General features: G+C 75.2%; 58 protein-coding genes (2 of these 58 running past the window's edge). 21 read left to right on the top strand and 37 right to left on the bottom strand.

Annotated elements, in window-relative coordinates; genetic code table 11:
* Window positions 1-299, top strand: the end of a protein-coding gene (gene murJ / locus ND486_RS11470) for a murein biosynthesis integral membrane protein MurJ (protein ID WP_251784337.1). 1,534 nt of this gene lie to the left of the window's left edge; the window shows 299 of its 1,833 coding nt (coding positions 1,535-1,833); its start codon lies off the left edge, out of view; it ends in the stop codon at window positions 297-299.
* Window positions 300-302: 3 nt separating this feature from the next.
* Here the strand turns inward: murJ and ND486_RS11465 are convergent, their stop codons facing one another.
* Together ND486_RS11465 and ND486_RS11460 are read right to left on the bottom strand one after the other, a co-directional pair.
* A complete protein-coding gene (locus tag ND486_RS11465) occupies window positions 303-866 on the bottom strand; it encodes a hypothetical protein (protein ID WP_251784336.1) in 564 nt (187 codons plus the stop codon).
* A 161-nt stretch (window positions 867-1,027) separates the two neighbouring features.
* Window positions 1,028-2,353 carry a PA containing protein gene (locus ND486_RS11460; RefSeq protein ID WP_251784335.1) on the bottom strand — a complete coding sequence of 442 codons (1,326 nt, stop codon included), beginning with the start codon at window positions 2,351-2,353 and terminating at the stop codon, window positions 1,028-1,030.
* Window positions 2,354-2,537: 184 nt separating this feature from the next.
* Between ND486_RS11460 and ND486_RS11455 the strand changes: the two genes are divergently transcribed.
* Window positions 2,538-3,638: an adenosine deaminase gene (locus ND486_RS11455; protein WP_251784334.1), complete on the top strand. Its 1,101-nt coding sequence runs from the start codon at window positions 2,538-2,540 to the stop codon at window positions 3,636-3,638.
* Here the strand turns inward: ND486_RS11455 and ND486_RS11450 are convergent.
* Both ND486_RS11450 and ND486_RS11445 read right to left on the bottom strand, forming a co-directional pair.
* A complete protein-coding gene (locus tag ND486_RS11450; RefSeq protein WP_062397654.1) occupies window positions 3,635-4,897 on the bottom strand; it encodes a hypothetical protein in 1,263 nt (420 codons plus the stop codon). The two genes, ND486_RS11455 and ND486_RS11450, sit on opposite strands and share 4 nt — an antisense overlap.
* Window positions 4,898-4,982: 85 nt before the next feature.
* On the bottom strand, window positions 4,983-5,219 hold the full coding sequence (locus ND486_RS11445; RefSeq protein WP_010230125.1) for a hypothetical protein: 237 nt from the start codon (window positions 5,217-5,219) through the stop codon (window positions 4,983-4,985).
* A gap of 524 nt (window positions 5,220-5,743) precedes the next feature.
* Here ND486_RS11445 and upp point away from each other — a divergent pair.
* Both upp and ND486_RS11435 read left to right on the top strand, forming a co-directional pair.
* Window positions 5,744-6,367 (top strand): uracil phosphoribosyltransferase, encoded by a 624-nt coding sequence (gene upp / locus ND486_RS11440; protein ID WP_062397653.1) that lies wholly within the window; start codon window positions 5,744-5,746, stop codon window positions 6,365-6,367.
* 7 nt (window positions 6,368-6,374) lie between these two features.
* Window positions 6,375-7,124, top strand: coding sequence for a GDSL-type esterase/lipase family protein (locus tag ND486_RS11435; protein WP_251784333.1), 750 nt, complete (start codon window positions 6,375-6,377; stop codon window positions 7,122-7,124).
* Between the two features lies 1 nt (window position 7,125).
* Here the strand turns inward: ND486_RS11435 and ND486_RS11430 are convergent, their stop codons facing one another.
* Genes ND486_RS11430 through ND486_RS11415 form a run of 4 tightly spaced genes read right to left on the bottom strand, consistent with a single transcriptional unit; the run spans window position 7,126 to window position 11,732 of the window.
* Entirely contained in the window at window positions 7,126-7,587 is a 462-nt protein-coding gene (locus ND486_RS11430; protein ID WP_208826259.1) for a flavodoxin family protein, read from the bottom strand.
* Complete coding sequence (locus tag ND486_RS11425; RefSeq protein ID WP_251784332.1) at window positions 7,584-9,203, bottom strand: phospho-sugar mutase; 1,620 nt, start codon at window positions 9,201-9,203, stop codon at window positions 7,584-7,586. Before ND486_RS11425 ends, ND486_RS11430 begins: the two co-directional genes overlap by 4 nt.
* Window positions 9,203-10,006: a purine-nucleoside phosphorylase gene (locus tag ND486_RS11420; RefSeq protein WP_208826263.1), complete on the bottom strand. Its 804-nt coding sequence runs from the start codon at window positions 10,004-10,006 to the stop codon at window positions 9,203-9,205. The genes ND486_RS11425 and ND486_RS11420 overlap by 1 nt, the downstream gene beginning before the upstream one ends.
* Window positions 10,007-10,043: 37 nt before the next feature.
* Window positions 10,044-11,732, bottom strand: coding sequence for a serine/threonine-protein kinase (locus ND486_RS11415; RefSeq protein ID WP_251784331.1), 1,689 nt, complete (start codon window positions 11,730-11,732; stop codon window positions 10,044-10,046).
* A gap of 440 nt (window positions 11,733-12,172) precedes the next feature.
* On the opposite strand from ND486_RS11415, the gene ND486_RS11410 reads away from it, so the two are divergent.
* A complete protein-coding gene (locus ND486_RS11410) occupies window positions 12,173-13,462 on the top strand; it encodes an amidohydrolase (RefSeq protein ID WP_251784442.1) in 1,290 nt (429 codons plus the stop codon).
* 80 nt (window positions 13,463-13,542) lie between these two features.
* Here the strand turns inward: ND486_RS11410 and ND486_RS11405 are convergent, their stop codons facing one another.
* Window positions 13,543-14,007: a gamma-glutamylcyclotransferase gene (locus ND486_RS11405; RefSeq protein WP_062397641.1), complete on the bottom strand. Its 465-nt coding sequence runs from the start codon at window positions 14,005-14,007 to the stop codon at window positions 13,543-13,545.
* A gap of 143 nt (window positions 14,008-14,150) precedes the next feature.
* On the opposite strand from ND486_RS11405, the gene ND486_RS11400 reads away from it, so the two are divergent.
* Window positions 14,151-15,554, top strand: a complete 1,404-nt coding sequence (locus ND486_RS11400; RefSeq protein WP_208826268.1) for an NAD(P)H-quinone dehydrogenase — start codon at window positions 14,151-14,153, stop codon at window positions 15,552-15,554.
* On the opposite strand, the gene ND486_RS11395 is transcribed toward ND486_RS11400, so the two are convergent.
* The 13 genes from ND486_RS11395 to ND486_RS11335 all read right to left on the bottom strand — a co-directional run bounded on the left by ND486_RS11395 (window position 15,529) and on the right by ND486_RS11335 (window position 28,246).
* Window positions 15,529-16,308 (bottom strand): ESX secretion-associated protein EspG, encoded by a 780-nt coding sequence (locus ND486_RS11395; RefSeq protein ID WP_251784330.1) that lies wholly within the window; start codon window positions 16,306-16,308, stop codon window positions 15,529-15,531. The two genes, ND486_RS11400 and ND486_RS11395, sit on opposite strands and share 26 nt — an antisense overlap.
* The gene (locus ND486_RS11390; RefSeq protein WP_251784329.1) at window positions 16,301-18,094 is read right to left on the bottom strand and encodes a hypothetical protein; all 1,794 of its coding nucleotides are present in this window, start codon (window positions 18,092-18,094) and stop codon (window positions 16,301-16,303) included. Before ND486_RS11390 ends, ND486_RS11395 begins: the two co-directional genes overlap by 8 nt.
* The gene (locus tag ND486_RS11385; RefSeq protein ID WP_251784328.1) at window positions 18,091-18,456 is read right to left on the bottom strand and encodes a hypothetical protein; all 366 of its coding nucleotides are present in this window, start codon (window positions 18,454-18,456) and stop codon (window positions 18,091-18,093) included. The genes ND486_RS11390 and ND486_RS11385 overlap by 4 nt, the downstream gene beginning before the upstream one ends.
* Before the next feature lie 138 nt (window positions 18,457-18,594).
* Window positions 18,595-19,101, bottom strand: coding sequence for a hypothetical protein (locus ND486_RS11380; protein WP_251784327.1), 507 nt, complete (start codon window positions 19,099-19,101; stop codon window positions 18,595-18,597).
* A 301-nt stretch (window positions 19,102-19,402) separates the two neighbouring features.
* The gene (locus ND486_RS11375) at window positions 19,403-19,987 is read right to left on the bottom strand and encodes a GNAT family protein (protein WP_308215836.1); all 585 of its coding nucleotides are present in this window, start codon (window positions 19,985-19,987) and stop codon (window positions 19,403-19,405) included.
* A 14-nt stretch (window positions 19,988-20,001) separates the two neighbouring features.
* A complete protein-coding gene (locus ND486_RS11370) occupies window positions 20,002-21,780 on the bottom strand; it encodes an acetyl/propionyl/methylcrotonyl-CoA carboxylase subunit alpha (RefSeq protein ID WP_251784326.1) in 1,779 nt (592 codons plus the stop codon).
* Window positions 21,781-21,894: 114 nt separating this feature from the next.
* The gene (locus ND486_RS11365; protein WP_251784325.1) at window positions 21,895-22,329 is read right to left on the bottom strand and encodes a hypothetical protein; all 435 of its coding nucleotides are present in this window, start codon (window positions 22,327-22,329) and stop codon (window positions 21,895-21,897) included.
* On the bottom strand, window positions 22,326-23,219 hold the full coding sequence (locus ND486_RS11360) for a DUF692 family multinuclear iron-containing protein (RefSeq protein ID WP_251784324.1): 894 nt from the start codon (window positions 23,217-23,219) through the stop codon (window positions 22,326-22,328). Before ND486_RS11360 ends, ND486_RS11365 begins: the two co-directional genes overlap by 4 nt.
* 92 nt (window positions 23,220-23,311) lie before the next feature.
* Entirely contained in the window at window positions 23,312-24,259 is a 948-nt protein-coding gene (locus tag ND486_RS11355) for a TIGR04222 domain-containing membrane protein (RefSeq protein WP_251784323.1), read from the bottom strand.
* A 166-nt stretch (window positions 24,260-24,425) separates the two neighbouring features.
* On the bottom strand, window positions 24,426-24,878 hold the full coding sequence (locus tag ND486_RS11350; protein ID WP_208821761.1) for a SufE family protein: 453 nt from the start codon (window positions 24,876-24,878) through the stop codon (window positions 24,426-24,428).
* The gene (locus ND486_RS11345; protein ID WP_062397623.1) at window positions 24,875-25,765 is read right to left on the bottom strand and encodes a sulfurtransferase; all 891 of its coding nucleotides are present in this window, start codon (window positions 25,763-25,765) and stop codon (window positions 24,875-24,877) included. The genes ND486_RS11350 and ND486_RS11345 overlap by 4 nt, the downstream gene beginning before the upstream one ends.
* 40 nt (window positions 25,766-25,805) lie before the next feature.
* Complete coding sequence (locus tag ND486_RS11340; protein WP_251784322.1) at window positions 25,806-26,423, bottom strand: Maf family protein; 618 nt, start codon at window positions 26,421-26,423, stop codon at window positions 25,806-25,808.
* An 11-nt stretch (window positions 26,424-26,434) separates the two neighbouring features.
* Window positions 26,435-28,246 carry a helix-turn-helix domain-containing protein gene (locus ND486_RS11335; protein ID WP_251784321.1) on the bottom strand — a complete coding sequence of 604 codons (1,812 nt, stop codon included), beginning with the start codon at window positions 28,244-28,246 and terminating at the stop codon, window positions 26,435-26,437.
* A 137-nt stretch (window positions 28,247-28,383) separates the two neighbouring features.
* On the opposite strand from ND486_RS11335, the gene ND486_RS11330 reads away from it, so the two are divergent.
* Genes ND486_RS11330 through ND486_RS11320 form a run of 3 tightly spaced genes read left to right on the top strand, consistent with a single transcriptional unit; the run spans window position 28,384 to window position 31,024 of the window.
* On the top strand, window positions 28,384-29,196 hold the full coding sequence (locus tag ND486_RS11330) for an N-acyl homoserine lactonase family protein (protein ID WP_073576374.1): 813 nt from the start codon (window positions 28,384-28,386) through the stop codon (window positions 29,194-29,196).
* Window positions 29,196-30,491 (top strand): hydroxyacid-oxoacid transhydrogenase, encoded by a 1,296-nt coding sequence (locus ND486_RS11325; RefSeq protein WP_062397613.1) that lies wholly within the window; start codon window positions 29,196-29,198, stop codon window positions 30,489-30,491. The genes ND486_RS11330 and ND486_RS11325 overlap by 1 nt, the downstream gene beginning before the upstream one ends.
* A 56-nt stretch (window positions 30,492-30,547) precedes the next feature.
* Window positions 30,548-31,024 carry a zinc ribbon domain-containing protein gene (locus ND486_RS11320; protein WP_251784320.1) on the top strand — a complete coding sequence of 159 codons (477 nt, stop codon included), beginning with the start codon at window positions 30,548-30,550 and terminating at the stop codon, window positions 31,022-31,024.
* 125 nt (window positions 31,025-31,149) lie between these two features.
* Here the strand turns inward: ND486_RS11320 and ND486_RS11315 are convergent, their stop codons facing one another.
* The 5 genes from ND486_RS11315 to ND486_RS11295 all read right to left on the bottom strand — a co-directional run bounded on the left by ND486_RS11315 (window position 31,150) and on the right by ND486_RS11295 (window position 35,578).
* Window positions 31,150-31,800, bottom strand: a complete 651-nt coding sequence (locus tag ND486_RS11315; RefSeq protein ID WP_251784319.1) for a response regulator transcription factor — start codon at window positions 31,798-31,800, stop codon at window positions 31,150-31,152.
* Window positions 31,797-32,978, bottom strand: a complete 1,182-nt coding sequence (locus ND486_RS29695; protein WP_251784318.1) for a histidine kinase — start codon at window positions 32,976-32,978, stop codon at window positions 31,797-31,799. Before ND486_RS29695 ends, ND486_RS11315 begins: the two co-directional genes overlap by 4 nt.
* Window positions 32,979-33,017: 39 nt before the next feature.
* Entirely contained in the window at window positions 33,018-33,515 is a 498-nt protein-coding gene (locus tag ND486_RS11305; protein ID WP_251784317.1) for a hypothetical protein, read from the bottom strand.
* Between the two features lie 177 nt (window positions 33,516-33,692).
* Window positions 33,693-33,938: an acyl-CoA carboxylase epsilon subunit gene (locus ND486_RS11300; RefSeq protein ID WP_208821741.1), complete on the bottom strand. Its 246-nt coding sequence runs from the start codon at window positions 33,936-33,938 to the stop codon at window positions 33,693-33,695.
* On the bottom strand, window positions 33,938-35,578 hold the full coding sequence (locus ND486_RS11295) for an acyl-CoA carboxylase subunit beta (protein WP_073576369.1): 1,641 nt from the start codon (window positions 35,576-35,578) through the stop codon (window positions 33,938-33,940). Before ND486_RS11295 ends, ND486_RS11300 begins: the two co-directional genes overlap by 1 nt.
* A gap of 146 nt (window positions 35,579-35,724) precedes the next feature.
* On the opposite strand from ND486_RS11295, the gene ND486_RS11290 reads away from it, so the two are divergent.
* From ND486_RS11290 to ND486_RS11280, 3 genes are all read left to right on the top strand, one after another.
* Entirely contained in the window at window positions 35,725-36,573 is an 849-nt protein-coding gene (locus tag ND486_RS11290; protein WP_251784316.1) for a biotin--[acetyl-CoA-carboxylase] ligase, read from the top strand.
* An 80-nt stretch (window positions 36,574-36,653) separates the two neighbouring features.
* Window positions 36,654-37,277 (top strand): PH domain-containing protein, encoded by a 624-nt coding sequence (locus ND486_RS11285; protein WP_251784315.1) that lies wholly within the window; start codon window positions 36,654-36,656, stop codon window positions 37,275-37,277.
* Window positions 37,274-38,206, top strand: coding sequence for a hydroxymethylglutaryl-CoA lyase (locus ND486_RS11280; protein ID WP_251784314.1), 933 nt, complete (start codon window positions 37,274-37,276; stop codon window positions 38,204-38,206). The genes ND486_RS11285 and ND486_RS11280 overlap by 4 nt, the downstream gene beginning before the upstream one ends.
* Here ND486_RS11280 and ND486_RS11275 read toward each other — a convergent pair.
* Window positions 38,187-38,642: a MaoC/PaaZ C-terminal domain-containing protein gene (locus tag ND486_RS11275; RefSeq protein WP_251784313.1), complete on the bottom strand. Its 456-nt coding sequence runs from the start codon at window positions 38,640-38,642 to the stop codon at window positions 38,187-38,189. The genes ND486_RS11280 and ND486_RS11275 overlap by 20 nt on opposite strands.
* On the bottom strand, window positions 38,635-39,453 hold the full coding sequence (locus ND486_RS11270; protein ID WP_051050249.1) for an inositol monophosphatase family protein: 819 nt from the start codon (window positions 39,451-39,453) through the stop codon (window positions 38,635-38,637). The genes ND486_RS11275 and ND486_RS11270 overlap by 8 nt, the downstream gene beginning before the upstream one ends.
* A gap of 65 nt (window positions 39,454-39,518) precedes the next feature.
* Here ND486_RS11270 and ND486_RS11265 point away from each other — a divergent pair, with 65 nt between their 5' ends.
* Together ND486_RS11265 and ND486_RS11260 are read left to right on the top strand one after the other, a co-directional pair.
* Window positions 39,519-40,175, top strand: coding sequence for a response regulator transcription factor (locus ND486_RS11265; RefSeq protein WP_062397592.1), 657 nt, complete (start codon window positions 39,519-39,521; stop codon window positions 40,173-40,175).
* Between the two features lie 7 nt (window positions 40,176-40,182).
* Entirely contained in the window at window positions 40,183-41,457 is a 1,275-nt protein-coding gene (locus ND486_RS11260) for a HAMP domain-containing sensor histidine kinase (RefSeq protein WP_208821719.1), read from the top strand.
* A 16-nt stretch (window positions 41,458-41,473) separates the two neighbouring features.
* Here ND486_RS11260 and ND486_RS11255 read toward each other — a convergent pair whose 3' ends face one another.
* Window positions 41,474-42,001: a GtrA family protein gene (locus ND486_RS11255; protein WP_224401493.1), complete on the bottom strand. Its 528-nt coding sequence runs from the start codon at window positions 41,999-42,001 to the stop codon at window positions 41,474-41,476.
* Window positions 42,002-42,035: 34 nt separating this feature from the next.
* On the opposite strand from ND486_RS11255, the gene ND486_RS11250 reads away from it, so the two are divergent.
* Window positions 42,036-43,280, top strand: a complete 1,245-nt coding sequence (locus ND486_RS11250) for a 5-(carboxyamino)imidazole ribonucleotide synthase (RefSeq protein WP_308215835.1) — start codon at window positions 42,036-42,038, stop codon at window positions 43,278-43,280.
* Window positions 43,277-43,789, top strand: a complete 513-nt coding sequence (gene purE, locus ND486_RS11245) for a 5-(carboxyamino)imidazole ribonucleotide mutase (RefSeq protein ID WP_178376051.1) — start codon at window positions 43,277-43,279, stop codon at window positions 43,787-43,789. Before ND486_RS11250 ends, purE begins: the two co-directional genes overlap by 4 nt.
* Before the next feature lie 306 nt (window positions 43,790-44,095).
* On the opposite strand, the gene ND486_RS11240 is transcribed toward purE, so the two are convergent.
* Window positions 44,096-44,803 (bottom strand): TetR family transcriptional regulator, encoded by a 708-nt coding sequence (locus ND486_RS11240; protein ID WP_062397586.1) that lies wholly within the window; start codon window positions 44,801-44,803, stop codon window positions 44,096-44,098.
* Window positions 44,804-44,863: 60 nt separating this feature from the next.
* Between ND486_RS11240 and ND486_RS11235 the strand changes: the two genes are divergently transcribed.
* The gene (locus ND486_RS11235) at window positions 44,864-46,018 is read left to right on the top strand and encodes an acyl-CoA dehydrogenase (protein ID WP_251784312.1); all 1,155 of its coding nucleotides are present in this window, start codon (window positions 44,864-44,866) and stop codon (window positions 46,016-46,018) included.
* A 14-nt stretch (window positions 46,019-46,032) separates the two neighbouring features.
* Entirely contained in the window at window positions 46,033-46,998 is a 966-nt protein-coding gene (locus tag ND486_RS11230; RefSeq protein WP_251784311.1) for a squalene cyclase, read from the top strand.
* A gap of 58 nt (window positions 46,999-47,056) precedes the next feature.
* Here the strand turns inward: ND486_RS11230 and ND486_RS11225 are convergent, their stop codons facing one another.
* The 3 genes from ND486_RS11225 to ND486_RS11215 are packed head-to-tail and all read right to left on the bottom strand — an operon-like array spanning window position 47,057 to window position 48,430.
* Complete coding sequence (locus ND486_RS11225; protein ID WP_251784310.1) at window positions 47,057-47,590, bottom strand: XRE family transcriptional regulator; 534 nt, start codon at window positions 47,588-47,590, stop codon at window positions 47,057-47,059.
* Window positions 47,591-47,649: 59 nt separating this feature from the next.
* On the bottom strand, window positions 47,650-47,886 hold the full coding sequence (locus ND486_RS11220; RefSeq protein WP_062397580.1) for a MerR family DNA-binding transcriptional regulator: 237 nt from the start codon (window positions 47,884-47,886) through the stop codon (window positions 47,650-47,652).
* Window positions 47,887-47,911: 25 nt separating this feature from the next.
* The gene (locus tag ND486_RS11215) at window positions 47,912-48,430 is read right to left on the bottom strand and encodes a DUF1097 domain-containing protein (RefSeq protein WP_251784309.1); all 519 of its coding nucleotides are present in this window, start codon (window positions 48,428-48,430) and stop codon (window positions 47,912-47,914) included.
* Between the two features lie 234 nt (window positions 48,431-48,664).
* Between ND486_RS11215 and ND486_RS11210 the strand changes: the two genes are divergently transcribed.
* Window positions 48,665-49,858 (top strand): benzoate/H(+) symporter BenE family transporter, encoded by a 1,194-nt coding sequence (locus tag ND486_RS11210; protein ID WP_251784308.1) that lies wholly within the window; start codon window positions 48,665-48,667, stop codon window positions 49,856-49,858.
* Between the two features lie 95 nt (window positions 49,859-49,953).
* Complete coding sequence (locus tag ND486_RS11205; protein WP_251784307.1) at window positions 49,954-50,928, top strand: Lrp/AsnC family transcriptional regulator; 975 nt, start codon at window positions 49,954-49,956, stop codon at window positions 50,926-50,928.
* Window positions 50,929-50,945: 17 nt separating this feature from the next.
* Here ND486_RS11205 and ND486_RS11200 read toward each other — a convergent pair whose 3' ends face one another.
* On the bottom strand, window positions 50,946-52,520 hold the full coding sequence (locus ND486_RS11200; RefSeq protein ID WP_251784306.1) for an AbgT family transporter: 1,575 nt from the start codon (window positions 52,518-52,520) through the stop codon (window positions 50,946-50,948).
* A gap of 186 nt (window positions 52,521-52,706) precedes the next feature.
* Here ND486_RS11200 and ND486_RS11195 point away from each other — a divergent pair, with 186 nt between their 5' ends.
* Entirely contained in the window at window positions 52,707-54,128 is a 1,422-nt protein-coding gene (locus tag ND486_RS11195; protein ID WP_251784305.1) for an amidase, read from the top strand.
* An 18-nt stretch (window positions 54,129-54,146) separates the two neighbouring features.
* On the opposite strand, the gene ND486_RS11190 is transcribed toward ND486_RS11195, so the two are convergent.
* A complete protein-coding gene (locus ND486_RS11190; protein WP_251784440.1) occupies window positions 54,147-54,419 on the bottom strand; it encodes an MSMEG_0570 family nitrogen starvation response protein in 273 nt (90 codons plus the stop codon).
* 58 nt (window positions 54,420-54,477) lie between these two features.
* On the bottom strand, window positions 54,478-55,453 hold the 3' portion of the coding sequence (gene ilvA / locus ND486_RS11185; RefSeq protein WP_179761874.1) for a threonine ammonia-lyase IlvA. The gene runs 290 nt beyond the window's last position; 976 of the gene's 1,266 nt are visible here — the last part of the coding sequence; the start codon falls outside the window, past its right edge — the gene reads right to left on this strand; the stop codon is at window positions 54,478-54,480.

Raw genomic sequence — 55,453 nt, 5'->3', positions numbered from 1 at the left:
TCGTCGGGGGCGCGGTGCTCGGGCAGTGGCTGCTGCGCCGCCGCCTCGGGCGGGCCCGCTCCGGCGAGGTCCTGGTGTGCCTGGCCAAGGTCGCGTCCGCCTCCGCGGTCGCCGCCGCCGTCGCCTGGGGGCTCACCCGGCTGCTGGGCCCGGTGCTGGCGGACTGGCCGGACGTGGCCCGCGCCTGGACCCTGCTGGTCGGGGGCGCGCTGATCGCGCTGCCGCTGGCCGTCGCCGGGATGCGGGTGCTGAAGGTGTCCGAGCTCGACGCCGTCTTCCGCCGCCTCGCCCGCCGCTGACCCTCAGACGACCGGCGGCGCCGCCCGCTCCGGTGCCCGCGGGGCCGCCGGCGACGCCGGTGCCCGCGGGGCCGGCGCGGCAGGAGGGGCGGGCAGCGGCGCCCGCTGCGCGAACGCGAACCACAGGTAGCAGAGCCCGGCCACGAACAGCAGCCCGGTGACCACACCCTCCAGCTGCAGCGGCGTCGTCCCGGCGACCGGGCCCGGCAGGAACACCACGGCGACGACGAGGGCGTACAGCAGCGGGTCGGCGGCGCGCAGCAGCCGCACCGTGCGCGCCGCGGTCCCCTGGCGGTGGCGCAGGAACAGCAGCGACTCGACCAGCCCCACCGTCCCGAGCAGGCCGAACGTGATCCGCCACATCAGGCCGTTGCCCGCGGCCAGCGTCGAGCCCAGGCCCATCAGGCCCGGCAGGAAGAAGTGCAGCGCCACGTGCAGGGTGCTGCGGTGCAGCAGCGGGTCGCTGCGCCATCCGCCGTGGGACAGCCCGAGCACGGTGAACCACAGGCCGAGCAGCGTGAAGCTGATCGAGCTGAGGCTCTGGTAGAAGCTGAGGGCAGGATCCACGACGACCTCCGTCCACCGGCAGCGGTGCGGAGAGGATGGGGCCGTCGCGGCCGGTTGTCACCGGCCGATCGGCCCACCCGGTGTGCCGGGCCCGGACGCACGCACGCCGCGCCCCGGGGTGCGGGACGCGGCGTGCGCGGTGTCGTGCCGGGGCCGGCGGCTCAGTCGTCCGGGTCGTCGCCGACCAGGTCGGCGGCGGAGGCACCGTTCTGGCTCTTCACCGCGACCTTGGCCCGGCCGCGGCGCTGGGCCGGGCGGGGCGGGGGCGGCGGGGCCTGCTGGGCGTACTGCCCACCCCGGCCCATGATCAGCTCCGCGAACGTCGCCATGGCCTCGTCGAGCTGGCTGGCGTTGCGGCGCTCGGACTCGGCGTTGGCCTTGGTGACCAGGTCGGTGACCGAGCCGGTGTCCGGACGGTCGCGCAGCACGGAGTCGAGGCCGGCCAGCCGGTCGTCGACGCCCGCGGAGAGCGTCGAGACGTCGCCGGACAGCTTCTCCAGGCGGGTGTCGACCTCCCCGGTCAGCTTGTCGAGGCGGCCGTCGACGTCGCCGGTCAGCTTGTCGAGCTTCCCGTCGACGCTCTCGCCGAGCGCGTCGAACCGGCCGTCGACGGCCTCCGACAGCGACGACAGCCGCTCGGTGACCGAGCCGTCGAGCTCGCCCAGGCGGTCCTTCAGGGACCCGCCGAGCTTGCCGACCCGCTCCTTGACCGACCCGTCCAGGTCGGTCAGCTTGCCGTCGAGACCGGACTCGACCGAGTCGAGCCGGGTGCCGACCTCCTCCAGACGGGCGGAGAGGGCCTCCAGCCGCTCGGTGAGGGCGTCGAACGCCGGGGCCGGGTCGACGGCCGGGCGCTGGGCCAGGTCCTCCAGGCGGCGGTGCAGGCCCACCGAGGTGTCGCCCAGCAGGTTGCGCAGGCCCTCGCCGGTCTCCTCGAAGGAGTGCACGGCCGCGTCGAGCTGCTCGCGCACCTGACGCTCGACGCCGTCGACACGCTCCTTGATCGGGGAGGCGACGGCGTTCGGCATCGCGTCGAGCCGCATCTCGTGCCGGTCGAGGCGGTTGTCCAGGTCGTCGAGGCGCTTGTGCAGGCCGCCCAGGCGGTCGTCGAGGCCGTCCATCCGGCCCGAGACGCCCTCGAGGCGCCCGCCCATGCCGTCGAGCCGCCCGTCGAGCTGGGCGATCGGCTTGGCCAGCTTGTCCGGCAGGGACTCGATGGCCCGGGTGATCGCGCCGAGCACGATCTCGGTGTTGTCGAGCTTGGACACGGTCTCGTCGAGGCGCTCGGCCAGGACGTTCAGCTCGGTCCGGTCGGGGAGTTCGGTGAGCTTCTTGCGCACGGTGCCGATGGCGTCCAGGGCCGCCAGCCGGGCGTGGATCTCGTCGAGGGAGTCGAAGATCTGCTGCTGTTCGCTGTCACGGATCTCGGCCGCTCGCATGAGCATGCCGCGCATCCGGTCGAACGAGAGGTTCGAAGTGTCGCTCATGGCACCTGCTGCGCTTCCTCTGAGCCAAGTGGGGAGTGCCCAGAGGGTAGCGACCGCCGTACGAGGGTCGACGGACGGTGTTGTGCTGAGCCGTCCGGGGCATGTCTCCGCACCCGGATCGGGTCGATCATGGCAGGTCCGGGCGCCGGTCGTCGCGCGCCACGCCGCTCGGTACCGTGCCCGAGTGGCAGATCCCACCGCTCCCGTCCCGGTCACCCGCGACGCCGTCCGCCGTGCCCCCAAGGTGCTCCTGCACGACCACCTCGACGGCGGCCTGCGGGTCGGGACCGTCGTCGACCTGGCCCGCGAGTACGGCTACGACAAGCTCCCCACCACCGACCCCGGCGAGCTCGCGGCCTGGTTCCTCGGTGCCGCCCACTCCGGCTCGCTGGTCCGCTACCTCGAGACCTTCGGGCACACCGTCGCCGTGCTGCAGACCCGCGAGGCGCTGACCCGGGTCGCGGCCGAGGCCGCCGAGGACCTGGCCGCCGACGGCGTCGTCTACGCCGAGGTGCGCTTCGCCCCCGAGCTGCACGTCGAGGGCGGTCTGGACCTCGACGCCGTCATCGCGGCCGTCCTCGACGGGTTCCGGATCGGCACCGCCCGCGCCGCGGCGGCCGGGAACACCATCCGGGTCGGCACCCTGCTCACCGCGATGCGGCACGCCGCCCGGTCCCGGGAGATCGCCGAGCTGGCCGTGCGCCACCGCGACTCCGGCGTGGTCGGGTTCGACATCGCCGGCGCCGAGAAGGGGTTCCCGCCCACCCGCCACCTCGACGCGTTCGAGTACGTCCGTCAGCAGAACGCCCACGTCACCATCCACGCCGGTGAGGCGTTCGGGCTGCCGTCGATCTGGGAGGCCGTGCAGTGGTGCGGCGCCGACCGGCTCGGACACGGCGTCCGGATCGTCGACGACATCACCGTCACCGACGACGGCCCGCACCTGGGCCGTCTCGCCGCCTGGGTCCGCGACAGCCGCATCCCGCTGGAGATGTGCCCGACCTCGAACGTGCACACCGGCGCCGCGTCGTCGCTGGCCGAGCATCCCATCGGGCTGCTCACCGACCTGCGGTTCCGGGTCACGGTCAACACCGACAACCGGCTGATGTCCGGCTGCACGATGACCAGCGAGATGTACGACCTGGCCGAGACCTTCGGCTACGGCTGGGACACCCTGCGCTGGTTCACCGTCAACGCGATGAAGTCCGCGTTCATCGGGTTCGACGAGCGTCTGGCCCTGATCGAGGACGTCATCAAGCCCGGGTACGAGGCCCTGTCGCGCTAGTGCTCCCGCAGCCGGGCCTCGAGCCCGGCGACGAGCTCGCCCCAGGACTGCGCCTCCTGGGTGAACGGCGGGCTGGGCGCCATCCGCGTCGGGTCCGGTCGCACGACGAACGACACGAGCCAGCCGAGGCTGTTGGACTCGGCGAGGACCTCGGCGGGCTCGGGGTCCCCGGCCCACTCGCCGACGTCGGTCAGCAGCTCCGAGGCCAGGTCGAGCTGGACCGGGTCCAGGTCGAGCACGCCCTCGGCGAGGTCGGGGCCGATCCCGGTCAGCACGTAGGTGTTCATGTCCTCGACGCCGCCGTCGAGCTCGCCGACGGCGGCCGCGTCGAGCACCTCGGCGAAGGTGACGGCCGCGGTCAGGTCGGTCCCGGCCACGGCGGGGTGCTCCCGGTCGGCCAGCGCCCGGAACAGCGCACGCTCGGAGCCGAACACGTCGATCCGGCCGTCGGAGCCGAGGAAGACCGGCTTGTCGTCGAGGTAGCAGCGCAGGCTGACCACGGAGCGGTCGCCGACCTCGATGCGGATCGGGTCGATGCCGACCTCGGCCCAGAAGCCGGTCGGCTCCTCCTCGGCGGTGTCGGCGTCCTCGGTGCCCGCGGCGAGCGCGGCGGCCTCGAGGGCCTCGTCGTCGTCGAGGGGCTGCTCGGCGACACGGTCGCGGAGCTCCTGCTCCTCGGCGCGCGCCTTGTCCAGCGCCCCGGCGTCGACGTCCGGGGTGGCGACGAGGTCGTCGACGGTGTCGACGATCCCGTCCCAGTGCGTCGCGATCGCCTCGGACAGCGCGGTCCAGCGCTTGGCGCCGTCACGTCCGGCGAAGGCCTGCTCGCCCTCGCGGAGCAGCGCGAACGTGGGCTCGCCGTCGAGCGCGGCGATCACGTCGGAGAGGTCGCAGACGTCGGCCAGCGACCGGACGATCGAGACGGTCTCGTGCAGCTCCTGCACGGTCAGCGCGTCCGGGTCGGCGGCGGCCAGCTCCGGCAGACCGACCAGGTCGTACCGGTGGACGGCGTCGGGGGTCAGCTCGGCGACCGCGAGCCCGGGGACCGCCGACCACGCGGGGTGGTCGGTCAGGTCGTGCTCGGGTGCGGTCCGCACGAACGCGGCGAGACCGGCCACCTCGTCGAAGACGAACACGTGCTCGTCGTCGCCGAGGAAGGCTTCCCACTCCTCGCCGTCCTCGCGCCATGGGGGAGCCCACAGGGTGACCACGTCGCCCCGGGTGAGAGCGAGCCGGATCGGGACGATGTCGCTTGCCACGGGGCGAGCCTATCGTCGCGTCCTTCCGCCGGCCGGTCCCACCACCTCGGGTGTCGCCGGCCCGGCGGATCACGGTCGTGCGGGGTCAGGCCTGGGAGTGCAGTCGGACCACTCCGATGGACACGTCCTCGAGTCCACCCCGGTCGAAGTCGCGTCGCAGCTGGTCGGCCTTGATGGTCGCCGTCATCCCATCGAACGGGCCGTGCGCGTCCACCTCCCCGGTCTGCGGGTCCACCGCCAGAACAACGTATCCGTCGCACTGCGTGAGCTTTTCCGCAGCAGCGATCAACGTCTGCTCCTCGGAAGTCGTGTTCTCCGGCATCGGATCACCTCCTTGTCGTCTAGTACAGCGTCGGCGGTGCCCTCGATGTGACACCGTTTCGGCCATACCACCCGTTCGGGTCAGGTGAATCGCGAGATCGGCGACCGCGCGTGCTGATCGTGGCACTCCACGCGGTCGATCACGCGATCCGGGGAACCGGACGTGTCCGACCGGCCACCGTTGGTGATCACGGTTCCGCTCGGGGATCGGCTGTCACGCAAGGTCTGCGACGGTGTCCGCGGCCTCACCCGGGAGGACGAGGAGGTGCATCCGGCCGGTCCCGGCGTCACCCGTCGGTGAGCGCGTGCTTCTCACGCTTCGTGAACCGTGACACGCATCCGTGTCAACGTCCGCGAGTGACGTCCCGGTGTCCGTCCGGTCACGGGACGGCATCGTCGCAGGACACGGAGCGCGTCCGGCCGTCGGGTCCCACGGCCCGGCGGGGCGACGGCACCGGATCGGTGGGCCGGGCGCCTCCTCACGGGGGATCTCCTCGCGGCCCGGCCGCCGTAGGCTGTGCGCCCGTGGACACGATCGTCGTCGACCACCCGCTCGCGCGGGCCCGGCTCAGCACCATGCGGGACGCCCGCACCGACAACGCCACCTTCCGGGCGGCGTTGCGCGAGCTCACCCTGATGCTGGTCTACGAGGCCACCCGCTCGGCGCCGCTGGCCGAGGACCGGATCCACACCCCCGTCTCGCGCACGGTCGGCCACCGGCTCGCCGTCCCGCCGGTGCTCGTCCCCGTGCTGCGGGCCGGGCTGGGGATGGCCGAGGCCGCGCTGAACCTGATCCCGGACTCGCAGATGGGCTTCGTCGGCATGGCCCGCGACGAGACGACCCACCAGCCGGTGCCCTACATGGAGTCGCTGCCCGACAGCCTCGTCGGGCGGCCGGTGTTCGTGCTCGACCCGATGCTGGCCACCGGCGGCTCGATGGTGCACACCGTGGAGCTGCTGACCCGCCGTGGCGCCGACGACGTGACGGTCCTCTGCGCGCTGTCCGCGCCGGAGGGCGTGGAGCGGCTGCGCGCGTCCGGGCTGCCGGTCCGGATGGTGACCGCCAGCATCGACGAGCGGCTCAACGACTCCGCGTTCATCGTCCCCGGCCTCGGCGACGCCGGGGACCGCCAGTTCGGCGCGGTCTGAGTCCGCCGTGAGGCCCTCCCGCCGCATCCTCACCGGGGTCGTGGCGACGGTGGCCGCGGTCGCCCTGTCGGCGCTGCCCGCGGCGGACCGGCCGGAAGACGCCGAGGTGCCCGCCGCCGTCGACGAGCCCGGGGTGGTGCGGGTGATGCCGCTGGGCGCGTCGTCGACGGTCGGGGTGGGGAGCCCGGCGACGGCCGGCTACCGCCTCCCGCTGTGGCAGCGCCTGGCCGCCGACGGCGTCCGCATCGACTACGTCGGCTCCCGCAGCTCCGGGCCGGACGCGCTGCCCGACACCGACCACGAGGGCCGCTCCGGCTGGACGGCGGCCCGGATGGTGCCGATGACGGGCGGCTGGGTGCTGGCCGCGCAGCCGGACGTCGTGCTGCTGCACGCCGGGACCAACGACCTGCTGCAGGGCGCGAGCGCGCGGGCGACGGCGGCGAGCCTGGACCGGCTGCTGGACCGCGTGTTCGCGGCCGCACCGCACACCCACGTGATCATGGCCGGGGTGTGGGCGCCGCTGCCGAAACAGCGGGCCGAGCGGGCGCGGCTGGCCGAGTACCTGCCCCGGGTCGCCGCCGCGCACCGGGCGGCCGGGCACTCGGTGGAGTTCGTCGACACCGCCACCCTGTTCCCCGCCGGGCGGACCGCGGACGGCCTGCACGCCGGACCGGGCGCCTACCGCACGATCGCGTCGGTGTGGGCCGACCGGATCGAGGCGCACCTCGGGATCGGGCCCGCCACTGGGCGCCGGTAGCTCAGCCCTCCGGCATGACGGTCGCGGCCACGACCGCGCCCAGCTCGCGGCACGCGGCCCGGGCGGCGGCGTCCGGGGGACCCGCGACCTCGACCGGCGCGGCCGCCGCGGTCCAGCCCATCGCCCCGGCCACCGTCGTCACCGAGCGGGTCGCGCCGGAGGTGTCCGAGCCGCCGTGCACCCACAGCCCGTAGGGCAGGCCGCGGGTGTCGTCGGCGCAGACGTAGAAGACCTGGTCGAGGAAGTGCTTGAGCGCGCCGGACATGTAGCCGATGTTCGCCGGCGTCCCGAGGACGACGGCGTCCGCGGCGAGCAGGTCGCTCGCCGTCGCGGCCAGGGCGGCGCGGGCGACGACCTCCACCCCGGTGATGTCCGGGTCGGACGCGCCCGCGCGGACCTCGGCGAGCAGCTCCGCGGTGGCGGGGGACGGCGTGTGGTGGACCAGGAGCAGGCGCGCGCTCATCCGGCGAGCATCCCGTCGACCTCCGTGCGCAGCGCGTCGAGGCGCTCCGCGGCGACGGCCCGCGACGCCGGCACCGCGGCCACGTCGCCGGTGGGGTCCTCCACGACCTCCAGGTAGGCCTTGAGCTTCGGCTCGGTCCCCGACGGGCGGATCACCACGCGGGTCCCGGGGCGCCGCAGCCGCAGCACGTCGGGGGCCGGGCGGTCGGCCTCCCAGCCGGCCGGGGGTGCGTCGCGCAGCCGGGCGACGGCGGCGTCGCGCTCGACGGGGGCCATCCGGATCGAGACCCCCCGGGTGGCGTGCACGCCGAACTCCGCGGCCAGCTCGTCGAGCCGCCGCGGCACCGACGACCCGGCCGCGGCGAGCCCGCGCACCAGGTCCGCGGCGACGACGGCGGCGGAGACGCCGTCCTTGTCCCGGACGCCGTCGGGGTCGACGCAGAGCCCGATCGCCTCCTCGTAGCCGAAGACGAGCCCGTCGCCGGCCCGCACGATCCACTTGAACCCGGTGAGGGTCTCGGCGGAGCGGGCCCCGCGGGCGGCCGCGACCCGGGCGAGCATCGACGACGACACGACGGTCGTCGCGACCAGCGGGTCCGCCGCGGTCCCGGTCCGCAGGAGGTGGTCGCCGAGCAGCACGCCGGTCTCGTCGCCGGACAGCATCCGCCAGCCGTCACCGAAGGCGACGCCGAGCGCGCACCGGTCGGCGTCCGGGTCCAGCGCGACGGCGAGGTCCGCGCCGCTCCGGGCGGCCAGCGCGAGCAGCGCGTCGGTCGCGCCGGGCTCCTCCGGGTTCGGGAAGGCGACCGTCGGGAAGTCGGGGTCGGGCACGGCCTGGCTCGCGACGACGGCGACGTCGAGCACCCCGGCCCGGGCGAGCGCGGCGACCGCGGTCGCGCCGCCGACGCCGTGCATCGGGGTGAGCGCGATCCGCGGCGCGGGCACCCCGGTGTTCCGCGACAGCGTCGCGACCCGGTCCAGGTAGGCGCCGGTGACCTCCGCCGGGTCCGGCAGCGGCCCGAGCGGCACCGACACCGCGGGCGGGGCGGCGGTGATCGCGTCCTCGATGGCGGCGTCGTCGGGGCCCACGAGCTGCGCGCCGTCGGCGAGGTAGACCTTGTAGCCGTTGTCCGCGGGCGGGTTGTGCGAGGCGGTGACGGCGATCCCGGCGACCGCGCCGAGGTGGCGCACGGCGAAGGCCACCAGCGGGGTGGGGACGGGGCCGTCGAGCAGGGTCACGGTGAACCCGGCGCTGGTCAGCACCCGGGCGGTGGCCTCGGCGAACGCCGCCGACCCGTGCCGGGCGTCCCGGCCGACGACGACCCGCCCGGTGCCCGTGGTCCGGGTCAGGTGGGCGGCCAGCCCGGCGGTCGCCCGGGTCACGACGGCGACGTTCATCCCCGACGGCCCGGCCCGCACCGGCCCCCGCAGCCCGGCGGTGCCGAAGCGCAGCGGCCCGGACAGCCGGTCGGCCAGCTCGTCGCCGGCCGCCGCGGCGCCGTCGCCGCCGGCCATCGCGGTGGCCAGCACGCGCTGCAGCTCGGCCCGGGTGGCCGGGTCGGGGTCGTCGGCGATCCAGCGCAGCGCCGCGTCGCGCAGCGGCCCCGGGAGCACCATCAGATGCGGCCGACGAGGTCGCGCAGCAGCGAGCCCATCCGGGTCGCCGCCGCGGCGCCGGCGTCGAGGACCTCCTGGTGGTTCAGCGGCTGCCCGGACAGGCCCGCGGCCAGGTTGGTGACCAGCGAGATGCCGGCGACCTCCAGCCCGGCGGCGCGGGCGGCGATCGTCTCGGCGACGGTGGACATCCCGACCAGGTCCGCACCCAGCGTGCGCAGCATCCGGATCTCGGCCGGGGTCTCGAAGTGCGGACCGGGCAGCCCGGCGTAGACGCCGTCGACCAGCGACGGGTCCAGCTCGCGGGCGGCGGCGCGCAGCCGCGGGGAGTAGGCGTCGGTGAGGTCGACGAAGTGCGCGCCGTGCAGCGGCGAGCGCGCCAGCAGGTTGAGGTGGTCGGAGATCAGCACCGGCTGCCCGACCGACAGGCCCTCGGTGATGCCGCCCGCCGCGTTGGTCAGCACGACCGTGCGGACACCGGCCGCCGCGGCGGTGCGGACGCCGTGCACGACCGGGTCCATCCCGTGGCCCTCGTAGAGGTGGGTGCGCCCGAGCAGGACCAGCACCCGGGTGTCGCCGATGCGCAGCGAGCGGGCGGTGCCGCCGTGGCCGACCGCGGACGGCGCGACGAACCCGGGCAGCTCGGCCATCGGGACCTCGGTGTCCGGGGTGCCGAGGACGTCGGCGGCCGGACGCCAGCCGGAGCCCAGGACCACCGCCACGTCGTGGGCGTCGGTGCCGGTGCGGCGGGCGAGCTCGGCGGCGGCGGCGTGGGCGCGAGCGGTGGGGTCGGCGGTGTCGGCCATGCGCGCCAGCCTAGGGGGCGCCGGCGCCGTGGCCGGTTCAGCCCGGGGTGGCGCGGAAGCCCGAGGCGACGGCGTCGAACAGGCCCGCGACGGCGTCCTCGGCGCGGCCGGCGGGGGAGGTCAGCTGCAGTACCCAGACCCCGCCGAGCTGGTCGCGGCCGGGAATGATGCGCATCAGCGTGCTGCGCTGCGCGCTGCCGCTGCCGGTGGTGAGCGCGACCTGGCTGGAGCCGTCGGGCAGCTGCTCGACCGGTCCGGCCTCGACCGGGTCGACGCCCAGCGCCTCGGGGGTGAGGGCGTCGGTGACGGCCCCGACCGAGGTCGCCGCCCGGACCGACAGCTCCTGACGGCCGTCCGGGCTGACGAAGCGGACGACGACCGAGCCGTCGGGGGCGGGCGAGCGGAACTGGGTCCAGCCGTCGGGCACCGGCACCGTGAAGCCGAGCGGGTCCGGGTAGGTGGTGCGCAGCGACCGGTCGGTGGCGACGGTGACCGTCGACAGCGGTTCCTGCCCGGCCAGCGCGCGGACCCCGGCGAACCCGGCGAGCGCGCCGAGCAGCACGATCAGGGCGCCGCCGAGCACCAGCGGGACGGCGCCGAGCACGGTGGTCGGGCCGGCCGCCGCGGTACGGGCGGGCGCCGCCCCCCGCGACGACGGGCGGGCCTGCCGGGGGCGCGGCGGCTCGGCGGGCGGCGGTGCCGGCGCGGGCACGGGGTCGGTCACCGGGACGCGGCCGTAGGTGCCGGTGCCGGTGGGGCCGACCGGTACGGGCGGGGGCGGTGCGGCGACCCGCGGCGGTGCCGGTGCCGGGGCCGCGCCGGTCGGTGCGGGCACCCGCGCCATCACGGTCGGCACGTCCGGGGAGCCGGGGAAGATCGGGTCGTCCGGGTCGGCGAGCAGCGGGCGCAGCCGGGCCCGGACCTCGTCGAGCGGCATCCGGCCCGCCGGCTCCTTGACCATCAGCCCGGCGATGACCTCGGCGAGCGGGCCGGTGACCGTCGGCGCGGGGACGGGACCGTCGACGACCTCGGTGATGGTGCGGACCGGGTCACCGTCGACGTCGTAGGGCGGGCGGCCCTCGACGGCGGCCCAGAGCGTCGCGCCGAGGCCCCACAGGTCCGCGGCCGGCGTGACCGGCTGGCCCGCGGCGACCTCGGGCGCGATGTAGGCGGGCGAGCCGAGCACGAGGCCCGCGGAGGTCATCGGCGCGTCGGACTCGTTGCGGGCGATGCCGAAGTCGGTGAGCTTGATCCGGCCGTCGTCGGAGATCAGGACGTTGCCGGGCTTCACGTCGCGGTGGGTGATCCCGGCCCGGTGCGCGGCCCGCAGCGCCGCCGCGGTGCCGTGCCCGACGACGCCGGCCTGCGCGGCGTCGAGCCTGCCCAGCTCGGTGATCGCCGCGGCCAGGTTCTTCGACGGCACCAGCTCCATGACCACCAGCGGCTCGTCGCCGCCGGAGTCGAGCACGTCGAAGACGGTCACGACGTTGGGGTGCGACAGCCCGGCCAGTGCCCGGGCCTCCCGCATGATGCGTTCCCGCAGCTCCAGCTTCTCCCCGGCCGGGATGCCGTCGGGGATCTTCAGCTCCTTGAGCGCGACGCGGCGGTGCAGGACCTCGTCGAAACCCGACCAGACGGTGCCCATCGCGCCGCTCCCGAGCGGACCGTCGACGCGGTACCGCCCGGCGAACTGTCGGCGCTGGACCTCGCCCTCGGGAACGGACACGGCGCCGATTGTTCCATCGTGCCCGCGCGGCCCGTCCCCGCACACCGTTCCCGGCCGGGATCGTCACCGCCGGTGCACAGCGGTGACGGTGTGTGACGACACTGGTCGTTCCGGGACGCCGGACGGCCGCCGCGGCGGGCCGGGCGTGCGGACGGTCACGGTCCGGTGGCGTTCCGGCCGCGGGTCGGTGTCGTCGTCCGGGGAGTTCCCCGTGACGGGCGTCCGAACCGCCGGTGAACGGCGAGGACGGCCGTTCGCCGACGGGAGGAACGGTCGCACGCGGCCGTTCACCTGGAGCGGTGAACCCGCTGGCAGCAGCTCGCCGACCCCTTGCCGCCCCGTGGCGTGAACGGACGATTTCGACTGGAACACCGCCGGACGGGTGAGCACCATCATGGGTGGTGGGAGACGACCGAACGCCGTCCGCGTCGACCGCGGACATGCGGGCCGTTCCCGCCGAGGGCCAGTACGAGGAGGACAAGGTGACTGCGCTGCAGACCCGCACCGAGCTCCCGGAGATCACCGATCCCGCGGTCGACGATCTCGGCTCCGGCACGGGTCCGGCCTGGCTGGAGTCGTGGATGCGGGCGCACAAGGGCGAGATCGTCGGCTGGCGCCGTGCGATCCACGCCCAGCCCGAGCTGGCCCGTCGCGAGCACCTCACGACCGCGCGGGTCGCGGAGACCCTGCTGCGGGCCGGTCTGGAGCCGCGCACGCTGCGCGGCGGCACCGGTGTCGTCTGCGAGGTGGGGCACGGCGAGCCGCTGGTCGCCCTGCGCGCGGACATGGACGCGCTGCCCCTGCAGGAGCAGACCGGTCTGCCGTTCGCCTCCGAGGTGCCCGGCGTCATGCACGCCTGCGGGCACGACGCGCACACCGCGATGCTGCTCGGCGCGGCGCTGGCGCTGCAGTCCGCGCCGTCGCTGCCCGGCCGGGTCCGGCTGGTGTTCCAGCCGGCCGAGGAGGTGCAGCCGGGCGGCGCGCTCGACGCCGTCGAACAGGGCGTGATGGAGGGCGTGCAGCGGATCTTCGCGCTGCACTGCGACCCGCGCCTGGAGGTCGGACGGCTCGGCACCCGGGTCGGGCCGATCACCTCGGCCTGCGACCTCATCGAGGTCCGGCTGACCTCCCCGGGCGGGCACACCTCGCGCCCGCACCTGACCGCCGACCTCGTGCAGGCGCTCGGGCTGCTGGCCACGCAGGTGCCGCTGCTGCTGACCCGCCACGTCGACCCGCGCTCGGGCACCGTCCTGACCTGGGGCGCGGTGCACGCCGGGGACGCGGCGAACGCGATCCCGCAGTCCGGCCTGCTGCGCGGCACCCTGCGCACCGCCGACCACGCCACCTGGACCGAGCTCGAGGAGAAGCTGCGGGCGCTCGTCGCGTCCGTGCTGGCCCCGACCGGTGTCGGCTACGTGCTCGACCACGTCCGCGGTGTCCCGCCGGTCGTCAACGACGCGGTGTCCACCGGGATGCTGCGCGACGCCGCGGTGACCGTCGGTGGCGAGGTCGCCGACGCGTCCACGGAGCAGTCCTCCGGCGGCGAGGACTTCGCCTGGTACCTGGAGCACTCCGCGGGCGCCATGGCGCGGCTCGGGGTGTGGTCGGGCACCGGCAAGCAGCGGGACATCCACCAGCCGACCTTCGACCTCGACGAGCGGGCCCTGCCGTTCGGGTCGCGGGTGCTGGTGCAGGCCGCGCTGTCCGCGCTGGCGCAGGCGGCCTCCTGAACCACCGTCTCCCGCGGTGAACGACGACGGCCCGGTCCCCTCGCGGGGGCCGGGCCGTCGTCGTCAGCCGGTGCGGCCGGTCAGGACTGGTTGCCGGGGGAGGACTTGCGGCTGGGCCTGCTGCGCAGCTCGTTGACGTAGTCGTCCGGGGCGCCCGCGGTCTCCGCGGCGTCGGCGATCACGCCCAGGTAGCGGGCCGACGGGTCCCCGCCCTCGTAGGCGTTCAGCACGTAGATGAACGCGAGGACGCTGCCGTCGAGGGTGGCGACGCGCAGCCGCAGCTTCTTGTGCATGCCCAGCTCGCCGCCCTCCCAGCGGTCGAGCTGGCGTTCGTCGTGCTCGGGGACGTCGTAGAGCACGACGAACACCTGCGAGCCCGGCTCCTCCACCACGGTGGAGAGCGCGCCCTCCCAGGTGTAGTCCTCGCCGCCGAACGTCAGCCGCCAGCCCTGGAGCCACCCGGTCCCGGCCATCGGCGAGTGCGGGGCGCGCTCCTTCATCTGCTCGGGGTCCATGTTCGACCCGTACGCGGCATACAGCGGCACGCGTGCAGGGTAATGGGGAGCCCGGCGGGGCCTCGACCCGCCCGGTCGTAACGATGGGACACGCGTACTGTGAGCCCCGTCGACGCCGGCGGGCGGGACCGCCTGCCGGTCCACCACCACCGACTTCTCCAGGGGGATCTCCCGTGACCCGCATCGTCATCATGGGCGGCGGACCGGCCGGGTACGAGGCCGCACTCGTCGCGGCACAGCACGGCAGCGAGGTGACCGTCGTCGAGCGGGACGGGATGGGCGGCGCCTGCGTCGTCTACGACTGCGTCCCCTCGAAGACCTTCATCTCCTCCGCGGCCGTCCGGGTCGACCTGCACCGTGCCGAGGACCTCGGCGTGCTGGTGGACCGCGGCAACTCCGCGGTCGACCTGCCCGCGGTCAACGAGCGGGTCAAGTCCCTCGCTCTCGCCCAGTCCGCCGACGTGCGGGCCCGGCTAGAGAACGAGGGCGTCCGGATCATCGCCGGCACCGCGCAGTTCGCCGGGCCCGCCGCGGCCCGCGCCGCGCACGAGGTGACCGCCACCCACGCCGACGGGACGGTCGAGGAGCTCGTCGCCGACGTCGTCCTCATCGCGACCGGGGCCACCCCGCGGGTGCTGGACTCCGCCCGCCCCGACGGCGACCGGATCCTGGACTGGCGCCAGCTCTACGACCTCGACGAGCTGCCCGAGCACCTGATCGTGATCGGGTCGGGCGTGACCGGCGCGGAGTTCTGCTCCGCCTACGTCGAGCTCGGGTGCCGGGTCAGCCTGGTCTCCAGCCGGGACCGGGTCCTCCCGCACGAGGACGCCGACGCCGCCGCCGTGCTCGAGGAGGTCTTCGCCGAGCGCGGCGTCGAGATCCTCGCCCACGCCCGCGCGGACTCGGTCGAGAACACCGGCGACGGCGTCCGCGTCACGCTGTCCGACGGCCGGGTCGTCGAGGGCTCGCACGCCCTCATGACCGTCGGGTCGATCCCGAACACCGCCGACCTCGGCCTGGAGAAGATCGGCATCGAGACCGACCGCGGCGGGTTCGTCCCCGTCGACAAGGTCTCGCGCACCTCCGAGCCGGGCGTCTACGCGGCCGGCGACTGCACCGGTGTGCTCATGCTCGCCTCGGTCGCGGCCATGCAGGGCCGGATCGCGATGTGGCACGCGCTGGGCGAGGGCGTGTCCCCGATCCGGCTGCGGACCGTCGCGGCGAACGTGTTCACCCGCCCCGAGATCGCGACCGTCGGGATCAGCCAGAACGCGATCGACTCCGGTGAGGTCCCGGCCCGCACCGTGATGCTGCCGCTGTCGACGAACCCGCGCGCCAAGATGCGCGGGCTGCGCCGCGGCTTCGTGAAGCTGTTCTGCCGCCCGGCGTCCGGCGTGGTCATCGGTGGTGTCGTGGTCGCCCCGGTCGCGAGCGAGCTGATCCTGCCGATCGCGATGGCGGTCCAGAACGGGCTCGGTGTGGACGACCTGGCCCACACCTTCTCGGTGTACCCGTCGCTGTCCGGGTCGATCACCGAGGCGGGCCGTCAGCTCATGCAGCACTCCGACCTGGACTGAACAGCTCCGCGAACCGGTCGCGCAGCTCGCCGTCGCCCGCGGGGGCGAGGGTGGACCACTCGGGTCCGCCGTGCGCGCCGGTCCCGCGGGTCAGCCGGTAGCGCCCTCGCGGCGTGTCGACGACGGCGACGTGCCCCGGCAGCCGCGACGGGCTGCCCCAGCGGTCGTGCCGGACGGCACAGATCTGTGCCCGGTGCGCGGGCCCGGCGAGCAGCGGCGCGAGCCGGGCGCGCTGCTCGCCGTCCCCGTCCGTGCCGGGGTCGGTGTGCGCGTCCGCGTCGAGGAGGCGGGCCAGCTCGGCGGTGGGCAGGGCCACGGCGGGCCCGGGCCCCGGCGCGCGCCGGGGCAGGACCGACACCGCGGCGTGCGCCGGTGAGCCCGCCGCGGTGACGGTGACGGCTCCGCCGGTGTGGACGGCGAGGACGCCGTCGCCGTCGCGCTCGGCGGCGACCGCGCGTAGCGGCCCGTCGTCGAAACGGCCGCGCACCTCCAGGTGACGGTCGGGACGGGCGAGCAGGGCCAGCAGCCGTACCAGCGCGGGGTCGGGTCCGGCCGGACCGGCGAGGCCGCGGGCGCGCAGCCCGCCGACGCCGGCCGCCACGACCCGGCGTCGTTCCTCGCGGGTGCGCCCGGGGGAGGGCAGCCGCAGCGCCACCGGGGTGGGGCCGAGCCCCAGGTGTTCCCAGACGACGTCGAACTCGGCGCCGGTGAGCACGAACGGCACCGACGGGGTCCAGGGCGCGGGCTCAGCCACGGCCCCTCCAGCGGGCGTCGGGGCGCAGGACGCCGGGGTCCGGTCGGGCATCGGGCTGCTCCGGGGGGTCGTCGGGGGCGGCGTGCTCGTCGGCGACGAGGCGCCAGGCCGGGGTGCGGGGGTCGGCGGGCGCGCCGACGGTCGCCGCGACCGGGAGTGGGGCGGCCGGGACCGCGCCCACCGGTACCCCGGCGGGGGTGACGGCCGGGTCGCCCGGTGCCGGCGTCGGCGGCGGGGCGTGGCGGGCGTGGGTGACGGCGCCGTGGGGCGCCGGGCCGTCGGGGTGGGGAACGGCGAGGTCGCCCGTGGTGACGCCGTGGTGGACCGGGCTCCGGGGACCGTCGGGGACTCCGGGGGCGGCACCGCCGCCGGCTCCGTCCGGGGACGGTCGGTCGCTCGTGGTCGCACCGGGAGCGGGGCCTGCGTGTGGCGCGGGGCCGCCGTCGGTCGCGGTGTTCCCGGTGGCGCCGTCCGGGACGGGGCCACCGGGGGTCGGCGGCGCCTCACCGTCGGCGGCCGGGGCGCCGCTGGGGGCGCGGGTGCCGCTGGTCGTCGCGTCGCCGGAGGGCGGGCGGTGCTCGGCCCCGCTCGGCGGCCGGTCACCCGGCGGCTCCTGGGCGACACCGCCGGACGGTGTCCCGTGGCCGACCGCGTCGCCGGGCCGCGGGCCCTCAGCGGGGGTGGCGTCGCCGCCGGGCCCCTCCGGTCCCGGTACGGCGTCGTCGCCGGCCCGCGAGCCGTGCTCCGGCGGCAGGTCGCCGGAGGGGTGTGCGTCGCGCCCGCGTCCGTCCCGGGCCTGCCGCTCCCGACGGATCGTCGCGCCGATCAGGATCCCGGCCCCGCCGAGCGCTCCGCCCGCGAGCACCGCGGCGGTCACCGCGGTGCCGCCGCCGCCGGGGTCCGCGCCGCCGACGCCGCCCGGGACGCCCGCGCCCGCGGGGGACGCCGGACCGGCCGGGAGCTCACCGGTGCCGGGGCCGGTGTCCGTGCCGGGTGCGCCGGGCGTGCCGGTGCGGGGGGCATCGGTCGAGGGGGCCGGCCCGGGGGAGGGCCCGCCGACGTCGATCGGCCGCGCCCCGGGCACCCCGGCCCGTCCGTTCCCGGTCAGCACCGCCGCGGTGATCCCGCCGAAGCCGATCCCCGCGAACACCGTCGTCCCCGTCGCGGCGCCGCCCGCCGGGTCCGGGGCCGGGTCCGCGTCGCCGCCGGGGCCGGGCGGGGGCCCGCCGGGCGACGGGGCCGGAACGGCGGGGGAGGCGGGGGCGGTGCCCTCGTGGGTGACGACCGGGGACGCACCCCACCCGGTCCACGGGGCGCCGGTGACGCGGGTGTCGTCGTCGTAACGGACCATCAGCTCCGCGGCCCGGCCGGCCGAGTTGCCCGCGGCGAGGTCGGCGGCCGCCCAGTCGTCGAGCAGGGCCGGGCCGGTGGGTGCGGTCTCGGGCGGCGTCGGCGCCACGGCGGCAGGCATCCGGGCCCGGAGGTCCGCGGCGAGCCCGGCCTGGGCGGCCAGCGCGTCGGCGGTGCGGCCCGCGTCGGCGGCGGCGGAGACGACCCAGCCGTCCAGTGACCCGAACGCCCCGGTGACGCCGTCCGCGGTGCGGCCGGACCATCCTCCGGGCAGGTCACGGACCTGCCCGGCCAGCTCGCGGTGGACGTCGGTGAGCGCGGCGGCGGCGTCGCGCCACGCCCGCTCCGCCCCGGCCGACGCCGCGGGGCCCGGACCGGCCGCCACCATCGCGACGATCTCGGCGTGGCTCAGTCCTGCCCAGCGCGGCGCGGTCACCGGGCACCCCGGTTCAGCGCGTCCGTCGTCGACTCCTCGGTGCGGGTGTAGGCACGCCCGGTGGCACCGGCGGCGTCGCGGGCCCGCAGCAGCTCCGCGTGCAGCGTGCGCAGCCGCCCGATCGCGGCGTCGGGGCCGTCCGCGGCGTGCACGGCGTAGCGCGCCGCGGCCTCGGCGCTGGCCGGATCCCCCAGCCACGGCTCGACCCGGCGGGCGTCGGCGTCGAGGGTGCGGAGCGCGACGGCCAGCCGGGACGCGGCCCGGTCGAGCGCCGCCGCCGCCCCGGCCGGGGCGGCCGGGTCGACACGCAGGTCCGGGTGGATGTCGGGCACGTCGGCCTCCGGTGCGGACGGGCGGATCACGGACGGGCGCACGCTAGGCCCGCACCGGCCGTCGCCGCGGCGGTTCGCCGCGGAACGGTCGCGATCGCGAAGCCCGCACACGACGACACCCCCGTCCGCACCGGTGGTCACCGGCGCGGACGGGGGTGTGTGTCGCGGTCAGGCCGCCGTCACCTCGGCCGGCTCCGGGACCTCGACCGGGGCGCACCCGCGCAGCGGGCACGGCGGTGGGGCCCAGGACCGGGGCGTCCCGCCGAGGGCGGGAACGGTCCCCGCGAACGGCCACCGGCCTGCGAAACGCTGCAGGTACCAGTAGACGAACAGGTGGTCCGGTTCCTCCGGGTCGGAGACGAACAGCGCACGCTCGCCCAGGTCGGTGACCCAGGCTGCGTAGTCGTTCGCCACCTGCCCCGGTGGGCGCGAGGCCCGCCGGGTCAGGAGCCAGTCCTCAGCCCGGGTGCGCCAGGTCGCCAGCGCGGTCGGGTGCAGGGTGGCCCCCGGGAGCTCCCGGAGGTTGGCGGTGAAGGTGCCGATCAGGACCCCGTCCGCGCCGTACGCGGAGGAGGCCAGGGTGAGCAGGGAGTGCGGGCCCGGGATCGGGCCGTCGGTGTGGACGTGCGTCGTGACGTGGAACGTCGTCGGCGCGATGTCGAGCTCTGGGGGCATGACGGATCCTGTGACGTCTCGGTCGAACTGGGACGGCTCACGGCGCGGCAGGGCCTGCGTGGTGAGCGGATCCGCGGCGCGGTACTCCGCGTGGCGGTAGTTCCGGGCCCCGTGGATCGGGCACACGGGTCGGCTGTGGAGTTGTGACGTTGCGTGCCGCGGGCGCCGGACGGCGTGCGTGACACGCCGGGAACGCTAGAACGGCGCGACGTGCCGGTCAACGGGCGGTGACCTGGTCGGCACAGCGCGTTCCGCGGCACGCGGCTGTCGACGTGCGGGCGACGGGGCCGGGCGGACCGCCTCAGCCCTCGCCCGCCAGCCGCCCCAGCACGACGACGTCGACCCGCTCGCCGTCGACGGTCCACGCCTCCCGCAGCCGCCCCTCCGGCACGAACCCCAGCGCCGCGGCGACGGCGGCCGAGGCCCGGTTCGGCTCGGCGTGCATCCAGGTGACGCGGTGCAACCCGAGCCCGCCGAAGGCGAAGCGCACCACCGCCCCGGCCGCGGTGCGGGCCAGGCCGCGTCCGCGGGCGCCGGGCAACGTCCAGCAGCGCAGCTCGGCGGTGCCGTGGGTGATGTCCAGGTGCTCCAGGGTGATCTCGCCGAGCATCTCCCCGGTCGTCGGCTCGGCGACCGCCCAGGCACAGCGGGTGCCGCGGGCCCAGCCGTCGATCCGGTCCGCGACGTGCGCGGTCACCTGCTCGTCGAAGTCCGGGGCGGCCGGGTCCGGACGGTTGCGCCAGCGCCGGATCTCCGGGTCCCGGCAGGACGCGGCGACGGCCGGGCGGTCGTCCACCCGGCCGTCGTGTCGTGGTCCGCGCAGGTACCACGTCCCGGCGTTGATCTCGACCGGGTCGAGCACCGGGCCGGGAGCGGGGACGGGCACCTGGTCCAGGGGACTCAGTCCTTGATCTCGCAGATGACGGTGCCCTGGGTGACCGAGGCGCCCTGCTCCGCGTCCAGGCCGGTCACGGTGCCGGCCTTGGTCGCGGTGACCGGGTTCTCCATCTTCATCGCCTCGAGGACGACGATCAGGTCACCCACCTCGACGGTGTCGCCCTCGGAGACCGCGACCTTGATGATCGTGCCCTGCATCGGCGCGGTGACGGCGTCGCCGGAGGCCTTCGCCCCGCCGCCGCCCTTGCCGCCGCGCTTGCGCGGAGCCGCCTTGGCCGCGCCGCCGCCGTTGCCGCCGCCGCCGAGGGCGAGGTCACCGGGCAGCGAGACCTCCAGGCGTCGCCCGCCGACCTCGACGACGACGGTCTGCCGCTCGCCGGACTCGTCGTCGGCACCCGCGCCGCCCTCGAACGGCGGGACGGTGTTGTCCCACTCGGTCTCGATCCAGCGGGTGTGCACGGTGAAGTCCTCGAGGGTCTCGGCGGCGTAGGCCGGGTCCTCGACGACGAGACGGTGGAACTCGAGCACGGTCGCCATGCCCTCGACCGTGAACTCGCCGAGTGCGCGACGGGCCCGCTGCAGCGCCTGCTGCCGGTCGCTGCCCCACACGATCAGCTTGGCCAGCAGCGAGTCGAACTGCCCCCCGATGACCGAGCCGTCCTCGACGCCCGCGTCCATCCGGACGCCCGGCCCGGCCGGGTACCAGATCCGCTCGACGGTGCCCGGCGCCGGCAGGAAGTTGCGCCCGGCGTCCTCGCCGTTGATGCGGAACTCGATGGCGTGCCCGCGCGGCTGCGGGTCGTCGTCGAAGTCCAGCTCCTGGCCCTCGGCGATCCGGAACATCTGGCGGACCAGGTCGATCCCGGTGGTCTCCTCCGAGACCGGGTGCTCGACCTGCAGACGGGTGTTCACCTCGAGGAAGGTGATCATGCCGTCCTGGCCGATCAGGAACTCGACGGTGCCGGCGCCGTAGTAGCCGGCCTCCTTGCAGATCGCCTTCGAGGCGTCGTACAGGGTCGTGCGCTGCTCGTCGCTCAGGAACGGCGCGGGCGCCTCCTCGACGAGCTTCTGGAAGCGGCGCTGCAGCGAGCAGTCCCGCGTCCCGACGACGACGACGTTCCCGTGCTGGTCGGCCAGCACTTGGGTCTCGACGTGGCGCGGCTTGTCCAGGTAGCGCTCGACGAAGCACTCGCCGCGGCCGAACGCCGCGGTGGCCTCACGGACCGCGGACTCGTACAGCTCGGCGATCTCGGAACGCTCGCGGGCGACCTTCATGCCGCGCCCGCCACCGCCGAAGGCGGCCTTGATCGCGACCGGCAGGCCGTGCTCGTCGGCGAAGGCGATGACCTCGTCCGCGTCCTTGACCGGGTCCTTCGTGCCGGGCACCAGCGGGGCGCCGGCCTTCAGGGCGATGTGACGCGCGGTCACCTTGTCGCCGAGATCGCGGATCGACTGCGGCGACGGGCCGATCCAGGTGAGCTCGGCGTCGATCACGGCCTGGGCGAAGTCGGCGTTCTCCGACAGGAAGCCGTAGCCGGGGTGGATCGCGTCGGCACCGGCCTGCTTCGCGGCACCGATGACCTTCTCGATGTCGAGGTAGGACTCGGCGGCGGTCGAGCCGCCCAGCGCGAAGGCCTCGTCGGCGAGCCGCACGAACATCGCGTCCCGGTCCGGGTCGGCGTAGACGGCGACGCTCTGAAGTCCCGCGTCCTTCGCTGCTCGGATCACGCGGACGGCGATCTCTCCCCGGTTGGCGACGAGCACTTTGCGCAGTGCGGGCACGGTCGAACTCCTCCGGTCACGGCGCCGGCCCGATGCTCCGGCGCAGGGTTAGGCGGAGTGTAAGAGCAGAGCCGCCGGAAGTTACCGGTGGGGAATGTGGCGATGGCAACGTCATCACCCGTCCGAGGGCCCCGACCTCGACCCCGATCGCTCCGGTCGTGACCGGTACCACCATCGGGACAGGCGGTTCCGGGGTCGCGGGGCGGTGTGGCCGTCGTAGTGCAGCGCCGCCTCGCGTGCGGCCAGCTCGCGCCGCGCGCCGGCACCGAGCCGCCCGGCGGCCGCGAGCTCGCGGGCCAGGTCCCAGCCCTCCCGCTCCGGGCCGTAGGGGGCGACGCCGTCGAAGCGGGTGTCGAACCGGGCCTGCCAGTCCGCCCCGGCGTCGACGGCGAGCAGCGGCCACGCCGCGGCGACGAGCCCGGCCCGCTTGCGCAGCAGCGCCGCCCGGGTCGCGGCCAGGCGCGCCGCGTCGAACCCGGCCGGGTCCGTCCCGCCGGCGACGAGCGACGCCACCAGCTCGGCCTGCCGCCGCGCGAGCCCGTCGCTCACGTCGGGCCCGGCCCGTCCGCGGGGGGCGCCGCGACCGGCCCGGCCCCGCGCCCGGCGCCCGCACCCGCCCGGCACGGTGCCGTGTGCCCGGCCGCGGCCGCGACGGCGTCCAGCTCCGCGCGCAGCACCGCGGCGGGCGGGTAGCGGCCGTCGCGTTCCAGCATCACCGGTGGCGGCACCGGCAGCTGCGCGATGGTGTGGGTCAGCAGCGCCAGCACCGCGTCCGGGACGGGGTCGGTGTGGGTGTCGTGCAGCAGCCCCGCCGCGTCGGCGGCGTGCCCGGCGACGTGGCAGTAGGCCACCGCCCCGGGCGGCAGCCCGGCGAGCAGCGCGTCGACGTCCGCCCGCGGGTCACGGCCCCGGTTGCGGGCGTTGACGAACACGTTCGCGACGTCCAGGAGCAGCGGCGCCCCGGTCCGGTCGTGCAGCCGGTGCAGGAAGCCCGCCTCGTCGAACTCGTCGCCGGGCCAGTCGAACAGGGCCGCGATCGGCTCCAGCGCCAGCGGGACGTCCAGCTCCGCGCGGGTCGCCGTCACGTTGGCGACGAGCACGTCGAGCGCCTCGCGGGTGCGGGGCAGCGGCAGCAGGTGCCCCGCCTCGATCCCGCCGGCCCGGGTGAACGCGATGTGCTCGCTGACCAGCGCCGCACCCGTCGCCGCGGCGCAGGCCGCGAGGTGGGCGACCCTGCCCGGGTCGACGCCCTCGGGCGAGCCGGGCGACAGCCGCACCCCGTGCACGACGACCGGCCTGCGCAGCAGCGACGCCGGCACCGCGTCCGGGCGCAGCGACTCGGCGATGACCTCGTGGAACGCGAGACCGTCGACGTCGTCGAGGACGGCGGCGACAGCACTGCGCCAGCCGACCCCGGTCCCGCCCGGGACACCCGTCATGTCGCCACCTCCGCCCGTACGAGCCGTCCCCGCAGCTTCACACCCCCCACGGTGCAGCTGCGGGGACGGCAGATCCGGTTGCCCGCGCGGGCTCAGCCGCCGCAGCCGCCTCCGCCGCCACAGCCCCCGCCGCCTCCGCCGCAGCTGCTCCCGCCGCTGTCACCGCCGGACCAGCCGACGACGCCACCGCCGTCGGAGGATCCGCCCCCGGTCGCGGCGGGCGCCCCACCGAGCGTGGCGAGCTTCTGCGCGGCGAGCTCCTCGGCGAAGGCGGGCTCGGCGGCCAGCATCGCGCCGACCCCGAACGCACCGACCGACAGCGCGGCCGCGGCGGGTCCGACGGCCGTCCAGTCCGGGCGCATCGACGGCGACAGCGCGTCGTTCCGGGACCGGACGACGGTGAGCGCGGCGTCCCCGGCCCGGGTCCGGTCGGGCACCCGCGTCGCGAGCACCGTGGCGAACACCGCGGTGGCGGCGACGAGCGCGAACAGGAACCCGACCGGGCGCCCACCGCCCAGACCGGCGGCGATCCGTACCGCACCGGCGAGGGCGAGCACCCCGACCGGCCAGGCGGTCGCCCGGTAGCGGACCCGGTCGGCCGGGGACAGCAGCAGCCCCGCGGTCTCCAGCCGCTGCGCGGCCCGGGCCAGCTCGGTGCGGACCGGCTCGTGGGTGCCCAGCATCCGGCCCGGGGTCAGCCGCTGCGCGGAGCGGTGGATCGCCCGCTGCAGCGCCGACGCGCCGTGCCCGGGGACCCGGCCCGCCCGCACCTGGCCCGTGGTGCGGCCGGAGGTGACCAGGCTGCCGTCGACGTGCATGGCCGACAGGGCCGCGTACACGGCCAGCTCGGGGCCGCCGTTGAGGTACGCGACGTCCTCGGGCCTGCTACCGAGGGTGCGGGCGCCGCGCGGATCCCCCTGCGCGATCGTCCGCCGCCGGCGCAGCACGATCCCGGAGACCAGGACCAGCGCGACGACGTAGGCGACCAGGAAGGTCTGACCCGGGATGCCCCAGGTGTCCCCGGTGAGGTTCGTGCCCATCTCCACCACCCCCTGCGGTGAGCGACACTTCGTCGTTCGAAGCAGTGTGCGCCCGCTCACCCCGACCGGGTGACCGATTTGAGGTGGACTTGAGGAAGGAGCGCGGACGACGACAGCCGGGGTCACCGACGGTGACCCCGGCTGTCGCGGGAGTGAGTGTGCGGGCTCAGGCGGTCGCGGCCCGCACCTGGTTCTTGATGCGCGCCAGCATCGCCGCGATGCCGCGCAGCCGCAGCGGGCTGACGGCCTCGGCGAGGCCGAGGTCGGTGTAGAAGTCGTCCGGCACGGCCAGCACCGCCGCGGCGGGCTGCCCGTCCAGCCCGGTCACCATGATCGAGGCGAACCCGCGGGTGGTCGGCGCCTCCTTCGGCGCGGAGAAGAACAGGTGCACCGGCCGCTCACCGCCGTCCTCCACCTCGACGGCGAGGAACAGCGGCGACTGGCACTCGTGGACCTGCTCCATGGTGTCCGCGCTGTCGGCGTAGCGCTCGGGCAGGTCCGGCAGCTCCTGGGACAGCTCCAGCAGCAGCTGGAGACGGTCCTTCGGGCCGACCGCGGCGAAGTCGTCGACCAGCTCGGCGAGATCGGGGGGCAGGGTGCCCGGGTCGGTGGAGCTCACGCGGACCCGCGCTCCTCGCCCTGCACGATCGGCACGCGCACGGCGTTGCCCCACTCGGTCCAGCTGCCGTCGTAGTTGCGGACCCGGTCGAAGCCCAGCAGGTAAGTCAGCACGAACCAGGTGTGGCTGGAACGCTCGCCGATCCGGCAGTAGGCGACGACGTCGTCCGAGGCCGACAGCCCCTGCTCCTGCTCGTAGATCGCGGACAGCTCGGCACGGCTCCGGAAGGACCCGTCCTCGGCGGCGGCGCGGGCCCACGGGACGCTCGCGGCGCCCGGGATGTGCCCGCCGCGGACCGCGCCCTCCTGTGGGTAGTCGGGCATGTGCAGCTTCTCGCCGGTGTACTCCTGCGGGGACCGCACGTCGACCAGCGGCCTGCCCAGGTGGGCGAGGACGTCGTCCTTGAAGGCGCGGATGCCGGAGTCGTCGCGCTCGACGACCGGGTAGTCGGCCCGGGCCGGGGTGGGCGCGTCGGTGACCATCTCGCGGCCCTCGGCGACCCACTTGGACCGGCCGCCGTCGAGCAGCCGCACGTCGGCGTGGCCGAACAGGGAGAACACCCACAGCGCGTAGGCGGCCCACCAGTTGTTCCGGTCCCCGTAGACGACGATCGTGGTGTCTCGGCCGATGCCACGCTCGGACATGATCTCGGCGAAGCGGGTGCCGTCGACGTAGTCCCGGGTGACCGGGTCGTTGAGCTCGGTGTGCCAGTCGACCTTCACCGCGCCGGGGATGTGCCCGGTGTCGTAGAGCAGGACGTCCTCGTCCGACTCCACGACCACCAGACCGGGGTCCTTCAGGTGCTCCGCCAGCCAGGCGGTGGTGACCAGGCGCTCGGGGTGCGCGTACTCGGCGAGCTTCGGGTCGGGGTCGTGTCCGACAGTCATGGCCGCAGGGTAACCGCGTGCCCCGACACCCACACGGCGGTCAGGACCGTGGCGTCCACAGATCGACCACCGACACCCCGACCGCGCCCAGCAGACGGCGCAGCAGCGGCAGGCTGATCCCGATCACGTTGGACGGATCGCCGTCGATGCCCTCGACGAACCAGCCGCCCAGCCCGTCCAGGGTGAACGCGCCCGCGACCTTCAGCGGCTCGCCGGTGGCGAGGTAGGCGTCCAGCTCGGCGTCGGTCGGCTCGGCGAAGCGCACCCCGGTCCCGGCGTGCCCCTCGGCCTCCTGCGCGACCGCTCCGCCGGCCAGGCGCAGCACGGCGTGCCCGGTCAGCAGCTCGCCGGTGCGCCCGGCCATGGCCTTCCAGCGGCGCCGCGCGGTCTCCGCGTCGTGCGGCTTGCCGACCAGCTCACCGTCGACGAGCAGCATGGAGTCGCAGCCCACGACGACGCCGTCACCGGTCAGCCGGCCGGCGACGGCGGCGGCCTTGGCCGCGGCCAGCAGCGTCACCTTGCGCGCGGGGTCGGCGTCGGGGTGCGCGGCGAGCAGGGCGTCCTCGTCGACGTCGGAGACCTCCACGGCGGGATCGGCCCCGGCGGCGCGCAGGACCGACAGGCGGGCGGGGGACGCGGAGGCGAGAACCAGGCGCACGACGCCGGACGCTACCGGCCCGCCACCGCGGAGCCGTGGTCCGCCGCCGGGCCGGCGGTCCGATCCGGCCCGGCGACGCGGTGCAGACGCAGCGCCAGGTGCAGGTGGAAGCGGCCCTCGGGGGTGCGCCAGTCCGGTCCGAGCAGGTCGTCGACGCGTTCGAGGCGCTGGCGCACGGTGTTCGGGTGCACCGACAGCGCGTCGGCGGCCGGGGCGAGCAGCTCGCCCGCGGCGAACCAGTGCCACAGCGTCTCGGCCAGCCGGGTGCGCCGGCGCCGGTCGTAGTCGAGGACCGGGCCGAGGTGGCGCCCGACGATCTCCCGCGACGTGGTGCCGGTCCGGTCCCGGATCACCGCGCCGACCGCGCCGAGCGAGGCGAAGTCCGCGTGCCCGGTGGTGCGGCCCAGGGCACGGGCCGCCGCGGCGACGTCGGCGGCCTCGGTGTGCGCGCGGCGCAGGTCCGACGGCCCGCCCGAGGGGCTGTGCGCGGCGCCGACGAGCGACGGCGTCCCGGCCGCGGCGAGCCCCTCGGCGACGAGCGGTGCCGCCCCGGGCCCCGTGGGGCCGGGGCCGGTCGTCCCGGCGGCGATCACGCACACGTGCCCGTCGTGCACCGACACCAGCCAGCGGCCCGCCCCGTCGAGCCCCCGGACCGCCCGCGCCGCGGTCACCGCACCGGCCGGGTCGACGTCGACGACCAGCACCGTCGCCGGGGCGTCGGGGGAGAGGCCGTACTGCGCGAGCCGGGTCCCCAGCGTCGGCCGCGGCGGGACCCGGCTGTCGACGAGCTCCTCGACCAGGGTCGTCTGGGCGGTCTCGTCGGCCTGGGCCAGTGCCCGCTCGACCAGCAGCGCGACCGTCATGAACGCCGAGGCGTGCGCCAGCCGGGCGACGGCGTCGTCGTCGGCGCCCTCCATGACCAGGGTCGCCAGGTGCTCGCCCGCCGTGGTGATCGCGAGCAGCGCGTAGGTCCCGCCGCCGGGCAGGTGCGCGATCGCGACCCCACCGGCCTGCTGGGAGGTGCGGACCGCCGACCGCAGCCGCCACCCGGCCAGCTCCTCGGGGGTGAGCAGCCGTCGTCCCGTGCGCAGCGCCCCGGACGGGTCGTGCAGCGAGAGCGGGTGCCCGACGGCCTCGGCGAGCACGGCGAACACCCCCGCCGCCTCGGCGGTGGAGCCGGCCATCGCCCCCATGAGGCGTTCGTCGAGGTGCAGGAGGTGTTCCAGGCGCAGCCGGGCGCCGGGGTCGGAACCGTCGTCGCGGGTGGTGCGCAGGCGCCGGATCTCCTCGCCGCGCCGGGTCTGCTCCAGCGCGACGGCGGCCTGCACGGCCATGTGCTCCAGCGCGGTCCGGGCGGCCGGTCCGAGGGTGCGGGGTCCGCGGTGGGCCACGAGCAGCGCTCCCACGACCCGCCCGCCCAGGCGCATCGGGGCGCCGGCGATGGCCCGCACCCCCTCGCCGCGCACGATCGTGTCGATCCCCGACAGGTGGTTGAGCGCGCGGTCGGCCAGGTAGTCCGCGGTGGCGACCGTGCCCGCGCCGGCCGCCGCGCGCCCCAGCACACCGGTGCCGAACGGCATCCGGATCGCGCGGTACTCCGGCGTGCGGACGCCGTCGGTCAGCTCGATGTAGGTCGTACCGGAGTGCAGGTCGTTGAGGCTGAAGTAGGCCATGTCCGCGCCGAGCAGCGCCCGGGTGCGGCGCAGAACGGCGCCGAGCATGACGTCGCGGTCGCCGACGTTCGCGAGGTCCAGCGCGGTCTGCCCGACGGCCTGGAGGATCGCGTCCTGGCTGGGCTCGGGGAACGGCGGAGCCGGCTTCATGCGCCCGACCCTATGTCTGTCCGCGCCATGTCCTGCGATCAAGACAGGCGCATACGACCATGGACGCCCGCCCCGGGCTTCCCGAGACTGGCCCGGCGACGAACTGCCAGAACCCTCCAGCGACGAAGGGAATCCTCATGGCCACGGCGAACAAGCTCAGCGTCATCCCCTGCGGGGCGATGCACGCCAATCTCCCGTTCCTGCTCCTCAAGCCCGGTGTCAGCATCAAGCCACGGTCCGAGAAGGACGCCCCGATCGACTGGGTGGAGGTGCCCACGCACTGCGTCCTCGTCGAGACCGACGAGGGCAAGCTGCTGTGGGACACCAGCTGTCCGTCGGACTGGGAGACGCGCTGGGCGCCGACCGGTCTGCAGGAGTTCTTCCCCTACGACCAGGTCGCCGACGACGAGTACCTGGACAAGCAGCTGCACAAGATGGGCGTCGGGCTCGACGAGATCGACTACGTCGTCCTCTCGCACCTGCACTTCGACCACGCGGGCAACGCCCAGATGTTCAAGAACACCAACGCGAAGATGATCTGCTCGGACAAGGAGAAGGAGTTCGCGCTCGGCTTCGAGGGCCCGTTCAACGGCGCCCACCTCAAGGCCGACTACGAGGGCATCGACTGGGAGATCGTGTCCGGCGACGTCGAGCTGCTCCCCGGCGTCAGCATGATCCAGACCCCGGGGCACACCCCCGGCTGCATGTCGATGCGCGTCGACCTCCCCGACACCGGGACGATGATCTTCACCTCGGACGCGGTCTACATGGGAGCGAGCTACGGCCCGCCCGCCGCGCCGGCCGCGATCGTCAACAACCTGGAGGACTGGTTCTCCTCGGTGGAGAAGCTGCGCGGCATCCAGGAGCAGACGAACGCGCAGATGGTGTTCGGCCACGACGCCGAGCAGATCCACCAGCTGCGCAAGGCACCGGAGGGGTCGTACACCTGATGACGTTCGAGGTTCCGGAGTACACCGAGGAGACGATCTTCACCTGGGGTGCGCCGCCGCTGAAGTTCGGCGCGGGCGCGATCGACGAGGTCGGCTTCGAGCTGTCGGCCTACGACGTGTCCCGGGTCCTGATCGTGACCGACCCGGGGGTGAACGCGCTCGGCGCGCCGCAGCGCCTGGCCGACAACCTGTCCCGCTACGGCATCGAGTCCGAGATCTTCGACGGCGTACACGTCGAGCCGACCGACGACTCGATGAACAAGGCGACCGAGTACGCCCGCGCGCAGGGTCCGTGGGACGGCTTCGTCGCCGTCGGGGGCGGGTCGGCGATCGACACCGCCAAGGCCATCAACCTGCTCACCAGCCACCCCGGCGAGCTGATGGACTACATCAACAAGCCGATCGGCGGCGCGAAGGTGCCGCCCGGGCAGCTCAAGCCGCTGATCGCCGTCCCGACGACGGCGGGCACCGGCTCGGAGTCCACCGCGATGTGCGTGCTGGACATCCTGTCCATGAAGGTCAAGACCGGGATCAGCCACTGGCGGCTGCGCCCGACCCTGGCCGTCATCGACCCGCTGCTGACGATGACGCTGCCGCCGCAGGTCACCGCGGCGGCCGGGATGGACATCACCTGCCACGCGGTGGAGAGCTACACGGCGCGGTACTACACCACCTTCGACCGCAAGAAGCCCGAGGAGCGGGTCACCTACTGCGGCTCCAACCCGGTCTCGGACCTGTGGTGCGAGAAGGCGATGTCACTGCTCGCGAAGTCGTTCCGGGCCGCCGTCGAGCGCGGCGCCGAGGACGTCGAGGCCCGCTCGGACATGATGATGGCCGCGACCTTCGCGGGCATGGGGTTCGGCAACTCCGGTGTGCACATCCCGCACGCCAACGCCTACCCGATCGCGGGCATGGTCAAGGACTACCGGCCGCAGGGCTACCCGCAGGACGAGGCGATGGTGCCGCACGGGGAGTCGGTGTCGCTGACCGCGCCCGAGGCGTTCCGGTTCTCCTTCGACTCCGCGCCGGAGCGGCACCTGCGGGCGGCGGAGCTGATGGACCCGCGGGCGGACAAGGTGAACGACCCGCGCGAGCAGCTGCCCGGGGTCCTGACCCGGCTGATGCGCGACATCGGCATCCCGAACGGCATCGGCGGCGTCGGCTACACCGAGGCCGACGTGCCGGACCTGGTCCCCGGGACGATGAAGCAGCAGCGGCTGCTCGCGACCTGCCCGCGGACCCCGACCGAGGACGACATCGCCGACATCCTCACGAAGTCCGTCGAGAACTGGTGACCGTCGCGGCCGGTGGTCCTCCGGGGCCGCCGGCCGCCCCGATCGAAGGCGGCACGATGCCGATCTACGTCTTCCGCTGCGGGTGCGGAGCCCGCTTCGAGCACCTCGCGTCCATGTCGGACGCGGCCACCCCGCCCTGCCCGCTCTGCGGGGACGGCGCGACGACCAAGGTCCCCGCCGGGTTCGCGCTCGGCGGCCAGGCCAGCCCCGGCCTGTCCAAGGACGAGATGCCCCAGACCTGGCGCGGGGTCTACAACGGGAACTCCGAGTACATCGACTCGATGCGCCGGACCTGGGACCAGCGACGCAGGCTGGAGGAGAAGTACCCGGAGATCGCCGGGGACCAGCGGCCGATCCTGGCGCACGAGGGCAAGTACCACGACGCCCCGCTCCGGGCCGGTGACATCCAGCTGGGCGGCACCGCCCCCCTGCCCGGCGCGGGCGTGGCGGCCAAGCAGGGCCACGGGCACGGCCACGGCCACGGGCACGGCCACGGGCACGCACCGACGCCCCCCGCCACCACCACCGACTGACCCGCCGGATCCACACCCCCTGGCCGGTCCCCACACCCGTTGCACCAGGTGTGGGGGCACGCCAGGGGGTGTGGACACCGGGCCGCGCCCGCGCCGGTCCCCGCCGCGCGCCCGCGGGAACGGTGTCAGCGGCCGGCCAGGCCGTGGCGGTAGGCGTAGCCGACGGCCTGGGCGCGGTCGCGCAGCCCGGTCTTGGCGAACAGGTGGTTGACGTGGGTCTTCACCGTCGCCTCACCGACCACGAGCCGGCGCGCGATCTCGGTGTTGGACAGCCCCTCGGCGATCAGGCCGAGGACCTCGACCTCGCGCGGGGTCAGCCCGTCCGGCGGGTCGACCGGTGCCGCCGGGACGGTCGACGCGCGGGCGGCGACCAGCCGGGACAGCACGCCGGCGTCCACGGTGGACACACCGTCGGCGGCCGAGCGCAGGGCCCGGCCGATGGCCTCGGCGTCGGCGTCCTTGGACAGCCAGCCCGAGGCGCCCGCGGCGATCGCGTCGACCACGGCGTCGTCGTCGACGTAGGTGGTGAGCACGACGACGGCGGTGCCGGGGTGCCCGTCGCGGACCCGGCGGGTCGCCGAGACGCCGTCGCCCGCGGGCATCCGCAGGTCGGTGAGCAGCACGTCCGGCGCCAACTCGGCGACCCGGGCGACCGCCTCGTCGCCGCCGGACGCGGTGCCGACGACCTCGATGCCGTCGAGCAGGCCCAGGACGGTGGCGAGGCCGTCGCGCACGATCCGCTGGTCGTCGGCCAGCACCACCCGCAGGTCGCTCACGTCGTGATCCTCTCGCGGTCCGGGGAGCGGGCGGGCAGCCGGAGCCGGACCCGCCAGCCGTCGGGGGTGGGGCCGGTCTGCAGCTCGGCGCCGACGAGAGCCGCCCGCTCGGCCATCCCGGCCAGGCCGGAGCCCTCGCCGTCGCCGGGCGGTGGCGGGGCCCCGGCGACGTCGACGACCTCCAGCTCGGCGCCGTCGCCGTCGCGGCGCAGGTGCACCGTCACGGGGGCGCCGGGGGCGTGCTTGCGGGCGTTGGACAGCGCCTCCTGCGCGGTGCGCAGTACGGTCTCGCCCTCCCGCGCGCCGAGGCGCAGCCCGTCGGCGACCTCGACGGTCGCGTCCGGGTGCGCCCGGCCGAGCTCGCGCAGCTCCTCGGCGACGTCGACCGGCGCCGGTCCCTCGCGCAGCGCCCGCACGGCCCGGCGGGCCTCGGTGATCCCGTCGGAGGCGAGCCGCTGGGCCCGCTCGATCTGGGCGATGGTGTCCGGCGCGGCCCCGTCGCGCAGTGCCATCAGCCGGGCGCCCTGCAGCTGGACGGCCAGCGCGGACAGCGAGTGGGCCAGCACGTCGTGCACGTCGCGGGCGACCCGGGCGCGGTCGGCGATGGCCTCGGCGCGGGCGTGCTCCTCGCGGGCCCTGGCGTCGGCGACGAGTGTCCGCTCGTGCTCCTCGATCCGGCGGGCGGAGTCGCGGCGGCCGATCCCGAACAGCACCATCGCGGTCAGCGCGGCGACCACCAGCAGCGCGTCCCACAGCGAGGTGTAGGGCCCGACGACGATCGTGGTGGCCGCGATGACCGGCACGTCGACGAACAGCGCGGTCCGGTACGGCAGCCGCAGCGCCGCCACGAACACCGCCATCATCGGGAAGGCCGCCGAGGTGGTCCAGCCGTCGGACCCGGCCAGCAGGGCGATCCCGCCCCCGGCGAGCGCGATGCTGGTCAGGATCGTCGCGACCGGCGGCATGCTCCGGTGGAGGGCGAAGACCACCCACCCGGCGACGGCCGGGACGAGCCCGGCGTAGAGCCAGGTCGGGGAGACCTGCTGGGCCGGCGACCAGAACAGCAGGAACAGCACGATCGGCAGCCACAGCAGCGACACCAGCCGCCGGGGCACCCCGAGCAGCGGCGACCGGTCGTGCTCGACGCGGCGGGCCGTGCGGGCGGCGGGCGTGCTCACCGTTTCACTCTGACACAGCGGCCGGGTCGGGCGGGACGCTCAGGCCGCCGCGCGGGCACGGCGTGCCTCGTCCGGCCGGACCGGCAGCCCGGCCGCGGCCACCCGGCGTCGCAGGACCAGGCTCTGGACCAGCAGGCTGCCGCCGAAGACCAGCGCCGACGACGTCGACAGCAGCAGTCCGGCACCGACGGCCCCGCCGAGGACCCCGGCGCCGACCCGCACACCGATGGTCAGCACCCAGGCGACCAGCAGCGCGGCCGAGCCGCTGCGGTAGGCCCACCCGTCGCGGGTGCCGAGGCGGAAGGCGTAGCCGCGCAGTACCCCGAGCCCGGCCGCCAGCACCAGCTCGGCGGCGAGCAGTGCCACCCCGGCCGCGGTGACCTCCGAGCGGGCCTGGGCGAGGGTGAGCACCCCGATGCCGATCACGACGAACGGGAGCGTCACGTCGCGTCGCCCGCCGACGAACTGCCCGCGGAACTGCTTGTAGAGGACCAGGCCGACGATCGCGACCGTGATGACGAGTGAGGTGGCGTCCATGGGGAGAACGATCTCCCCGCGGGCCCGGTCGTCGCGTCGGCGCCGGGGTCGATCCCGGGTGGACCCGCCCCCTCCACCCCCGGGTGGACCGCCGCCCCGGGGGCCGGACGCGACGACGCCCGGCCCCGGCGACGTGGTGTGCCGGGGACCGGGCGTCGGTCGGTTGTGCCCTCGTGGTCAGCGGGGGAGGCCGGAGGCGCGCCAGGCGCCCGGGCCCGCGTGCAGCGGGGCGCGGAGCTGGGCCGCGGGGTGCGACCACAGGTCCGGCGTCCGCGGCGGGGCGGGCGGCCCACCGGCGCTCGCCGCCGCGGCGACGACGGCGGTCAGCGCGGCGAGCTCGTGGTCGTCCGGGGTGCCCCGCACGACGCGGAACAGCGCGCGGCGCTCCTCCGGGGTCTGCTCGGTGGACTCCTCGGCGGCCATCAGAGCGGGATGTTCCCGTGCTTGCGGGTCGGACCCTGCTCCCGCTTGGTGGACAGCATCCGCAGCGCCCGGCCGACGTAGCCGCGGGTGTGCGACGGCGGCACGACCGCGTCGATGTAGCCCCGGTCGGCGGCGATGTAGGGGTTGCAGAGGGTGTCCTCGTAGTCCTGCTGCAGCTCCGCGCGCCTGGCGGCGAGCTCGTCGCCCTCCAGGCCCTTGAGCTCCTTGCGGTAGAGGATCGACACCGCGCCCTGCGCGCCGGTGACCGCGATCTGCGCGGTCGGCCAGGCGATGTTGACGTCGGCGCCGAGGTGCTTGGAGCCCATGACGTCGTAGGCGCCGCCGTAGGCCTTGCGGGTGATGACGGTGACCTTCGGGACGGTCGCCTCGGCGTAGGCGTAGATCAGCTTCGCGCCGCGGCGGATGATGCCGTTCCACTCCTGCTCGGTGCCGGGCAGGAAGCCCGGGACGTCGACGAAGGTCAGCACCGGGATGTTGAACGCGTCGCAGGTCCGCACGAAGCGGGCGGCCTTCTCCGAGGCGTCGATGTCCAGGCAGCCGGCGAACTGGGTCGGCTGGTTCGCGACGATGCCGACGCTGCGGCCCTCGACGCGGGCGTAGCCGATCACGATGTTCGGCGCCCAGAGCTCCTGGACCTCGAGGAAGTCCTCGTCGTCGACGACCCGGTTGATGACCTCGCGGATGTCGTAGGGCGTGTTCGCCGAGTCCGGGATCAGGGTGTCGAGCTCGCGGTCGGAGTCGATGATCCCGTCCTCGATCGACCCCTCGACGGGCTCGGTGGCCGGGAACGACGGCGCCTCGGACAGGTTGTTCGACGGCAGGAAGCTCAGCAGCTGCTTGACGTAGTCGAGCGCGTCGGCCTCGTCGCCCGCCAGGTAGTGCGCCACACCGGACTTGGTGTTGTGGGCCCGGCCGCCGCCGAGCTCCTCCATGTCGACGTCCTCGCCGGTGACGGTCTTGATGACGTCCGGGCCGGTGATGAACATGTGGCTGGTCTCGTCGACCATCACGGTGAAGTCGGTGATCGCGGGGGAGTAGACCGCGCCGCCCGCGCACGGGCCCATGATCAGCGAGATCTGCGGGATCACACCCGAGCTCTGCACGTTGCGGGTGAAGATCTCGCCGTAGAGGCCGAGGGCGACCACGCCCTCCTGGATGCGGGCGCCGCCGCCGTCGTTGATGCCGACGACCGGGCAGCCGATCTTCGCGGCCACGTCCATGACCTTGACGATCTTCTCGCCGTAGACCTCGCCGAGCGCGCCGCCGAAGACGGTCGCGTCCTGGGAGAACACGGCGACCGGGCGGCCGTCGATCGTGCCGGTGCCGGTCACGACGCCGTCGCCGAACGGGCGCTTGGCGTCCATCCCGAAGTTCGTCGAGCGGTGCCGGGTCAGCGCGTCCAGCTCGACGAACGAGCCCGGGTCGAGCAGCTGGTCGATCCGCTCACGGGCGGTCTGCCGCCCCTTCGCGTGCTGCTTCTCGACCGCGGACGCCGAACCGGCGTGGACCGCGTCCTCGAAACGCTGGTAGAGATCGGCGAGCTTGCCCGCCGTGGTGTGGATGTCCGGCTCTGCCCCACCACTGTCCGGGGTCGCCATCGGCTCCGTTGCGGCGCTCATGAGGTCGGAGCTTAACCCGCAAGTAGGTTCGGCCCGGGCGTGACGTCCGACGCAGCCGACCGGGTGGCCGTCCCGCCGACACCGTTACCGATCCGTTCACCCTCCGCGGTCCCCGGCGCGTCGCGGGGCCGTTACGGTGCGCGGTGATGACGACCGGGACGAATCACGGCGACGGGACCCCGCTGGACCCGTACGCCCTGCGGACGGCCGTGCTCCGTCCCGCGGGGGGCTGGACGGCGCTCGACGTCGTCGCCTCCACCGGATCCACGAACGCCGACCTGCTGGCCGAGGCCGGGCGCGGTGCGCCGGACCGCTCGGTGCTGATCGCCGAGGACCAGGTGCGCGGCCGCGGCCGCCTCGACCGGACCTGGATCTCGCGGCCCGGGGCGGCGCTGACGATGTCGGTGCTGTGGCGCCCCGAGGGCGTGCCCGCCGACCGGCTGGGCTGGCTGCCGATGCTCGCGGGCGTCGCGCTGGCCGACGCGATCACCGAGCTCGCCCCGGACGTGCCGGTGGCCCTGAAGTGGCCCAACGACCTGCTGGTCGGGCCGGCGCGGGGCAAGGCCGCGGGGATCCTCGCCGAGATGACCGCGGTCTCCGGCGGCGGGCCGGGGATCGTCCTGGGCATCGGGCTCAACATCTCCACCCCGGCCACCGACCTGCCGTGGGGTGCGACCTCGCTGGCCGCGCACGGGTTCACCGCGACCCGCGCCGAGACCGCGACCGTACTGCTGGGGCACCTGTACCGGCGCGAGGCGCAGTGGCGCGACGCCCGCGGCGACGCCGACGTCTGCGGCCTGCGCCGCGACTACCGCTCGGCCTGCGCCAGCCTCGGCTCGCGGGTGCGGGTGGAGCGCCCGGCCGGGGACCACCTCGTCGGGACGGCCGAGGACGTCGACCCGCAGGGCCGGCTGCTGGTCCACCCGGACGACGGGGCCCGCGTCGCAGTGGCGGCCGGGGACATCGTCCATCTGCGCGCGGCCGACCAGCCCTGAGTCACCCACTGCGCTGACCTGCGACGCAGCCCCCGCGCGTCGCGTGGGCGGTCGGCGCCCGGCGCCCTACCGTGGGAGGTATGGCGTTCCCCGACAGCGCTCTGGACCGGGCTCTGGACCGGGTTCTCGACGAGGGCGAGCACGTCGTGCTGGTCGGGCACCCGCACTGGCGGCTGGCTCTGCGCCCGGCCGCGGTCCTCGTCGGGGTCAGCGCCGTCGCCGGGTTCGGGGCCGCCGTGGTCCGGCTGCAGCCGTGGGCGCCGTGGGCCTGGCTCGTGGTCGGGGTGCTCGCCGCGCTCGTCGCGGTGCGGTTCACGCTGCTGCCGATCGCGCGCTGGCGCGCCACCCTGCTGGTCGTCACCGACCGGCGGTTCCTCGTCCGGGAGGGCCTGCTCGTCCGCGACGGCCTCGACGTGCCGATCGACCGCATCGACTCGGTCCGCGTCCGGACCGGCGCCGGGGGACGGCTGTTCGGCTGCGGCACCCTGCTGCTCGACGTCGCCGGGGAGCGGCTGCGGTTCACCGACGTCGCGGGCGTGGAACGGGTGCAGGCCCGGCTGCACCGGGAGATCGGCCTACTCGCCGAGCGGCGCCGCAGCAACGAGAAGGAGAGCGAGCACACGGCCCGCCGTGGTCACGCCGACGCGGCCGTGCGGGGCAGGATGGAGGCTCCCGCACCGCAGCGAGAGAGGGCGTCCCTGTGAGCAACGGTCTTCCCACGACGGTGCGCGACCCCGCGCTCCCGGAGCGCGTCGAGATCTACGAGGTCGGCCCCCGCGACGGGCTGCAGAACGAGAAGACCGTCGTCCCGGTCGCGGTGAAGGCCGAGTTCCTCGACCGGCTCGCCGACGCGGGCCTGCGCACGCTGGAGGCGACCAGCTTCGTGCACCCGACGTGGGTGCCCCAGCTCGCCGACGCCGCCGACCTGCTCGCCGTGCTCGACCGCCGCGCCGGGCTCGACTACCCCGTCCTCACCCCGAACGAGCGCGGGCTGCAGCGCGCGATCGACGCCGGCTGCGACCACGTCGCGGTGTTCGCCTCGGCCACCGAGACGTTCGCGAAGCGGAACCTGAACCGCACGCTCGACGAGCAGTTCGCGATGTTCGAGCCGACCGTGACCCGCGCGGTGTCCGAGGGTCTGCGGGTGCGGGCCTACGTGTCGATGGTGTTCGGCGACCCGTGGGAGGGCGGCGTCGACCCGGATCAGGCCGCCGCCGTCGGGGCGCGGCTGATGGAGATGGGCTGTGACCAGCTCTCCCTCGGCGACACGATCGGCGTCGCCACCCCGGCGCACGTCGGCGCGGTGCTCGACGCGTGCGTCGCCCGCGGGGTCGGCGTCGAGCGGCTCGCGGTGCACTTCCACGACACCTACGGCCAGGCGCTGTCCAACACCCTGGCCGCGCTGCGGTACGGCGTGACCACCGTCGACGCCAGCGCGGGCGGCCTGGGCGGCTGCCCCTACGCCGGGTCTGCGACCGGCAACCTCGCCACCGAGGACCTGGTGTGGATGCTCGACGGGCTCGGCATCGACCACGGCGCCGACCTGCGGAAGCTGGTCGACACGAGTGTGTGGATGGCCGGACACCTGGGACGGCCGTCGCCGTCGCGGGTGGTCACGGCGCTGTCGGCCTGACCTCGAACATGCCGGTGAACCGGGACCGGTACACGACCGCGCCGTCGCCGGTGCGGGTCAGCGTCCCGCGCAGCGTGATCAGGCCCATCGACGGGCGGCTGCGCGAGACGCGGGCATCGAGGACCTCCATCTCCGCGTGCAGCTCGTCGCCCGCGAACACCGGTGCCGGCCAGGCGATCTCGTCGCCGCCGGGTGAGCCGAGCGACGCCGCGCGGGACAGCACGGCGTCGACGTAGGCGCGCATCCACAGGCTCGCGGTGAACCAGCCGGACGCGGCCAGGCCGCCGAACACTCGCTCGCCGTCGGCCTCGTGCAGGTGGAACGGCTGCGGGTCGAAGCGGGCCGAGAACGCGACCATCTCGTCGCGGTCGACCGCGGTCGTACCGAGGTCGAGGACGGTCCCCGGGGTCAGGTCGTCGAAGTACAGCTCAGCCACGCAGCACCCCCAGCACGGCGTCGTGCAGCAGACCGTTGCTGGTCAGGCCGTGCCCGCCGGACCAGGTCGGGTTCCCGGCGAGGTCGGTCAGCCGCCCGCCCGCCTCGGCGACGACGGCGGCCGGCGCCGCCAGGTCCCACGGGTTCGCGGCGGGTTCCACCGCGACGTCGACGACCCCCTCGGCGACGAGCACGTGCTGCCAGAAGTCGCCGAACGCGCGGGACTCCCAGCAGGCCTCGGTCAGCGCGATCCAGCCCTCCCGCGACGCCGGGGACGGGTCGGTGCGGAAGGTCTCGGTGTTGGTGGTCGAGACGTAGGCGTCGGCCACGTCGGCCACCCCCGACACCGCGATCCGCTTCGGCGTCCCCGACGGCAGGTCACGCGCCCAGGCCCCGGCCCCCGCCGAGCCCCACCAGCGGCGGTGCAGTGCCGGCGCGCTCACCACACCCACCGTCGGCACGCCGTCGACGACGAGCGCGATCAGCGTCGCCCACGCGGGCACCCCGCGCGAGAAGTTCTTCGTCCCGTCGATCGGGTCGATCACCCAGCCGCGGCCGTGCGCGGTGTCGGTGGACCCGCCGCGCTCCTCCCCGAGGATCGCGTCGCCGGGGCGCTCGTGGCCCAGCGCGGCGCGGATCGCGTCCTCGGCGGCGGTGTCGGCGTCGGTCACCGGGGTGCGGTCCGGCTTGCGCTCCACCCGCAGGTCGGCGGCCCGGAAACGGGGCAGCGTGATCGCGTCGGCGAGGTCCGCCAGGCGCAGGGCGAGATCCAGATCACCGGGTTCGGCGGGCACGCATCGCTCGGGGTTCACGTTGGGCGAGCATGCCAGCTCGCACCGCCACCGTGCCCGGGGCCCGGAGCCCTATGCTCGGTGAAATGACCACCGTGGTTCTGGCCGAGGACGACGCGGCCATCGCCGAGCCGCTGTCGCGGGCCCTGCAGCGCGAGGGGTACGACGTCGACGTCGTCGCCGACGGCGTCGGCGCCGTCGACCGGGTCACCCGTGCGCAGGTCGACCTGCTCGTGCTCGACCTGGGGCTGCCCGGCATGGACGGCCTGGAGGTCTGCCGGCGGGTCCGCGCGACCCTGCCGGACCTGCCCGTCCTCATGCTCACCGCCCGCACCGACGAGGTCGACTTCGTCGTGGGGCTCGACGCCGGCGCCGACGACTACGTGTCCAAGCCGTTCCGGCTGGCCGAGCTGCTGGCCCGGGTGCGGGCGCTGCTGCGCCGCCGCACCCAGGACGTCGTCGAGGTGGACGGCCTGCGGATGGAGCTGTCCGGCCGCCGCGTCCTGCTCGACGGCGACGAGATCTCCCTGGCCAACAAGGAGTTCGAGCTGCTGCGGGTGCTGATGATCCACGCCGGCCAGGTCGTGACGCGCGAGGAGATCCTGCACGCGGTCTGGGGTGACGCGGACATGAAGTCGTCGAAGACGCTGGACATGCACATGTCGTGGCTGCGCCGCAAGATCGGCGGCGAGAAGCGGATCGCCACCGTCCGCGGCGTCGGCTTCCGGTACAACTCGGACTGAGGTCGCCGTGCGCCGCCGGATCCTGATCTCCACCCTGCTGACGGTGGCGCTGACCGCGCTGTTCCTGGGCGGCCCGCTCGCGCTCGCGACCTGGCAGCTCGTCGAGGACTTCACCCGTGCCGAGCTGACCCAGCGCCTCGAGCAGGTCACCGAGACCGTCGAGGAGTACGGCACCGGGCCGCAGTCGCAACGGCTGGTGGAGGCGGCGATCCCGCCGAACTCCCGGCTGGTCGTCGTGCCGCCGGACTCCGACCCGATCGTCTACGGCGTGGACCGGGTCGACGACCCGGTGACCGAGTCGCTGCCGTTCGGGCCCGGCGGGATCATGGAGCTGTCCCAGCCGACCTCGGTGATGCGGTCCCAGCAGACCCAGGTGGTGGCCGTCGTCGTGCTGCTGGTGGGGTTCTCCGTCACCGTCGGCACGGGGGTCGCGGTGTACACCGCACGCCGGCTGTCGGACCCGCTGCGCGACCTCGCGGCCCGCGCAGCCCGCCTCGGTGCGGGCGACTTCCGCCGGTCCCCGGCCCGCTACGACATCGCCGAGCTCGACCGCGTCTCGGAGGTCCTGGACTCCTCGGCGACGGCGCTGTCCCAGCTGCTGCACCGCGAGCGATCGCTGGTCGGGGACGTGTCCCACCAGCTGCGCAGCCGGATCACCGCGCTGCAGCTGCGTCTGGACGAGCTCGCCTGCCACCCCGACCCGGACGCCCGCCGCGAGGCCAACGCGGCGCTGGAGCAGACCGAGCGGCTCACCGCCGTCCTCGACGACCTGCTGGAGTCCGCGCGCGCCGCGCGGGCGGTCGGTGCGGAACCGGTCGACCTGGCCGAGGCCGTCGCCGACGCCGAGCGGGAGTGGCGCGGCCCGCTCACCGCGGCCGGCCGGTCGCTCAAGGTGCGGGTGCCCGAGGGGCTGCTCGCCCGGGTGACCGCGGCCCGGCTGCGCGAGGCGATCGGGGTGCTCGTCGACAACGCGCTGCAGCACGGCGACGGCCCGGTCACGATCTCCGCGCGCACCGGGGAGAACGCGCTGCTGGTGGAGGTGTCCGACACCGGGCCCGGCGTGCCGGAGGACCTGGTGCCGCACGTGTTCGACCGGGGCATCTCGGCGCAGTCCTCGACCGGGCTGGGGCTGGCGCTGGCCCGGACGCTGGTCGAGGCCGACGGCGGCAGGCTGGAGCTGTCCCGGGCCCGGCCGCCGGTGTTCCGGCTGTACCTGCCCGCGGCCCGCACCGACGACGTCGCCGCGGCGGCCCCGGTGCCCGACCGCACCGGCCCGCGGTAGCCGGTGGCCCGGTCGCTCAGTCCTCGGGGGCCGGGGGGACCGGCGGGGGCTGGCGTCGCACGAACTGGTCCGGCCACACGAACCGGCGGAACGCCCACCAGCGGAAGGCCATCCCGACCAGGGTGCCGACGATCTGGCCGGCCACGAAGTCCGCGGACTCCTGGGCGACCAGCGAGACGAACGGCACCTGCAGCTCGAAGACGTAGCGCGAGACCCACAGCGGCGCCGAGTACACCCCGACCCCGACCCCGCTGATCACGAAGAACAGGAGGGCCTCGTGGTGCCGCTCGCGCCCGCCGCGGGTCCGGAAGGACCACTCGCGGTTCAGCACGTAGGACACCATCGTCGCCACCAGCACCGCGACCACCTTGGCGGTCACCGGCTTGTCGGCCAGCACCGTGGCCTTCAGCACCAGGAACACCACCGTGTCGATGACCCAGGTGCTGCCACCGACCATCAGGAACTTGATCAGCTCGCGGTGTTTGATCGCCTTGTCGCGGTACGGCTGGGGGATCCTGGCGAGCGTCGCCTCCACCACCGTCACGGGATCGATCGTGCCAGATTAGGCTCCCGGTCTCGTGGAGAGGGTTGACGCGCAGAAGGCCGCCTTGCCCGTCGTCGGCATGGTCGGCGGTGGCCAGCTGGCCCGGATGACCGCCCAGGCCGCCGTCGCGCTGGGGCAGACCCTGCGGGTGCTGGCCGCGTCGCCGGACGATCCGGCGGCCCGGGCGACGCCGGACGTCGTCATCGGCGACCCCGACGACGCCGCCGCGCTGCGGGAGCTCGCGACGGGCTGCTCGGCCGTCACGTTCGACCACGAGGGTGTCCCGCAGGAGGTGCTGGTCCCGCTCGCCGAGGCCGGGCTGCCGCTGCGGCCGCCGCCCTCGGCGCTCGTGCACGCGCAGGACAAGCTGGTGATGCGACGACGGCTGTCGGAGATGGGGCTGCCGGTGCCCGCGTTCGCCGAGGTGGCGGCGCCCGGCGACGTCGCCGCGTTCGGGGCCGGGCACGGCTGGCCGGTCGTGCTCAAGGCCACCCGCGGCGGCTACGACGGCCGCGGTGTCTGGTTCCTGCGCGCCGGCGGCGACGACACCGACCGGCTGGTCGCCGACCTGCTCGACGCCGGCACCCCGCTGCTCGTCGAGTCCGCGGTCCCGATGACCCGGGAGCTGGCCGCGAGCGTCGCCCGCTCGCCCTTCGGCCAGGCCGCCGCGTGGCCGGTCGTCGAGACCCTGCAGGTCGACGGCCAGTGCGCCCGGGTCACCTCGCCCGCCCCCGGGCTCGACCCGGACCACGCCGCCCGGATCCAGGAACTGGCGCTGCGGATCGCGGCCGAGCTCGGCGTCGTCGGGCTGATGACGGTCGAGCTGTTCGAGACCGCGCCCGGCGAGGTCGTCGTGAACGAGCTGGCGATGCGCCCGCACAACTCCGGGCACTGGACGATCGAGGGCTCGGTCACCTCGCAGTTCGAGCAGCACCTGCGCGCGGTGCTGGACTACCCGCTCGGCTCCACCGCCCCGGTCGCCCCGGTCGCGGTGATGGCGAACGTGCTCGGTGCGGCGCAGGAGCCCGCGATGGGCATGGACGAGCGGCTGCACCACTGCTTCGCGCGCTTCCCCGAGGCGAAGGTGCACCTCTACGCCAAGGACGGCCGCCCGGCCCGCAAGATCGGCCACGTGACCGTCCTCGGCCGCGACGAGGCCGACGTGCGCACCCGCGCGGAGCTCGCCGCGGGCTGGCTGGCCACCGCGACCTGGGCGGACGGCTGGTCCGCCCACACCGGCGATCCCCGCTCCCCGCACTCCCCGGAAGGACCTCGATGACGCAGACCGGCTCCCCGCGCGTGGGCGTGATCATGGGCAGCGACTCCGACTGGCCGGTGATGGGCGCCGCGGGCGCCGCGCTCGACGAGTTCGGCGTGCCGTGGGAGGTGGGCGTCTACTCCGCCCACCGCACCCCGCAGCGGATGCTCGACTACGCCGCCTCGGCCGCCGACCGCGGTCTGCAGGCGATCGTCGCCGGGGCCGGTGGTGCCGCGCACCTGCCCGGGATGGTCGCCGCCGCGACGCCGCTGCCGGTCATCGGCGTGCCCGTGCCGCTGAAGTACCTCGACGGCCTGGACTCGCTGCTGTCGATCGTGCAGATGCCCGCCGGCGTGCCGGTGGCGACCGTCGCGGTCGGCAACGCCCGCAACGCCGGACTGCTCGCGGTGCGCATCCTCGGCGCCGGCGACGAGCGGCTCCGGCAGGCCATGGTGGAGTACCAGGCCGACCTCGAGCGCAGCGTCCTGGACAAGGACGCGGCGCTGCGCGTGGCCGCCCGCGAGGGCTGAGGACCGGGCCGCGATTTTCCGGTGGCGCGCCGCTCGATCCCGTGCGTACGGTGTCGGTACACGGGAGAGGAGGTGGTCCAGCAGATGAGCTACAGCAGGACACGTGAGGTGGCCGTCAGCTAGCACCACGTTCTGCTCCGGCGGGGAGAACCCGTCGGAGAGGCGGTCGTGGAAGCCGGTGTGGTGCCGGCGAGTTCCCGACGGTCACCCGTGATCCCCGGGTCCGAACTCTGTCCGGTTCGGTGACGCACCCCGGTGCGGCCCGGGGATCACGCATGTCCGGGGCCGGACGCCCCGGGGCCGGGCTCAGCCCGTGCGTCGGGTCGACTCCCGTTCCAGGGTCCGCGCCGCGCGCTCCAGACGCCGGGTCACGTCCTCCAGGTCGGGTGCGGCGGCCGGCTCGCCCGCGTCCTCCAGCGGCAGCATCGGCGCGACCCGGCGGAAGTGGTCGACGGCGCCGGGCAGGTCGGCGTCGCGTGCGCCCTCGACCAGCCACCGGCGCAGCGCCTGGTTGTGCGCGGCGACCAGCGCCGCCGCCGTCACCGCGGCCCGCAGCTCGCCGTCCGGGCGGTCGCCCAGCCGGGCGGTGAGCTCGCGGGTGAACAGCCGTCGGTAGTGGTGCACCGACGCGGCCTCGCGGTCGCGCAGCGCGGGCACCGAGCCGACGAGCGCGAAGCGCAGCCGGGCGACCTCCGGGTCCTCGGTGTACAGCTCGAACACCGTCTCCGCGGCACGCAGTGCCAGTGACGGCAGCGGCTCGTCGGGGTGCGCGCCGGCGAACACCTCGCCGATCCGGGCCAGCCCGCGCTCGTGGTCGGGGGACAGCGCGTCCTCCTTGCCGCGGAAGTAGCGGAAGAAGGTGCGGCGCCCGACGCCCGCGGCGGCGGCGATGTCGTCGACGGTCGTGTCGTCGTAGCCGCGTTCGGTGAACAGCCGCGCGGCCGCCGCCACCAGCTCCCGCCGCACCTCGGCCCGTCCCTCGGGGGAACGCCCACGCCGCGTGCTGGTCGTCATGGCACGGAGGGTAGCAAGGTCCCGTGACATGTGGCACGGAGTGCCGTTAGCATGGTCGGTATGAACAGCGAGTTCGACAGCTACCGGCTCAGCGACGAGCACACGGCCCTCCGCGAGGCGGTCCGGGACCTGGCGGAGAAGGAGATCGCCCCGCACGCCGCCGACGTCGACGAGCAGGGCCGGTACCCCGTCGAGGCGCGCGACGCGCTGGTCAAGGCCGGCTTCCAGGCCGTGATCATCCCCGAGGAGTACGGCGGCCAGGGCGCCGACGAGCTCGCCGGCTGCATCGTGATCGAGGAGGTCGCGCGGGTCTGCGCGTCGTCGTCGCTGATCCCCGGGGTGAACGGCCTCGGGCTCACCCCGATCCTGCTGTCCGCCTCGGACGAGCTGAAGAAGCAGGTCCTGCCGTCGGTCGCCGCCGGCGAGGCGATGGTCAGCTACGCGCTCTCCGAGCGGGAGGCGGGCTCCGACGCCGCGTCGATGAAGACCCGCGCCCGCCGCGACGGCGACGAGTGGGTCCTCAACGGCACCAAGTGCTGGATCACCAACGCGGGCGAGTCGACCTGGTACACGGTCATGGCCGTCACCGACCCGGAGAAGAAGGCCAACGGGATCTCGGCGTTCGTGGTCCACGCCGATGACCCGGGCTTCGTCGTCGGCACCAAGGAGCGCAAGCTCGGCATCCACGGCTCGCCGACCCGCGAGATCCACTTCGAGGACTGCCGCATCCCGGCCGACCGGATCATCGGCGCCGAGGGCACCGGCTTCAAGACCGCGCTGCGCACGCTGGACCACACGCGTCCGACCATCGGTGCGCAGGCCGTCGGCATCGCGCAGGGCGCGCTCGACGTCGCGACGCAGTACATGAAGGAGCGCAAGCAGTTCGGCAGGCACCTGGCCGAGTTCCAGGGTCTGCAGTTCATGCTCGCCGACATGGCGATGAAGGTCGAGGCCGCCCGCCAGCTCTGCTACGTGGCCGCCTCGCGCGCCGAGCGCAACGAGCCCGACCTGGGCTTCATCTCCTCGGCCGCCAAGTGCTTCGCCTCCGACACCGCGATGCAGGTGACCACCGACGCCGTCCAGCTGCTCGGCGGCGCGGGCTACACCCGCGACTTCCCGGCCGAGCGCATGATGCGCGACGCGAAGATCACCCAGATCTACGAGGGCACCAACCAGATCCAGCGGATGGTGATGGCGCGTTCGCTGCTCAGGTGACACCCTGACGCCCCATGGACGGGGCCGTCGTGGACCGCGCACTGCTCGACCGGCTGCTCGACACCGACCCGGCGTTGCGCTGGCAGGTCGAGCGTGACCTGGCGGGTGCGCCTCCCGAGGTCTGGGAGGCCACCCGCGCCCGCGTCGCGACCGAGGGGATGGGCGCGCGGCTGCTCGCCCGCCAGGACCCCGACGGCACCTGGGCGGGCGGTGCGTACTTCCCGGCCGCACCGTCCACGGTGGAGGGGCAGCCCTGGACGGCGACGACCTGGTCGCTGAACGCCCTGCGCGAGTGGGGCCTGGATCCGGCGGCGCTGGCGGGCACCGCGGAGAAGCTCGAGTCGTGCCGCTGGGAGTACGACGACCTGCCCTACTGGGACGGTGAGGTCGACGCCTGCATCAACGCGTTCACCGTCGCCAACGGACTGTGGCTCGGCCGTGACATGGACGCCCTCGCCGCCTGGTTCGCCGAGCACCGGCTCGCCGACGGCGGCTGGAACTGCTTCTGGGTGGACGGCGCGCAGCGGTCGTCGTTCCACTCCACGCTGAACGCGCTGTACGGGCTGCTCGCCCACGAGCGGGCCACCGGCGGGACCGTCGCGACGCGGGCCGCCCGCCGGTCGGGTGAGGAGTACCTGCTGACCCGCGGTCTGCTGTACCGGCTCTCGACCGGCGAGCCGGTGGAGCTCGAACGGGACCCGGCCGAGCTCGCCTACCCGTTGCGCTGGCGGCACGACGTGCTGCGCGGCACGGAGTACTTCCGCCTCGCCGCCGCGCTCGACGGGGTCCCACCCGACCCCCGGCTCGGCGACGCCGTCGCGGCGCTGCGCGCGTCGCGGCGGCCGGACGGGCGCTGGGTCCAGGGCGTCCGCGACCCGGGTGAGATGTGGTTCGAGGTGGACGTGCCGCCGGGGGAGCCGTCGCCGTGGCTGACCCTGTACGCCACCCGGGTGCTCGCCTGGTGGGACGCGGCGGCCTGACGAGTCGGTACCCGGGCCGCGGTCCGGGGCCGGGTGCGCAGCGCCGGGGTGCCGACGATCACGGACCCGGCGGGGTGCGGATGACGAGCACGGCCGCGGCCGGTTCCCCGGCGAGGGCGGTGTAGATGTGCTCGCCGTCGGCGGGCCAGCGGGTGGCCTCGCCGGTGCCGAGGTCGGCCTCGCGCCCGCTGCGTCCGGCCCGGACGGCACCGCGGGTGACGAGCAGGTGCTCCATCACGCCCGGACCGTGCCCGGGGGACACGTGCACCGCCTCCGGGACGAGGGCCAGGGCGTACACCTCGACGGTGCCGTGGTCGTCGGTGGCCGTCTCCAGCAGGCGCGCGGTGATGCCGGGGCCGGCGACCTCGGCCCCGGGGGGCTCGGCGAGCAGCCGCGACAGCGGTACGCCCAGGGCGTCCGCGAGCGCGTAGAGGGTGGACAGGGTGGGGTTGCGGCTGCCGTTCTCGATCTCCGACAGCGAGCCCTTGCCGATCCCCGCCCGCTCCGCGAGCGCTCCGAGGGACAGACCGCGTGCGGCCCGGGCCGTCCGCAGCCGTGCGCCGACGGCCGTGCGCAGCGCCCCGTCGTCCACCGGGCGACTGTAGCCCGGCCCGTCCGGACAGGTGGACGCCCGCGGCGGGGGAGCGCGGGCTACCCCGCCGGCGCGTCCGGGCCGGGCCGCGGCACGGGCGTCCCCGGGTCGCGCACCGCGGTGGCCGCGGAGAAGCGGGCCGGGAGCGCCGTGACCTGGTCCCGCAGATCCTCCACGTCCCACAGGTCACGGCCGTCCGGTTCCCGGAAGGCCGGTGTCACCAGGCCGGCCCTGGCCCAGCGGTGCAGTGCCCGCGGGCTCAGGGCCAGTCTGGTCGCGGCCTCGCCGGTGGTCACCAGTCGCACCGGGCGCCGCCGCCGGTCAGGCCGCGGCGGGTGCCGCGGAGCGGGCGGTCAGGCGGCCGACGACCAGGCTGCAGCCGTAGCCCAGCACGACCGAGCCGACCACGAACGACAGCAGCATCACCGTGAAGGGGCCGGTGGGCAGCGAGAAGTCGGTGCCCGACGCCCCGCTGAGCAGGCCGAACGCCGCGGTCGTGGCGAACCCGACGACCGCGCCGGGGACGAACCCGAGCACCGGTACGAGCGCACCGAGGATGAACACCGCGGTCATCCCGCCGATGATCAGGCCCAGCAGGGCGGGGTTCGTGGTGAGGCCGGCCAGGACCAGCATGACGGTGCCGGTGACGATGCCCCAGACGTTCGTGGCCAGAGCGGTGACCAGCGCGGGCCGGTCACCGCCCGCCGCGAAGAACGTCGCGGCGCCCAGGAACGTCGCCGGTACGAACAGGCCGAGCCCGGAGAGCGGACCGAGGTAGAGGTACGCGATCACCGCCCCGGCGACGCCGATCACCAGGGCCAGAGCGACGGGCAGCTTCATGAGACGGGCCTTCCGGTAGAGCCGCGCCCGGCGGGTGCGGCGGCCCACGCAGGATGGGCCGCGGCAGGTGGCCGTACCAAGATCGGCGGACCGGACGTCACCGCCTGTTTTCCGGACGACACGGTTCGGTCATCTTTGGTCGGGTCGGCGGCTCCCCGTGTATCGGCTGCAGAACATCCTGCTTACCGCCCGCGGCGAGTTCTGTTTACAGAACGACGCGGTTAGGGTGGCGCCGTGGATCGTTCCTGGGCGCAACCGGTGTCGGTCGGTGTCGTCTCCGCGGTGATCGGGGTGACCAGCTCGTTCGCCGTCGTCCTCGCCGGGCTGACGGCGGCCGGTGCCGACCCGGCGCAGGCCGCGTCCGGGCTGGTGGTGCTCACCGCGCTGATGGGGGTGGCGACGATCTGGCTGTCCCGCCGGTTCCGCCGCCCGCTGATGGTCGCCTGGTCCACTCCCGGCGCGGCGTTGCTGGCCTCCACCGGAGCCGTCGCGGGTGGGTGGCCCGCCGTGGTCGGCGCGTTCGTCGTCGGCGGTCTGCTGATCGTCGCGACCGGGCTCGTGCGCCCGCTCGGGCGGCTCGTCGGCGCGATCCCGGCACCGATCGCGCAGGCGATGCTGGCCGGTGTGCTCCTGCCGCTGTGCCTGGCGCCGGTCCGTGCGCTGGTCGAGCGGCCGCTGCTGGTGGCGCCGATCGTGGTCCTGTGGGTCGTCCTGTCGCGGTTCGCGCCGCGCTGGGCGTCCCCGGCCGCGTTCGGGCTGGCGCTGGTGATCGTCGTCGTGCTCGCCGACGGCTGGTCGTGGCTGCGCCCGCCGGAGATCGCCCTCACCGCCCCGGCCTTCTCGGTCGCGGCCCTGGTGGGGGTCGCGCTGCCGCTCTGGGTGGTCACGATGGCCTCGCAGAACGTGCCCGGCGTCGCGGTGCTCGCCGCGGCGGGCTACCCCGTCCCCTGGCGGTACGCGATGGTGCTCACCGGCGCCGGGACGGTGCTCGGGGCCCCGGCCGGTGCGCACGCGATCAACCTGGCCGCGATCACCGCGGCGCTGCCCGCCTCGCCCGAGTCCCACCCGGACCCGGCGCGACGCTGGGTCGCCTGCCAGGCCAACGGCGTCGCCTGCCTGCTGCTGGCCCCGCTCGCGACGACGATGGCCGCCCTGGTCGCGGCCGCGCCGCCCGGGGTCGTGGAGTCCGTCGCGGGGCTGGCGCTGCTCGGGACGTTCGGTGCCGCGCTCGCCGGGGCCCTCGCCGTCGCCGACCCGACGCCGGACCCGGCCGTCGCGCGGGTGCCGCCGGCGGTCGCGTTCCTGGTGTCCGCGGCCGGGGTCACCGTCGCCGGGATCGGTGCGGCCTTCTGGGGACTGCTCGCCGGGGTGGTGCTGCACCTGGCGCTGCGTCGGCGGGCGACGGGCCGGCCCACGGCGGCCGCGTAGCTGCGGCCCGCGGCGGTCGTGCCGGCTCCGAGCGCGTCCCCGTAGGCCTGATATCCAGAATGTCGGACACCGGTGCTGCGTGGCAGGATCGCCGGATGACCTCCGGGCGGCTCGACGACCTCGACCGGCTGATCGTCGCGGCACTGCAGGTCGACGGGCGGGCCCCCTGGCGGCGCGTGGCCGAGGTCATCGGCGAGCCGGAACGCACGGTGACCCGGCGCGGCACGGAGCTGCTGGTGTCCGGCGCGGTGCGCATCTCCGCGCTCGGCGGACACAACGCGGCCGTCGTCGTCCGGGCCGAGTGCGCGACCGGTGCGGTCCGTGCAGCCGTCACCGCGCTGGCCCACCGCCGCGACTGCGTGTACGCCTACGCCCTGACCGGGCCGGTCGAGGCCGTCGCCGAGATCCGGGTGACCAACGCGAACCTGCCGGCGCTCGTCCTCGACGAGCTGCCCGCGACCGTCGGGCTGCTGCGCGCCCGCGTCGAGCCCGTCCTGCGGGTGCTGCGGTCGGTGCGGCAGTGGCGCCCGGACATCCTCACCCCCGTGCAGATCGCCGGGCTGGAGGCTCCGCCGCACGGTGTCCAGCAACCCGACGGCAGCGAGCCGGCACCGCTGTCCGCGGTCGACCGCTCCGTGCTGCGGGTGCTCGCCGACGACGGCCGGGCAGGCATCACCGCCATCGCCCGGGCGGCAGGCATCAGCGAGTCGACGGCGCGGCGCCGGCTGGACTGGCTGCTCGTCGAGGGCCACGTCTGGCCGCGCGCGGTGGTCGAACCGACGCTGCTCGGCTATCCGCTGGAGGCCATCCTGTGGGTGCGGGTGCTCCCGGACCGGTTCGACGACGTCGCCGCCCACCTGCTCGCCGAGCCCGCGGTCCGCCAGGCCACCGCTGTCGCCGGGGAGTTCGACCTCGTCGTCGACGTCGCGGTGCGCGACCAGGCCGACCTCTACGACCTGCTGTCCGCGCCGCGCTGGCGGGAGATGGTGCAGACCGTCGAGGTGTCGGTGGTGCTGCAGGCGATGAAGCGGTCCGGGCTCCGGGTCCCGGCGGGCGGGCCCGCGGGCTGACCCGGCGGCGCCGGCCGTCATTGGACGGGGGTCCCCGGCCCGAGCGGCAGGCCCACCGCGTACCAGAGCACGAACATCGCGGTCCAGGCCACGAGCAGGACCAGGGCGATCGGGAGCGTGTAGGAGACCAGGGTGCCGATCCCCGCGTCGCGCCGGTAGCGCTGCACGTACCCCAGGGCCAGGACGAAGTAGGCGCTCATCGGGGTCACCGCGTTCGTGCAGGAGTCCCCGATCCGGTAGACGGTCTGGACGACGGCGGGGGAGATGTCGAGGTACATCAGCATCGGCACGACGATGGGCGCGATCAGCGACCACATCGCCGACCCGCTGCTGATCAGCACGTTCACCACGCTGACCACCGCGATCAGGACCAGCATGAGCACCAGCGGCGGTGTGTCGAGCCCCTGCAGCAGCTCGGCCCCACCGACCGCGACGACCGAGCCGACCCGGGTCCAGGAGAAGAAGGCCAGGAACTGGGAGATCGCGAAGAACAGCACGATGATCGGGGCGATCACGCGGACCCCGTCGGCCATGATCCCCGGTACGGCGCCCGTCGTGGGCACCGATCCGGTGGTCCGGCCGTAGACGGCTCCGGTCAGTGCGAACAGCAGGGCCACCACGACCGCGACGTTGAGCAGCAGGCCGGACTGGACCAGCGAACCGCCCTCCCCGCGCAGTGGCGACGAGGCCGGCGCCACCGCCGCGACCGCCGCGGCCACCACCAGCAGCGCGGCCAGCCCGGCCCGGCGCAGTGCCCGCCGCTCGATCGGGGCGAGAGCGAGGTCGGTGTCGCCGTCGGCGTCGGTGGTGCCCGCCTCGGCGGCGGTCCCGGGTTCCCCGGTGTGCCCGAGGTCGGCGCGGCGCCGCACGACGAACTCCACCGTCACCGTGACGACGACGGCGACCAGCAGCGAGGACGCCGCGTTCCAGTACCAGGACGCCAGCGGGGTCACCACGGCCGCCGGGTCGACCATCCGGGCGGCGCTCGTGGTGATCGAGGCGAGGATCGCGTCCGACGGCGTCACCAGCGGGCTGGCGTTGTAGCCCGCGGCGATGGAGACGTACGCGGTGACGACCCCGAGCACCGGGCTCCGGCCGACCGCCCTGAACGCGAGCGCCGCGACCGGGATGAGGACGACGAACGCGGCGTCGAACGCGACGTGGGCGACCGTCCCCGCGAACGCCACCGCGAACGTCACCCAGCGGGCCGGGAGCCGGACGATCGTGGTCCGCAGCAGCGCCGCGGTCAGGCCGCTCTGCTCGGCGACGGCGACGCCCATCAGCACCACCACGACGACGGGCAGGGCCGGGAACGCGGCGAAGCTGTCCAGGGCCGTGTCGACGGTGTACGCCACCCCCTCCATGGAGAGGAGACTCCTCACAGCGAGCGTCTCCCCCGACTCGGGTAACGTCACCGTCACATTCGCCGCGGCGAGGACAGCGCTGGTCACCGCCAGTACGCCGCTGAGGATCCAGAACAGCCAGAACGGGTGCGGGAGCCGGTTCCCGACCCGCTCGACGGCGGACAGCGCCGAGAACAGTCGGCGGAGAGCCGGATGCAGGCCGGTGTCGTCACGTGCGGTGGCGGTCATGGGTCCTCCGGTCCGGGACGTCGGGTGCGGCGGAGGCTAATCAGCGGCCTCCCGGGACCGGCAGCTCCGGAACGCAGAACCCGGCCGGTGACGGATTTCGGCCACGGTGATGGCCGAAAGCGGTCTTCCCGGGCCGCGGCGGGCGCGTTCGTTGGTGGAGGCGGCCGGGCGTCGCACGATCGGGACGTGACGAGCACTGCGAACCCGATCACCGATCTCTCGCTGGCCGACCTCGCCGGACTCCTGCGCCGGCGCGAGCTGTCCGCCCGCGAGGCCCTCGACGCGCACCTCGACCGCATCGCCCGGGTCGACCCCGCGATCAACGCGATCTGCGTGCTGGAGCCCGATGCGGCGCGGCGCGCCGCCGTCGCGGCGGACGAGCGTGCCGCATCCGGTGCGGAGCTCCCGCCACTGCACGGCGTGCCGATGACCCACAAGGACACCCACGACGTCGCCGGGATGCGCAGCACGGCCGGGTGCCCGGTCTTCGCCGACCGGGTCCCGGACCGCGACTCGCCGGTGGTCGCGAGGCTGCGGGCCGCCGGTGTCGTCAGCACCGGCAAGAGCAACGTGCCCGAGCTCGGTGCGGGGTCGCACACGTTCAACCCGCTGTTCGGCACCACCACGAACCCGTGGGACCCCACCCGCAGCGCAGGCGGGTCGAGCGGCGGGGTGGCCGCTGCCGTCGCCGCGGGGATCCAGGCGGCGGGCGACGCCAGCGACATGGGCGGGTCGATCCGCACGCCGGCGTCGTTCTGCGGCCTGGTCGGGCTGCGGCCCAGCGCCGGGGTGGTGCCGCTGGGGGCGGCGGACCCGTGGGCGTGGATCTCCCGGAAGGGGGCGATCGCCCGGACCGTCGACGACGTGCGCCTGATGATGTCGGTGCTGGCCGCTCCCGGTCCGCTCGCGGCCGCCCCGGCCCGCCCGGTGCCCGCCGGGGTGGCCGCGGGGGACCTGCGCGGGTTGCGGATCGGCTGGAGCCCCGACCTCGGTGTGGGGCTGCCGGTCGAGCCGGGCCTGGTCGAGGTCGTGGCGCGGCGGGTGCGCGCGCTGGAGCGGCTGGGCGCGGTCGTCGAGCCCGCCGGGCCCGATCTCGGCGACGCCGACGAGGTGTTCGCGACCACCCGCGCCCACGACTTCGCGACCTCCTACGCCGAGCTGCACGCCGAGCACGGCGACCGGCTGAAGCCCGCGCTGCGGGCGAACATCGCCCGGGGCCGGCAGCTCACGGCCGACGACCTGCGTTCGGCGCACCGGGCACGCGTCCGGCTGCTCGCCGCCACCACCGCGTTCTTCGGGCGCTACGACCTGCTGGTCGCGCCCGCGGTCCAGGTCCGACCGTTCGACGCCGCCCTGGAGCACCCGGTCGAGATCGACGGGCGGCCGCTGTCGGGCTACCTGGACTGGATGCGGGCGGCGACGCTCGTCTCGGCGACCGGTCTGCCCGCGATGTCGGTGCCCGCCGGGCTCGACGAGGGCGGACTCCCCGTCGGGCTGCAGCTCGTCGGCCCGGACGGCGGTGACGACCTGCTGCTCGCGGTGGCCGCCGCGCTGGAGACCGCCGAGCCGTGGACCGCGCGGCCGCCACTGTGGACGGCGCACCGGTGAGGGCGGGCGGCGCTCCGGTCAGCTGCGGAAGCTCTCCACCCGCACCTCGTCGGTCGGGGCGAACCGCCCCGCGGCCGCGTCGATGAGCGCGATCGTCCGCGCCGACTGCGCGCAGCCGAACCCGTACTTCGCCCGCACCCGCGCGTCGGCGATCTCCATGCAGGTGCGGCTGCGCGTGACGAACTCGGCCACCGGGTAGGTCGTGCCGGTGTCCAGGTGCTCGGTCACCACCAGCGACGGCGAGTAGTAGCTGACCTCGGTGCCGTCCGGCCAGCGGACGTCGAACATCATCTCGGGCACGGTCGTGCACGGTAGGCGGCCCGGATTGCCGCCGTGTTGCGCGCGGCGTCTACAGGATGAAGCCGAACAGCGGGCTGTCCGGCGGGATCGGCTCGATGTGCGGGGGAGCCTCCTGCATCCGCTTGAGCAGCGCGGGCAGGTCGTCCGGCGAACCCAGCTCGATGCCGACCAGGGCCGGGCCGGTCTCCCGGTTGGAGCGCTTGGTGTACTCGAACAGGGTGATGTCGTCGTCCGGGCCGAGGACGTCGTCGAGGAACCGGCGCAGCGCGCCCGGCTCCTGCGGGAACTCGACGAGGAAGTAGTGCTTGCGGCCCTCGAAGACCAGGGCGCGCTCGACGATGTCGGCGTAGCGGGAGACGTCGTTGTTGCCGCCCGAGAGCAGGCAGACCGTCGTCGCGTCGCGGGGGATGTCGAGCCGGTCCAGCGCCGCGGGGGACAGCGCGCCCGCGGGCTCGGCGATGATCCCGTCGGACTGGTAGAGCGCGAGCATCTCGACGCAGATCCGGCCCTCGGGCACCGCGAGCAGCTCCACGCCCGCGTCGCGCACCACGTCGAAGGTGGCCGCGCCGACCTTGCGCACGGCGGCGCCGTCGACGAACGGGTCCAGCGCCCCCAGGTCGACCGGCTCGCCCGCGGCGACCGCGGCCGCCATGCTCGCCGCCCCGGCGGGCTCGACGCCCACGATCCGGGTCGACGGGGCGTGCTCGCGCAGGTAGGTGATGGCCCCGGCGAGCAGTCCGCCGCCACCGACCGGCACGACCAGCACGTCCGGCGGGTCGGCCAGCTGGGAGAGGATCTCGCGGGCGATCGTGCCCTGGCCCGCGACGGTGCGCGGGTCGTCGAAGGCGGGCACCTGGGTGGCGCCGGTGGACGCGGCGTCGGCACGGGCGGCCGCGGCGGCCTCGTCGTAGGTGTTGCCGACCACTCGCACCTCGACGGCGTCACGGCCCAGCCGCGCGACCCGGTCCCGCTTCTGGCGCGGGGTCGTGCCGGGCAGGTACACCCGCCCGGTCACGCCGAGGCGC

It is taken from the genome of Pseudonocardia sp. DR1-2 (assembly GCF_023717215.1).
In the GTDB taxonomy this organism is placed as follows: domain Bacteria; phylum Actinomycetota; class Actinomycetes; order Mycobacteriales; family Pseudonocardiaceae; genus Pseudonocardia; species Pseudonocardia alni.
The sequence above is the reverse complement of the archived record's forward strand: the minus strand, read 5'-3'. Positions and strand labels throughout refer to the sequence as shown.

Excerpts from the sequence above, each read along its gene's own strand:
- ND486_RS11460 (WP_251784335.1), bottom strand. The coding sequence starts at position 2,353 with ATGAGCGACACTTCGAACCTCTCGTTCGACCGGATGCGCGGCATGCTC.
- ND486_RS11445 (WP_010230125.1), bottom strand. The coding sequence starts at position 5,219 with ATGCCGGAGAACACGACTTCCGAGGAGCAGACGTTGATCGCTGCTGCG.
- ND486_RS11430 (WP_208826259.1), bottom strand. The coding sequence starts at position 7,587 with ATGAGCGCGCGCCTGCTCCTGGTCCACCACACGCCGTCCCCCGCCACC.
- ND486_RS11425 (WP_251784332.1), bottom strand. The coding sequence starts at position 9,203 with ATGGTGCTCCCGGGGCCGCTGCGCGACGCGGCGCTGCGCTGGATCGCC.
- ND486_RS11420 (WP_208826263.1), bottom strand. The coding sequence starts at position 10,006 with ATGGCCGACACCGCCGACCCCACCGCTCGCGCCCACGCCGCCGCCGCC.
- ND486_RS11410 (WP_251784442.1), top strand. The coding sequence starts at position 12,173 with ATGCGGGCCGTTCCCGCCGAGGGCCAGTACGAGGAGGACAAGGTGACT.
- ND486_RS11380 (WP_251784327.1), bottom strand. The coding sequence starts at position 19,101 with ATGCCCCCAGAGCTCGACATCGCGCCGACGACGTTCCACGTCACGACG.
- ND486_RS11360 (WP_251784324.1), bottom strand. The coding sequence starts at position 23,219 with ATGACGGGTGTCCCGGGCGGGACCGGGGTCGGCTGGCGCAGTGCTGTC.
- ND486_RS11355 (WP_251784323.1), bottom strand. The coding sequence starts at position 24,259 with ATGGGCACGAACCTCACCGGGGACACCTGGGGCATCCCGGGTCAGACC.
- ND486_RS11345 (WP_062397623.1), bottom strand. The coding sequence starts at position 25,765 with ATGACTGTCGGACACGACCCCGACCCGAAGCTCGCCGAGTACGCGCAC.
- ND486_RS11335 (WP_251784321.1), bottom strand. The coding sequence starts at position 28,246 with ATGAAGCCGGCTCCGCCGTTCCCCGAGCCCAGCCAGGACGCGATCCTC.
- ND486_RS11330 (WP_073576374.1), top strand. The coding sequence starts at position 28,384 with ATGGCCACGGCGAACAAGCTCAGCGTCATCCCCTGCGGGGCGATGCAC.
- ND486_RS11325 (WP_062397613.1), top strand. The coding sequence starts at position 29,196 with ATGACGTTCGAGGTTCCGGAGTACACCGAGGAGACGATCTTCACCTGG.
- ND486_RS11320 (WP_251784320.1), top strand. The coding sequence starts at position 30,548 with ATGCCGATCTACGTCTTCCGCTGCGGGTGCGGAGCCCGCTTCGAGCAC.
- ND486_RS11305 (WP_251784317.1), bottom strand. The coding sequence starts at position 33,515 with ATGGACGCCACCTCACTCGTCATCACGGTCGCGATCGTCGGCCTGGTC.
- ND486_RS11300 (WP_208821741.1), bottom strand. The coding sequence starts at position 33,938 with ATGGCCGCCGAGGAGTCCACCGAGCAGACCCCGGAGGAGCGCCGCGCG.
- ND486_RS11295 (WP_073576369.1), bottom strand. The coding sequence starts at position 35,578 with ATGAGCGCCGCAACGGAGCCGATGGCGACCCCGGACAGTGGTGGGGCA.
- ND486_RS11290 (WP_251784316.1), top strand. The coding sequence starts at position 35,725 with ATGACGACCGGGACGAATCACGGCGACGGGACCCCGCTGGACCCGTAC.
- ND486_RS11285 (WP_251784315.1), top strand. The coding sequence starts at position 36,654 with ATGGCGTTCCCCGACAGCGCTCTGGACCGGGCTCTGGACCGGGTTCTC.
- ND486_RS11265 (WP_062397592.1), top strand. The coding sequence starts at position 39,519 with ATGACCACCGTGGTTCTGGCCGAGGACGACGCGGCCATCGCCGAGCCG.
- purE (WP_178376051.1), top strand. The coding sequence starts at position 43,277 with ATGACGCAGACCGGCTCCCCGCGCGTGGGCGTGATCATGGGCAGCGAC.
- ND486_RS11240 (WP_062397586.1), bottom strand. The coding sequence starts at position 44,803 with ATGACGACCAGCACGCGGCGTGGGCGTTCCCCCGAGGGACGGGCCGAG.
- ND486_RS11235 (WP_251784312.1), top strand. The coding sequence starts at position 44,864 with ATGAACAGCGAGTTCGACAGCTACCGGCTCAGCGACGAGCACACGGCC.
- ND486_RS11230 (WP_251784311.1), top strand. The coding sequence starts at position 46,033 with ATGGACGGGGCCGTCGTGGACCGCGCACTGCTCGACCGGCTGCTCGAC.
- ND486_RS11215 (WP_251784309.1), bottom strand. The coding sequence starts at position 48,430 with ATGAAGCTGCCCGTCGCTCTGGCCCTGGTGATCGGCGTCGCCGGGGCG.
- ND486_RS11205 (WP_251784307.1), top strand. The coding sequence starts at position 49,954 with ATGACCTCCGGGCGGCTCGACGACCTCGACCGGCTGATCGTCGCGGCA.
- ND486_RS11200 (WP_251784306.1), bottom strand. The coding sequence starts at position 52,520 with ATGACCGCCACCGCACGTGACGACACCGGCCTGCATCCGGCTCTCCGC.
- ND486_RS11190 (WP_251784440.1), bottom strand. The coding sequence starts at position 54,419 with ATGATGTTCGACGTCCGCTGGCCGGACGGCACCGAGGTCAGCTACTAC.